The following is a 57,671-nucleotide window of genomic DNA, read 5'->3' on the forward strand; positions in this document are numbered from 1 at the left end:
TATAACAAGCGGAGTCGGTGTAAGAGAAGGGGTTTATCTAAGTGATTTACTAAGAAGTTCAAATCTTAGATTTCCACAAAATTTCAATCCGAGCTTTAGAAGTCTTAGTGATAGGTTTTTGATAAATGAAGAGCATGCGAACAGACTTAAGATAGATGCTTTAAAACTTTTTGATATTTTAAAAGTCAAGCACCAAATAGATGATAAATACAAAGAAGAGTTGAAAGTTGCCGCCAAACTCTCATCTATAGGCTCAAGCATAAATTATTACAGAAACAATGAACACTCATTTTACCTTATACTAAATGGGTTAAATTATGCTTATACTCACTCACAAAAACTTCTTATAGCTTTTATAACTTTATATCAAAACAAGAAACTGCCCAAAGAAGAGCAGTTAAAAGAGTATCTTGAGTTATTACCGCAAATGAGTACGGTACAATGGCTTAGTTTTATTTTGGCATTGTCAAAATGCATTCATAAAAATCTATCGAAAGTGGATTATGAATTTTCTTTTAAAGAAGATACACTCACCATAAAAGCAAAAGATAAAAAGTGCTATTTGAGCAGTGAGTGCATAAAAGAGTTGTATAAACCTTTTCCTATCGTCATCATAACCGAATGATGAGATCAAACCCGGGATGTACTAAAACCTTCTTCCCATTGAAAATTCAAATTTTGATGTCCTGTCACCCTGTTTATCATTGATGGGCTTGGCAAATATCAGCTGTATCGCACCAAGTGGTGATGCCCACTCTATACCTACACCGGTTCCGCCTCTGTTTATATCAAAACCGTTTTCACCGATAAAACCGTAATCAATAAAGAAAACAGCTCTCATTCTCATAGCTTTTACCAAAGGCAGGCTGGCTTCAATGGAATTTGCGAACATCATCTTGCCGCCTATCAGAGACCCTGCACTATTTTTTGGTGCTATTGAGCTTGATTGGTATCCTCTTACGCTGGATAATCCGCCCATATATATCTTTTCATTCAAAGGAAGATTGCCATTGTCAAAAGCAATTCTAAATTGTGCTTTGTATCTTAGTATCATATCATAGTCTATCAAATCTTCCAGTCCGTAGAAGTATGAAAATTTGTCTATATTTTTTATATACTTTTCATCACCACCTACACCGGCAAACTCTACCATTCCGGTAAGTTCCATGCCGTGTCTTGGAAGATAATAATCATCCGTTGTATCATACTTGGCTGAGACGGAAACGGCACTTTTGAGGGTATCTCCTACTTGATAGAGGGTAGGATCCAAAGAGCTGTCTAAATTGCTTAGTTTTGATTTTTCTATATTGTATCCGACACTACCGCTAACGGTTCTTGTAAATCTTCTTCCTACGCTTAGGCTGGCACCTACTTTGTCTTCATTGTATGAGTAATAGTCATTGCTTGTATCATATAGTGATCCGCTAAGGCTATATTTGGAGTCAAAAACTCTAGGATTGTAAAAAGAGATACTGCCTTTAAGACTTTTTGATGAATAATCAACATTAACAGAGGTATCTATACCGCTACCAAAAACATTTTTATCTGCCACACTGGCACTTATCAAAAATCCGTCATAGCTTCCATATCCTATACCACCTGTTATGCTTCCTGTTTGTGCCTCTTTTACTTTGACCAAAAGATTGATTTTATTGTCTGAAATTTTTTTTCTTTCTATCTTTACATCATCAAAATATCCTGTTTTTTTGAGCTCCGTTATAGAGTCTTGAAAGTCAGTGTAAGAGTATTTGTCGCCTGGAGCCAAATAAACACTTCGTCTTACAACCCTGTCTATGGTCCTTGTATTTCCTGAAATCTCAACATCGTTTATATATACTATTTGACCCGGATTTATCATATAGTTGATGGAAGCGGTATGCTTCTTTTTATCCTGTTTTATATCAGGATAAACCTTTACATACGCATAGCCGAGATCCTGGATCTTGTGTTCTATGTTCTTTATATCTTTTCTTAGTTTATCAACATTAAATGTTTTACCTTTATGAAGTTTTAAATCTTCTTTTAGCTTACTTATCTTTATAACCGGCTTGGTAAGAGTGAATTTTACGGATTTTATCGTATATATTTGCCCTTCATTTATAAGGTATGACAAATCTGCAGTATAGTCTTCAAAATAAGTTCTTAAAAAAGGAGTACTTACTCTGGCATCAAGATAACCTTTCCTCATATAATAGTCTTTTATCCTTGCACTGTCATATTTTAACTGATCTATCTTGAGGGTACCGTCATCCCTTCCCCACAGCCACCCTAAAAACTGCTTTTGTCTGTTTACGATGTTTGACTTGACATCACTGTAGTCTATATCTTTACTGCCGTACATATGGACTTTTTTTATGATGATTTCCTCACCTTTACTGATGATAAAATCCAATTTCAAGCTGTTTTTGTTCAACTTTGTCGTTTTGGTTTCAACTATACTGTCATAATATCCTTTTTGTTCTAAATAATTCAGTATCTGATTTTTGGCACTGTTTATGCTGTCTTCATCATAAATATCACCTTTTTTAACTTCGAGCATGGTTTTTATATCATCTTTTTTATCATCATATCCGATTATATCTACCTGGGCAATTACCGGTTTTTCCACAAAGTGGTAAGTTAGTACTCCGTTGTCTTCACTGACCCATATATCTTTAAAATAGTTTTGTTCGTAAAATCTTGAAATTGATTTATCTATTTTATCTATATCTGCATTATCTCCCACACCAAATCCAAGCATCTCTTTGGCGATTTGGTTTGATATATGTATAAGACCGTCAAACTTTATATCTTTTATGGTCATGGCGCTTAAAGTGATAGTAAAAAAAGTGAATAGAGTAAAGAAAGTTTTGAAGAATTTCATATATTGCCTTGTTTAGTTGTATAACTTTAGTTATTAACTGATGTTACGCACCATATATAATTTTAGACAAGACAAGAAGGCGTTATATGCAAGGCAGATTTTCGAAAGCCTAACCGTAGTTAAGGTGAGAAAATCTAACACAGCAGATAATGCCTTATTGTCTTGCCCTTTGGGTGCTTTTTGTAACACTCCCTTACGGCGTTAGAAAGTTTCAAGTTACAGGAAGTGGCTCTTCAACTTTCTGCCTCGTAATGAAATGTTGCAAAAAACATCTAAAACTATATATGGTGCGTAACATCAGTTATAAAAATGATATAATACCAAAAATATTTTAAAACGATTATAAAAGGGATATTTATGACAGTAGGTATAGTAGGCCTTGGTCTTATGGGAGGCTCTTTGGGACTTGATCTTCAAGATAGGAAAATTGCCAAAAAAGTTTTGGGAGTGGATCACAATATAGCCCACTGCGAAGACGCACTTGAACTTGGTTTGATAAATGAGATAAGTAGACTAGAAGATATAAAAAAATGTGATATGATATTTTTGTGTATACCGGTAAATGCCATAGTGAAAATATTGCCAAAATTAAAAGATGTGGATACAAAGACCACCATAGTAGACATGGGAAGTACGAAACAAAAAATCGTCGAAGCTACACCGAAAGAGATAGTGAAAAACTTTGTAGCATCCCATCCTATGTGCGGAACTGAAAAGTATGGACCGACAGCTGCTTTTAAAGGCTTGTATGAGGGGAATACGGTAGTTTTATGTGATACTGAAAGAAATGACAAACTTCACAAAAACAGAGCAGAAGAGTTGTATAAAAAACTTGGTATGAATATATTTTACATGGGATCAAAAGAGCATGACAGACATGCCGCTTTCATATCCCACCTACCTCATGCTATCAGCTACTCTTTGGCAAACACAGTTATGTCTCAAGAAGACCCCATAAGTATCCTGGCACTTGCAGGAGGTGGTTTTAGAGATATGAGCAGAATCGCAAAAAGTTCTCCTGTTATGTGGAGTGATGTATTTAAGCAAAATCGAGCTAACCTTTTAAATTCTATTGATCTTTTTGAAAAAGAGATGAAAAAGATAAGAGAGTTGATCGAACATGAAAACTGGGAAGCCATAGAGATATGGATGCAAAAAGCGACAACTTTGCATAAAATCATATAAAATTGTATTATTTGCTCTGTCTGTTCGCCTCTTCAAGTTTGTCTGAAATTTGTTTTAAAAGAGGCGGATAGTCAAATTTGTCAAAAAAGAGTTCTACCATTTTATATCCGTCTTTTGTTACATCCTCAAGATTATCCATAAATTCGCTAAAACTTTTTATGGCAAATGTTTTGTCGATTCCAAGAGATTTGGCAAATGCCGGATAATTCCATGAGGGTATGTCGTTGTATGGTTGTTTTGGACCGTGTATAGCTCTTTCGATAGTGTATCCGTTATTGTTTATAAGAAAGATGGTGATATTTAAATCATACTTTGATATCAAACTTATCTCCTGTGCTGTCAGTTGAAAAGAACCGTCACCTATAAAAAGAAGAACTCTTCTGTGAGGTGAGGCTATGGCTGAACCTATGGCTGAAGGAAGAGTATATCCTATGGATGCCCATAGGATTTGTGAAACAAAGTCAATACCGGCAGGAAGGTTTTGATGCACAAGTCCAAACAAAGATGAACCTGCCTCAGCCAGGACTATGTCCCCCTCTTTTACGATCGTTTTGGCTACCAATGGCCAAAATTCCCTATGGTTTAATTTATCCTGTTTTGCTTTGAAATACCCCATATCGATGTCAATATCTTTTACAAGAGTATTTTTAAGCCATGGGTTTGCTTTTGGTCTTATATGTTCTTCAAGATATTTTAATAGCAGATCCATACTGACACCGTTATAAACTTTTTTACCTATTTTTATACATTCAGCCCTTATGGTGATGATGTTTGCAGGATCAATGGCATCGTCACTGAAACCTCCCGAATTCAAGTCAGTTTCTACCGTTCCTATGGATATGATGCAGTCGGATTCTTGCATTATCTCAACCATACCTTCAGTGCTGTAATCACCTGCATAAATACCAAGATAGTTCGGTTCGGCCACATTTGTTTCATTTATTATGGATTTGCCCATGAGAGTGGTGACGAATTTTGATTGAGAATTTTTCAAAACATTCGTTACTGTTTGTCTGCAACCAAATCTTGCTATATTGACCCCTAGTAAAAATATGGGTTTTTTTGCCTCATTATATCTTTTTATGATCTGCTGCCCCAGATTTTCTATGTTGTGAGTATCCCCGTTTTGTGTATAAAAAGATATGTCTTCAACAACTTCACTTACGTCAAGATCTACCAAATCAGCCGGTATCCCGACATAGCAAGGTTTTTTTGTTATAAGCATATTTGAGATCACTCTTTGAAGTTCGGCAAGATAGTTGTATTTTGTCAATATCGTAGATGCTCCGGTTATAGGTGAAAAAGAGTCTAAAAAACTGTTTTTTTGATAATTTGCAAGTGTGTGATGAACGGGTATGTCATGTTCTAAAACTATACTGTTTGGATATCCTACTATATGTAGTATGGGGATATTGTGCGCGTAGCTTCCGGCTATCCCGTTTGCGGCGCTTAGTTCCCCGACACCAAGAGTTGTCACGAGTACCCCTACACCTTTTTCCCTGGCATATCCGTCAGCGGCATAAGAAGCATTGAGCTCATTGCAGTTTCCAACCCAATTCAAATCTTTATCTTCTATGATAAAATCCAAAAATCTTAGGTTGTAATCACCAGGAACCCCAAATATATCATAAGCATTTAATTTTTTCATTATCTCGATCATTAAATTTCCAAGTTTCATTTTAAACCCCTTTTTAGATTCCTTTTAATTTGTTGTAAAAATCCTTTGTCAAATGTAAAGCTTTTTTCAGGGATACTTCTTTAAAAGTTATCCTTGTATTGGCTCCGCATTGAGATAGTTTGAAGCAGTCCATAGGTAAAACTGAGCCGATTTTTGGGTATCCTCCTATGGTTTGTCTATCTTTTAAAAGTATGATAGGCGCTCCTGCGGATGTTATCTGAATGGCGCCAAAGGCAATGGCTTCGGATATAAGTGTATCATGTTTTGGTATGATTTTATCTCCTGTCAATTGGTATCCCATTTTATTGTATCTGTTTGATACTTTAAACTTGAAAGAGATGAATTTGTCTATATCGAACCATTTATGCTGATAACCTTTGACAAATCTAAGCTCCAATTTTTTATATCCTAATGCAGGAGCCGTTGCAGGTGAAAAAAATGATTTTTGCCTGTTTTGACTAACACTTGCATTTAAAATATCACCTTTTTTTATGGGAGAGCCTATGTATCTGCTAACTGAAGCAGAACCCAGTATCTTTTTAGATTCAAAACCACCCTCTACCGCTATGTAAGTCAATTGCCCATCTATTGCGTATCCAAATTCGAGTATATCACCTTTTTTTACGGGGAAGCAGCTCCAGTTTTTTAAGATTTGTCCGTTTAGTTTCGCTCTTGTATCGGCTCCGGCAATGCTGACTCTTGTACCTTGTAAAGCTTTTAACTTAAGCTTTCCTATGGTCAACTCTATGGTGATGCTGTTTGGCGGATTGTTTAAAAGTCTGTTTGCAAGATGATATGACAATTCATCACTGGCACCGCTGTTGGATACTCCTATATCATCATATCCAAACCTTCCCATATCTTGAAAAGTAGCCATTATGCCTTCGTTTAAAACTTCAAACATTTTCATAGCTTGCCGCCAAGTTTGAGATACTCTTTTTTAGTGATCGGTTTGAATTTTACTTTAAAACCTATCTTAAATGGTGATAACTCTTTGGAATTTGGATCAAAAAGTTTTTTTGGAGTCCTCGCTATGATATTCCAGCCTCCAGGACTTGACATGGGATAAACCGCCGCTTGGTGATCCGCTATACCGACACTTCCTTTTGGTATCATATCTCTTGGATGTTTTAGTCTAGGAGTTGCAAGTTTATCATCAACTTTTGCAAGATAAGCAAATCCCGGCATAAAGCCAACTGCGTATACAAGATATGTTTTAGATGAATGAAGATGTATGATCTCATCTATGCTGATTTGTTTCTCCTTTGAGAGCCTTAAAAGATCAAGCCCGCTCTCTTTGGAGTAGTATGCGGGAATCGTAACTGTTTTTTGATGTAAATTTATATTTTTATTATATTTGACGGTTGAAAATTTATCCTTGATGTACGAAACGATACTTTGATGATCAAATTTAAATATATCATACCTTATATATATACTCGTATATGACGGGATGATGGATACCAAAGATTCATCGTTCAATGATTTTAAAAATTTATAATAAAATGAGACTTTGTTTAAAACCTCTTCAGTTATGTTATCGGCAAAGTAGATAACTATACTATCAACAGAAGAGACTTCAAACTTCATTTCAAGCTATCCAGATAAGCTCTTATGGATCTAGTTATATCCAAAGCTTCTTTATTGTCACCATGCACGCAAAGTGAATCAACTTTTAAAAATAGTTTTTTGCCGGAGACAGACTTGATGTATCCTGATTCATTTAACTCTTTGACTCTTTGAAGTATGATATTTGTATCATGAAAAACAGAATTTTTCTCCTTTCTTGATACCAAAAATCCATCATCATCGTATGCTCTGTCGGCAAACGCTTCATATATGAGTTTTATGCCATAATTTTGTGCGATTTTTGCATATCTGTCATTTTTTTTAGATGAGAGTATCATAAGCTCCAAACTTTTATCATAACTGCTTAAAGATTTGACAATAACCGTGAAGATATCCTCTTTTTTCATCATATCGTTATATAAAGCACCATGAGGCTTGACATACTTTATGTCATAATCCAAAGATTGTGCCAAAGCTCTTAATGCGCCTATTTGATATATGAGCATAGCTTTTAACTCATCCTGGCTGTGCTCTATACTTCTTCTTCCAAAACCGACAAGGTCTTGATATCCAGGATGTGCTCCGATAGTAATACCGTTTTTTTTAGCCTCTTTGATAGCTTTTGTCATGATAAGAGGATCTCCGGCATGAAAACCGCATGCCAGGTTTGCCATGTCTATATATTTCATGATTTCACTATCGTTCCCTGTCTTGTAGTTTCCAAAACCTTCGCCAAGATCGCTATTGAGTTTTAACATATCATTTTCCTATCATATGAGCCGGCAGGTAATATGCAATCTCAGGAAATGCAGTAACTATCACAACCGCAAGCAGCATAATGATAAAAAAGGGCATAGTTGCTTTTACTATGTACTCTATCTTTTCTCCTGAAATCGACTGTATGACAAAAAGTGAAAAACCAACCGGTGGTGTAACTTGAGATAACTCAACCATAAAAACCAAAAATATACCAAACCACAAAGGACTAAAGCCGGCAGCCGTGACTATAGGCAAAACTATGGGCAGAGTCATAACCACTATGGATATACCATCAAGTATCATACCTAAAAATATATACATTATGCCGACAACGAGTATAAGATGATAAGGTGAGAGATGAAGTGAGGCTATATACTCGCTTATTGCTCTAGCGATTCCTAAAAATCCTACAACTTGAGAGAGAAAGCCGGCACCTGCAATGATGAAACTAATCATGACGGTTGTTTTAACCGAATTGAATAAAGACTCTTTGAAAAGTTTCATGGAAAATGTCTTAAAGTAAAATGCAAGTATAATCGCACCCAAAACTCCTAGAGCCGCAGCTTCGGTCGGAGTGGCAAAGCCACCGTAAATGCTTCCAAGAACCAAAGCGATAAGTAAAAATGTAGGTATCAGATCCCTCAAGGACTTGGCTCTGTCACTCCATGTAAAACTTTCATCCGTTTTTGGTACCGCATTTTTATCCAAAGTCGAGATAATCATTATATAGCCTGAGTATAATGAAGCTAGTAAAAGACCGGGTAAAATCCCTGCTATAAAAAGCTTTCCTATGGAAACATCAGCCAAAACTCCATAAATGATCATGATCAAACTCGGGGGTATCAAAAATCCAAGAGTTCCGCTACCTGCTAGCGAACCGATAGCAAGAGACTTTTTGTATCCTCTTTTTTTAAGTTCAGCCAGTGTTATCTTGCCAACAGTTGCCGTAGTGGCTGCAGATGAGCCTGAAACTGCCGCAAAAAGTGAACAAGCAGCCACATTGATATGCAAAAGTTTTCCGGGAACCTTTCCAAGCCATGGCATAAGTCCGGTTAAGAGCTTGTCTGAAATGGAACTTCTATAAAGTATCTCTCCCATGAGTATAAAAAGAGGAAGGGCTGCTAGCGACCAAGAGTTTAGCGAGTCATAAAGGCTTGAACTTAAAAGGTTGCCGATTTTATCGAAAATACTCATGTTAGGGGGAAGGTTTACTTTGTATATGAGCATCCCGGCAAATCCGGTCAGCATCAGTGATACCGCGATCCATATGGAAGAGAGTAAAAAAGTAAACATTATAACCATCAAAACGATAGTAAGTACCAAAGGATCACTTATCATAAATCACCCTTTTATTTTTTTGATTATGAAAGCCAAAACAGCCAAAGAGAACATAAAAAGTCCTATTGGAAGAGCTAGTTGAGTAAGATATATAGGCGTTTCACTTACGGTTTCACTTACCATGTCATATTTGTAGCTTTCTATCACCATTTTAACAGAAAAGTAAAGTATGAAAAGAATCAAAGCCAAAGTGATAGTTCCGGCAAATATATCTATATATCTGCCTATTTTTTTTGGTAATCTGACAGTTAGTATATTGATCCTTATGTGCCCGTCTTCTTTAAATGTATATCCAAGACCCAAAAATATGGAAGCTAGATAAAAATATCCGCTGTATTCATCTGCTATCATGGTAGATACATTGAAAAAAGACCTTGCTATAATCTCTGTAACGATAAGAACGGTAAGTGCTATAAACAAAAACGAAGAGAGATAAGCTCCAAAATTTTGGAGCTTATCGTTAAACTTAAAGAAATTCATCTATTTTCTGTATTCTTTAAAGATTTTTTTAATTGCAGGTGAAGCATCCTCTAAGAATTGGTTTAGTAGTTTATCTGCAATTTTACTAAGACCTTTTTTAAGCTCAGGTGTAGCTTCTTCAATTTTCATGCCATGATCAGCTAAAGTTTTAAGTGCTATGGCATCCTCTTTTTTTGAAGCATCCCACTGATACTTTTCCATCTCTTTGGCTGCTTTTAGTATGGCTTGTTGTTGAGCTTTGCTTAGACTATTCCAGTAGTCAAGATTTATGGTGACTGCCTGCAATGGATAAGCATAGTTTATCTTTGTGAAGTAGTTTAAAACTTCCCAAAATTTTCCGTCTTTTCCAGAAGCTGAAGATGTAACGACTGAGTTTACAAGACCTGTTCTAAGGGCTGAGTAAACTTCCCCCCAGGCCAAAGCGACGGCATTTCCGCCTGCCATATTGATAAAGTTTGCTGAGTTTTTATCATAAGTTCTTGTTTTTAAACCTTTAAAATCAGCCATACTTTTTATAGGTTTCTTTGTATAAAGTCCACTTGGAGGCCAAGTTACAGCGTAAAGCAGCTTTTGATTCCATTTTCTGAAAGTCTTATTGTAAGCCGGTTTTGATATCTGATACAGCCTGTAAGCATCACTGTAAGAGTTGGCGATAAAAGGAAGTGCAGATATACCAAATACTTTTCCACCACCGGAAGTAAACGGTATGAACATATCAGTAAGCGCAACAGTACCGTCTTTAACCGCCTTTAATGGGTTTCCTTTTACAAGAGAACTTCCTGCATGAACTGTTATCTTGACAGTCCCGCCTGTGTATTTGTCAACTAGTTTAGCGAATTTTACCGCACCTTTTGTATGAAAGTTTGTAGCAGGATATTTGGCATTGAGATCCATTTTAACCACACTTGCCATCAAACCTGCCGATAGGGCAGCTACAAGCAACGTTTTCTTAAGCATTTTGTACTCCTTTAGAATTTTTTAATCGATAAAGTATATCATAAAAATTCTAAAATTGTTTTAAAATTTATGTTTAAATTTTTCTATTTGCCGATCTTGTATGTTTTATTATGTATCGGTAAAGATAGTATATCTGACATCCAAGACAGTAGTTGAAAAAGAGTTCCAAAGAGCTGCAAAATAGTAATATATAAGCTATGCCGTATGAAATATCATGATAACCAAGCAGTGAACTTAACGATATAAAGACGGTAAAGAAAAGTCCAAAAAATGCAGCAAGCCTTTTTGGAGCCTGATCGGTCATTTTGGTCTTTATGTGAAATACTTTTTTTATGATTTTAGATAGAAAGATGATATAGCTGTATTTTGGTTTTAAAAAAAGTCTTATGAAAAAATCAACAGCCAAAAAAATAGGGATGATTGTCCAGCCAAAATATAAAAAAATGATAACCCCCGAAGTTATAAAAAAAGAGTTGATTCTAGCTATATTCGCATCTATCTGTCTAAGTGAAACAGGGCAAGCTCTTGCCATAAATTTTCCTTATGTATAAAGTTAGGAGTATTATAATATTTTATTATTTAAAGATTGTTTATATATCAAATAAATATATAATTAATGAATTTTTTGATAAAATCATTGCTTAAATATTTTATCAGGATAATTAAAATGGATATCAGAAAAGAGTTTTTAGAGTTTTTCAAAAGCAAAGGTCATAAAATCTACCCTAGTGCGCCGTTGGTGCCGGATGATCCTACACTTCTTTTTGTCAATGCGGGAATGGTACAGTTTAAGAGTATATTTACCGGTGAAGTTCCTACTCCAAACCCTCCAAGGGCTACAAGCAGTCAAACTTGTATAAGAGCAGGAGGTAAGCATAATGACTTGGAAAATGTAGGTTATACCAACAGACACCATACTTTTTTTGAAATGCTTGGTAACTTCTCTTTCGGGGATTACTTTAAAGATAAAGCCATAGAGTACGCTTGGGAATTTGTAACTGAAGTTTTGAAACTGCCAAAAGAGAAACTTTGGGTAACTGTTCATGACAGTGATGATGAAGCTGAAGGGTTATGGCAAAGATTTGTCGATAAAGATAGGATCTTAAGATTTGGCGATAAAGATAACTTTTGGCAAATGGGAGATACCGGACCTTGCGGACCATGCAGCGAGATATTTTACGATCAAGGAAGTGAGCATTTTAACTCCGAAGAGGACTACATGGGAGGCGAGGGAGATAGATTTTTGGAGATTTGGAATCTTGTATTTATGCAGTATGAAAGAAGCAAAGACGGTACCCTGACTCCTCTTCCAAAACCATCCATCGATACAGGCATGGGGCTTGAGAGGGTAACTGCTGTTATGGAGGGAGTTCCAAGCAACTATGATACAGAGCTTTTTATGCCGCTTATCAATCAAGTAAGCACCATTTGTAACAAGCCTTATGTCTATGACGAGGGGGCAAGTTTCAGGGTAATTGCTGATCACATAAGAAGCGTTACGTTTTTGTTAGCTCAAGGAGTGACTTTTGATAAAGAGGGCAGGGGTTATGTCTTAAGAAGGATTTTAAGAAGAGCGGTAAGACACGGGTATCTTTTGGGTATAAAAGAGCCTTTTATGTATAAGCTTGTCGATACTCTTGGTGATATAATGGGTAAAGCTTATCCATATATCGTTGAGAAAAAAGATAGCATAAAAGAGATGATAAAAAATGAGGAAAACAACTTCCTTTCTACTATAAGCAGCGGACTTGAACTTTTTGAGAAAGAGCTTGAAAATACAAAAGAAGTTTTTAGCGGAGAAGTTGCTTTCAAACTTTATGATACTTACGGATTTCCTCTTGATTTGACTGCCGATATGTTAAGAGAAATTGGAAAGAGCGTAGATATAGAAAAGTTTGAAGAATTGATGGGTGAGCAAAAAAGAAGATCTCAAGCCTCTTGGAAAGGAAGCGGGGACAAAGCAAAAGAGGGTGAATTTAAAGTTTTGCTTGAAAAATTCGGTGAAAACGAGTTTGTCGGATATGAGAGTTTGGAAAGTAAAGCTAAGATAGTAACTTTGATGGATGAAGACTTTAAGATAGTTGATACTCTGCAAAAAGATGAGTTAGGATGGATATTTTTAGATAAGACTCCATTTTATGCCGAAAGCGGCGGTCAATGTGGAGATAACGGAGAGTTAAAAAAGGATGATAAGAGTATAGCTGAAGTTTTGGATACACAAAAGTTTTTCGGACTAAACCTGTCGAACATAAAAGCAAAAGATGAACTAAAAACAGGTGAAGTTATAATCGCAAAAGTTGATGATAGCAGACATGAAATCAAAAAACATCACTCAGCTACCCACCTTTTACATTCGGCTTTGAAAGCAGTGCTTGGAGAGCATGTTAATCAAGCAGGAAGTTTGGTGCTTAGAGATAAGTTAAGGTTCGATTTTTCTCATCCAAAGGCAATGACATCTGATGAGATAGAAAAAGTGCAGGATTTTGTAAACACTATAGTACAAAAGGCACTACCTTCCCAGACTAAAATCATGGATATAGAAGAGGCTAAAAAAAGCGGTGCTATGGCTTTATTTGGTGAAAAGTATGGTGATGAGGTTAGAGTAGTAGCTTTTGGGGATGTCAGCAAAGAGCTTTGCGGTGGAACACATGTGCAAAATTCCTCTGAAATCGGCTCATTTTTTATAACTAAAGAGAGTGGTGTAAGTGCTGGAGTTAGAAGGATTGAAGCGGTATGCGGGAAAGCTGCATATGAGTATAGTAAATCTTATATAAAAGATTATGCCAAAATTTGTGAAGAAGTTAAAAACAAAGATCCATTTATGGGTATAAAAAGACTCAAAGATAAGATAACTGAGCAAAAAAATGAGATGGAAAAACTTCTAAGCTCATCTAAAAAAGATACAAATATAGAAAAAATCGGTGAAGCAAATATTATAATAGAAGAGGTTGAAGCAGGTGATATCAAAAATTTGATAGATGATTTTAAAAACAGATTTGACAAAGTTGCCGTGATGCTTTTTCAAAAAAAAGGTGATAAGGTTCTAATCGCAAGCGGTGTTAAAAATCTGCCTCTAAAAGCAGGAGCATGGGTCAAAGAGATTGCACCTATGCTTGGTGGGAACGGCGGAGGAAGAGATGACTTTGCAAGAGCCGGAGGTAAAGATGCTTCAAAACTAGGTGATGCGATTATGAAAGCAAAAGAGTATGTAAAAAACAACTTGGAGAGTTAAATGGGAAATTTTTTTATAGATTTTTTTACCGACTATGGTAGGTTTATAGTATTTTTGCATGTAATTTCAGCTGTTATTTGGATAGGTGGTATGATAGTTGTAAAATTTGTCGTAGCACCAAGTATGGCAAAGATAACCGATGTGAAGATACGACTCTCAAGAACTCTTGAAGTTATGCAGAGACTTTTGAATTTTGCTATGATATTTATGATACTTTTAGCCGTTACGGGTACCTTTATGAGTCTCGGACTTGATTTTAAGCACTCTTCGCCTTCGCTTTATATCCTTATACATATAAAAGAGGCAGTTTGGACATTGATGGCATTGAATTTCATATATATCTACAGAAAAAGAAATTCGGCAGGGAGACAGTTCTTAAAGGGAGATTTGGAAAGTTGTGCGGAGAGTATATTTACTATAAGTAATTATCTTTTGCCGCTTAATATCTTTCTTGGTTTTGTGGCTATATACTTCGGTGTTATTTTGAGGGGATTTTAAATGTTGATTTTAGCATCATCCTCACTCACAAGAGCAAAGATTTTAAAAGAGTTCGGTGTAGCGTTTGAGCAAAAGAGTTGTGATTTTGATGAAGAAGGTATAAAAGCTATTTCAGCTAAAAGTTTTGTATACCTTGCCTGTAAAGGAAAGATGGAAGTTTGTGAACAAAAGTATGGGCTAGACAAACCTCTACTTTGTGCCGATACGGTTGTAGCAGTAGATGACAGGATTTTAAGAAAAGCAAAAGATGAAAATGATGCCAAAGATATACTGCTTTCGCAAAGTGGAGCCGAAGTATCGATACTGACATGTTTGATGTATAAAAGTAGTGAACTTAGTTTTGTTGATTTATCGGCTACTGACTATCTTTTTGATAAATTTGATGAAAACGATATGGATAGGTACATAAAAAGTGGTGAGTGGAAAGGAAAGGCGGGCGCGTGCATGGTAGAGGGATTTTGTAAAAAATATATAAAAAAAGTCACAGGACTTGAGAGTTGCGCCAAAGGACTTCAGATAGAAAAATTGCTTCCGTTTTTACCTGAAGAGCTATGAAATTTTACGAAAAAGAGTTAAAGGCTATAAAAAGAGCAAATAGATATAGAAAACGAGAGATATATCCTGAATATTTAAAAGATTTTGCTTCAAATGATTATCTTGGGCTTGCACAAAACAAAAAAATCTTTAAAAAAGCTTGTAAAAGAGTAAAAAATTATAAATTCCACTCGCCAAAAGCATCCACACTTGTAAATGGCTATCACCCTATACATAAAGAATTTGAAGAGTATATAGCCAAATTAAACGGCTTTGAGAAAGCTATGTGTGTCGGCAGCGGCTTTTTGGCAAATCTCTCTTTGTTTGAAGCATTACCAAGACGAGGAGATCTGCTTTTGCTTGATGAGGAGTTTCATGCGAGTGGTATGGTAGCAAAAGAGTTGAATGTTGCAAGAAAGATTGTATTTAAACATAATGATGCAAAAGATTTAAAAGAACATATAAAAAAATATAAGGAAAACTCTAACGGCAGGGTTATCATAGGGGTTGAGGGTATATACTCTATGGGTGGCGATATGCTAAATCGTGAGATCTTTGATGTTGCTGATAATTTTGGTGCATTGTTGGTAGTTGATGAAGCACACAGTGTTGGGGTATTGGGTAAAAATTTGCTTGGAATTTTTGAATACTATGATATAAAACCAAAGCCTAATCATATCAAGATGGGAACACTTGGAAAGGCTGTGGGAAGTTACGGGGCTTATATCCTAAGTTCATATGAGATATATGAGTTTTTATCAAATCGAGCCAAAGCTATCATCTATGCTACCGCACCCTCTGTTTTTGATATAGCTTTAGCACATGAGAGCTTTTTGTATGTGCAAAAGCATAAAAAAGTTCTTATAAAAAAGATAGAAGAGAGAAAAAAGATAATTTGGGAGAAATTAGGTATTAAGATAGATAGTCTTATTTTGCAAATCCCTGTAAAAAGTTCTAAAGAAACCATGAAATTAAAAGAAATTTTTTTACAAAAGGGATATATCGTAGGAGCCATCAGGCCACCTACAGTGAAAAAGCCCATTCTTAGGGTTATCCCTAGAATCGGAGAAAAAGGCTTTAAAAAACTAATTGAAACGATAAGAGATGAGTTAAGATGAGCTTTATCTGCAATAATTTAAAGATATTTGACAGCCAAAGAACGATAGTTGATATAAGTTTTACTTTTAAAGACTCTTTTGCTTTGGTCGGGCAAAGCGGAAGCGGAAAGAGTTTGACACTAAAAGCACTTCTTGGAATGTTACCTTCAAATTTGAAGTGCGAGTTGGATTACGAGTGGAAATATAAACTCAAAAGAGGCAAAAGTGTGGTTTTAGTACCCCAAAATCCCTTTACATCACTTTCTCCTCTTACAAAGATCAAAGATAATTTTTTTGTTGGTGAAGATGAAATAGTACGGCTTTTAAAAATGGTTGATTTAGAGAGTAGTATCAAAGATAGATTTCCAAGTGAACTTAGCGGCGGTCAACTTCAAAGAGTCATACTCTCTATCGCACTCTCCCATAGTCCTAAACTTCTTTTGCTTGATGAGCCTACTACGGCGCTTGATAGTGACTTAAAAGAGCAGATGCTTTTACTTATAAAGTCTTTACAAAAAGTAGCGGGCTTCAAGATATTTTTTGTTACTCACGATATAGGTTCAACTACTTTACTTTGTGAAGAGATAGCGGTTATAAAAGAGGGTAGCATTGTAGAATCCGGTGAAATTGACGATATACTTTCAAATCCGAAAAATGAGTATACCAAAAAATTAATCGAATCAAATTTTAAAAACAGGAAGTTTAGATGTTGAAATATATGATTTCCTTCTTTCTTATAAGCATAGTGGCAGTAGGTATCTTTCTTATAAAAATTTATTCTGATATTAGATTTGAAGCATACAAGATCATCAATTACACCCCCGATTTAACAACACAGATATTTGATAGAAATCATAAACTTGTAGCAAATATCTTTAAAAAACAAAACAGAATATATGTCAAATACAAAGATATCCCTCCGCGAGTCGTTGAGTCTCTTGTAGCCATAGAGGACACACTCTTTTTTGAACATAGCGGTATAAACTTGGAAGCGATCTTTAGAGCTGCCATAAAGGATATAAAAGCGATGAAGTTTGTAGAGGGCGCAAGCACTCTTACTCAACAGCTTGTTAAAGATACTTTGCTAACAAGAAACAAAACCATTATGAGAAAATTAAAAGAAGCTATGCTTGCCATCAGGGTAGATGCCGCTTTGTCAAAAGAGCAGATCATAGAGAGGTATCTAAACCAGGTTTATTTCGGTCACGGATACTATGGTATCAAAACAGCTTCATTTGGCTACTTTCATAAAGATTTAAATGAGCTAAATTTAAAAGAGATAGCGATGCTTGTCGGTCTTCCAAAAGCCCCAAGCGCCTACAATCCTGCAAAGCATTATGATCTTTCGACCGCTAGAGCGAATATGGTGCTAAACAGACTTTATCAACTTGGTTGGATAGATAAGAAAGAGTACGAAAAAGCACTGAATGAAAGACCTATAGTATATGATGATACTCTGACACAAAACAGAGCTCCCTATGTGGTCGATGAAGTGATAAAAAGAGTGGGGAAAAGATATAAGGATTTAAAAACAGGCGGATACAAGATATTTCTAAGTATAGACTTGACACTTCAAAGGTTGGCAAAAAATGCTTTAAGATACGGATACAACGGTATTTTAAAAAGAGACGGAAATGAAAGTAACTCTACACTAAACGGTGCCATGGTCGCTATGGATAACCATACCGGAGAAGTATACGCTCTTGTCGGGGGAGTTGATTATAAAAAAAGTAAATACAACAGAGCGATACAGAGCAAAAGACAGCCAGGCTCCAGTATAAAGCCGTTCATATATCAACTTGCGCTAAATCTCGGGTACAATGAAGCTACAATGATACCCGATATATCCAGGGTTTATAAAGATGAAGTAAAAGACAAGGATTGGACGCCAAGAAATTATGAAAATAACTTTGAAGGGTTGATTACGCTTGAAGATGCGCTCGTACATTCAAGAAACCTTGCAACCATCAACCTGGTAAACGCCTTGGGTTTGGAAAATGTTTACAAAAGTTTAAAATCACTAGGCTTCAAAGGCGTACCGTATGACTTGTCTATAGCACTTGGAAGCTTTGGAATATCCCCGTATGAATTTGCCGGAAAATATACTCTTTTTTCAAATTACGGCAAAATGATGAAACCGCTTTTGATAAAAAGGATAGTCAATCGTTTTGGCGATGAAGAGATTTTTAAGCCGTTGGGTGAAGTCGTAAATGATCCGAAACAAGCATTTTTAATGGTAGATATACTAAGAAATGTTGTCTTGAGAGGAACAGGTAGAAACGCTCGCATAAAAGGAGTTGAAACAGCCGGAAAAACAGGAACCACCAATAACTACATAGATGCATGGTTCTGCGGGTTTTCACCTGACTTGGAAGTTATAACATGGTACGGTAACGACGACAATACCCCGATGAAGAAAAGAGAGACCGGCGGAAGGGCTGCAGCTCCGGCATTTAAATACTTTATGCAAAGATATCTCCAACTTCACCCAGAAACCAAAAGAAAGTTCAAAATCCCAAAAGGAGTTGGCAAGTTTGTAAAAGGAAACAGAACGTACTATTACACGGATATATCAAAGCCGCCTAAACAGAGTAACACTATAGAACAAACGGATAAATTGATTTTTTAAAGTGAGCGTAAAAAATAGGGTAGAAAATTCTACCCTATCGTGGTTAGCAAGAGTATGTGGTTTTGAACTCAAATGCTGTTGGTCTAGCCTCATCAGGCCAAACTTGTGTTTCAAACTTGTAGTGCTGATAAGTATCTATAAAAAGATCGCTCATAACAGGTTTTAAGAAGTCATTGTCTTTTATAAGACCTTCAAGTGCTTCTCTTAGAGTGTGAGGCATTTGAGGTATACCTTTTTCTCTGATTTCAGCAAGACTTAGCTCAAAAAGATCTTCATCCATAGGACCTACCGGTTCATACTTGTTTTTGATACCGTCAAGCCCTGCAAGAAGCATAGCTGAAAATGCAAGATATGGACAAGCTGTGCTATCAGGGAATCTCATCTCGATTCTAGTGGAGCCCTCACCTGAACCGTAAGGTATCCTGCAGCTAGCGGATCTGTTTTGGCTTGAGTAAGTTAGTATGCTTGGTGCTTCAAATCCTGGGATCAATCTCTTGTAAGAGTTGGTTGATGCGTTTGTGAAAGCCGCAACTGCATGAGCATGTTTAAATATACCGCCTATATAGTGTCTTGCGGTTTCACTTATATTGGCATATTCACCTTTACTGTAGAAAAGGTTTTTACCGTCTTTCCAGATAGATTGGTGTGTATGCATGCCGTTTCCGTTGTCACCGAAGAGTGGTTTTGGCATAAATGTCGCAGTCTTTCCGTTTAAGTGAGCTACCATCTTAACAACATACTTATACTTTTGAACATTGTCTGCCGCTTCTATGATATCACCAAATTTTACACCCATTTCTGCTTGAGCCTGAGCGACTTCGTGGTGACCTAGAGTTACTTCAAGACCTACTTCTTCAAGAACTTGCATCATTTCGGCTCTAAGATCCACCATAGAGTCAGTAGGAGCTACAGGGAAGTAACCGCCTTTTGTTCTTGGTCTGTGACCTGTGTTAAGATCATCAACAAATTCGGTACTGTCACTCCATTCACCCTCGCTTGATTCCACTTCATAAAATGCAGTATTTATCTCATCTTTTATCTTTACATTGTCAAAGATAAAAAATTCATTTTCAGGTCCAAAGTATGCTTCATCTCCCAGACCTGACTCTCTTAAGTACTTAAGAGTTTTTTTGGCTATACTTCTTGGACATTTTTCATATAACTCACCTTTGTATATATCAAACACATCACAGAAAACTATGATGGTAGGATCGGCTGTAAAAGGATCTAAAAACGCTGTAGGAACATCAGGTTTTAGTATCATATCTGACTGATTGATAGGTTGCCAAGCTTCGATACTACTACCGTCAAAAGGGATACCCGCAGCCAACATCTCTTCGCTGACCGCACTTAGGTTGTAAGTGATATGATGCCAAGCTCCTTTGATGTCGGTAAATCTAAAATCAACGAATTTTACTTCATTCTCTTCACAGAACTCATAGAATTCTACTATGCTGTTTACAAATTTTCCCATATATTCTCCTTAAAATTTTTGATATTATAACACACTTGATATACAATATCGTTTAATATGCTGATTAAAAATTAATCATTTTTCTATCTCTTTGTAAAAAATATGCGCATTTTTTATACCCGAAGCTTTTTGCATATTCTGTCATTTCATTAGAAGCGTATCCAACATCTTCAGGTTTGTGTGCATCCGAAGAAAAAGTTATAGGGATATCATATTCGCTTATAAGTTCCATGATGGTAGATGACGGATATATCTCATGACACGGCTTTCTAAGTCCGGCACTGTTAAGCTCTATAACCATATCAGCTTTTTTTATCTCCTTGATAGTTTTTTCGACTATGGTTTTTATCTCTTTTTTCGGAAGAAAGTTAAAAACTTTTATAAGATCTATATGCCCTATTATATCAAACTTTCCTCTTTTTGCCATTTGAGATACGGCTTCAAAGTAATCTTCCCATATCTTGTCTATATCTTTTGATTTGTAATGACCTATGAATTCGGGGTTGTCAAAACCCCATCCTTTTAAAAAATGAACCGAACCTATAAGATAATCAACTTTTGAGTCAAGTACTCTTTTGTCAACGAACCCTTCTAAAAAATCAACCTCATATCCCAGCAAAATGGTAATTTTATTTTTATAAATTTCTCTTAAATTGTTTATATCTTTTTCATATGATTTCATCTGATCAAAACTCATACGGTATTTTTTATCATAATCCATAGGCGCATGATCACTAAAGCCAAAAAATTTTGTACCGACTTCAATGGCTTTTTTGACATAATCCTCATTGTCACCTTCTGCATGATTGCAAAGTATTGTGTGATTGTGGATATCAACTATCATTGACAAACCTTTTCAATTTTAATTTAATCAAAATTATAATATAATATAACGAATATTTCTATTAAGGCGATTTTAGTGCCGACCTAGGAGACTATGATGACTCAAGAAGAATTGGACGCATTGATGGCGGAAGGGTTCGATGACGACCTGGAAGAAGATACACTTGAAGATACTTTGGAAGAAGAATCCAAGGAAAAAAGTGAAGATGAAAAAAAAGATGAAGAAGATGATATATCTATAGATGCACAGGATTATAAACTCGAAGGCAGCAAGGCATGGCCTCCTCCGCCTCCGACAGAAGATCATAAAGTTGTAGAACAGCTTGATGATGTTACAAGAGACTCCGAAGTTAAGGCAACAGAGATATTTGATAAACTTGAAGCCATAAGTGACTTTATCATGCAGGTCGAAAACAATGCAAATGAGGTTTTGGAAGTTGCCAAGAAAGATGTCGAAGTCTTTGAAAAACTGACAGATAAATTTCCTCATATAAATGTTTTTAAAGAGAGACTGCAATCAAACCAAGAAGCCATAGAAAAGATAAACGATCTTATCTCCAATGCACAAATGTCAAGTGATGAGATCATGATGATCATGGATATCATGCAGTATCAAGATATCCACAGACAGAAGATTGAAAGAGTCATAAATGTCATAAGAACATTAGCAGGTTATATGAATTCACTATTTTCGGCTGAAAAAGATGATGCCAAAAGAGTAGGTTCGGCAGTACACATCGAAGGTGACAAAGCGACCGAAGATGTCGTGAGTAACGATGATATAGAAGCGCTTATAGAATCTTTAGGAAAAAAATAAGTTTTTTATGGAAAATTTTGTAAGCAAAAAAGCGGAGCTTCTCTCGCCGGCAGGTAATTTTGAAAAACTAAAAATTGCACTTGCATATGGAGCAGATGCCGTATATGGTGGAGTCAGTCACTTTTCTTTACGAACAAGAAGTTCAAAAGAGTTTAGCTATGAGAGCTTTAAAGAAGCAGTTGATTATACTCACAAACTTGGAAAAAAGATATATGTTACCATAAACGGTTTTCCTTTTAATTCACAAATCAATCTTTTAAAAAAACATATGCAAAAAATGGCTGAAATGAAGCCGGATGCCTTTATAGTATCGACTCCGGGTGTTGTAAGGCTTGCCAAAGAAGTAGCTCCCGATATCGCCTTGCACCTTTCAACCCAGGCAAATGTCATGAATTATCTCGACGCTCTGTTTTATGAAGAGGCAGGAGTTAAAAGGATCATAGTTGCAAGAGAAGTTAGCCTAAAAGATTTAAAAGAGATAAAAAAATATGTTCCCGATATAGAGTTTGAGATATTTGTGCATGGTTCGATGTGTTTTGCATATAGCGGCAGATGCCTTATAAGCTCACTTCAAAGCGGTAGAGTTCCAAACAGAGGAAGTTGTGCGAATGATTGTAGATTTCCTTATACTTTGTATGCCCAAAACCAAGAAAACGGGACACTTTTGAAACTTGAGGAGGATGAGAACGGTACTCATATCATGAATGCAAAAGATTTGAATCTTTCACATTATGTCGATGAGATACTAAAAAGCGGGGTTGTGGACTCGCTGAAGATAGAAGGAAGGACAAAAAGTCCTTACTATGTCGCTATCGCAACGAAAGCTTACAGAATGGCGATAGATGACTTTTATGCGGGTAAGTTTGATGCCAAAAAGTATGAAAAAGAACTTGAGAGTACAAAACACAGAGGTTTCAATGACGGTTATCTTGTAAAAAGACCATATCAAAAAGAAGGCACTCAAAATTTAGAAGAGTCCATAAGTGAAGGAACCCATCAAGTTTATGCTTTGGTTGATGAAACCGGTGAAACTTGTTTGGCAAAAGATAAAGTTGAACCAAATGTGACTTATGAGTTGGTTTTTCCCGTAAATTACGATATAAAACCTTGTGAAAATGAGATAGGGAATGTTTTTAAAAAAGATAACAGTTGGTATATAAAATTCAACAAGATTCAAACATTAAACGGAAAGATATATGAAGCAATCCACAGTGGCAATACAAACCCTGTCAAACTTCCATGCAATTTGCCCGGATACAGTTTTTTGAGAAAGGAAATCAAATGAAATTTATCTCCATTATAATGGGAAGTAAAAGTGATTATGATGTGATGAAAGAGTGCGTTAATATACTTGAAAAGTTTTATGTTCCATATGAGATCATCATATCATCTGCCCACAGAAGCCCTAAAAGAACCCATGACTATGTAAAAGATGCCGAACTTAGAGGGGCTAGAGTATTTGTTGCCGGTGCCGGCATGGCTGCACATTTGGCCGGTGCGATATCGGCAAATACCACAAAACCTGTTATCGGTGTTCCTTTAAGAGGAGGAGCGTTGGATGGTCTTGATGCACTTTTAAGTACGGTTCAAATGCCGGCCGGCATGCCGGTAGCAACTTTGGCTATGGGCAAAGCAGGGGCTATAAATGCCGCATATCTTGCTATGCAGATTTTAGCACTTGAAGATGAGGATCTAAGAGCGAAACTTCAAGAAGACAGAGTCTTAAAAGCCAAAAAAGTTGAAATCGATTCTAAAGAGATTGAAAAGTTTTTATAGATATTATAGGAGAAGTCCGTTATGCACAACTGGTTGGAATTTGATGAATTTTGCAAGCTTGTGGATCTTGATAAAGATGTAGTTGAAGATATGATAAAAAGAGAAGTTCTAACCACCAAAAAAGAAGATGGAAAACTCTATATAGAAGCCACCAAAGGTGCGGTTGCGGCTATGCCAAGAAACAATGAGATCATTTCCGAGAGTACGAATGTAGCGCTTGGAAGTGAATTTATAGAAAAGACCATAGGTACCATCTTGGATCTTCACAAAGAAGTGCTAGAAAGCAAAGATGAAACTTTGGAAGCTTTAAAAGAGGAAAACAGTTTTTTAAAAGAAGCACTTTTATCTTTGCAAACTCTTTATGATGAGGATAGAAGAACGGTTGAAGGTTTGCAATCTCAACTCAAAGATACGCAAAAAGAACTCGAGTTTTGCAGAAGAAAATATAAAATGATGTGGAATAAAGTAGTTGAAAATTATAAAAAATAAAGAGGGAGGTAAAATATGAGCGAAAAGAAAGCAACACAAAAAAGAGTCGTACTTTTTACAGCCCCGGGTTGTCACTGGTGTACGACTGCAAAGAACTATTTTAAAAAACAAAATGTAAGGTTTAGAACTATAGATATAAGTAAAGACAAGGCTGCCGCCAAAGACTGCGAAAGACACGGATGTAGAGGTGTACCCGTAGTCATGATAGGAAGCCGCTGGATATGCGGATTTGATAAAAACAAGATAGATAAAGAATTAGGTATAAAGGGGTAAGAGTTAGTGTTAAATTTTAGTCAAATGTTATTGAAACTTCAAGAGTATTGGGCGGATAAAGGGTGCAATATAGTTCAACCTTATGATATACCTGCGGGTGCGGGGACTTTTCATAATGCAACTTTTTTAAGAAGTTTAGGGAAAAAACCTTGGAGTGCCGCTTATGTGGCGCCATCAAGAAGACCGACTGACGGAAGATATGGAGAAAATCCAAATAGACTCGGAAGTTACTATCAGTTTCAAGTGATTATCAAACCAAGCCCCGATGACATGCAGGAGCTTTATCTAAAGAGTTTGGAATTTTTAGGACTTGATTTGAAAAATCATGATGTAAGGTTTGTTGAAGACAATTGGGAGAGCCCGACTTTGGGAGCATGGGGGCTTGGTTGGGAAGTATGGATAGACGGTATGGAAGTAACTCAGTTTACCTACTTTCAGCAAGTTGGAGGCATAGCATGTCATCCGGTCTCAGTTGAGATAACTTACGGTGTAGAAAGACTTGCGATGTACCTGCAGGAAAAAGAGAGTGTTTTTGATATCGTTTGGAATGAAAATGAAAACGGTGTTACCACTTATGGTGACGTGCACAAAGAGAGTGAGTATGAATTTAGTAAGTATAATTTTGAAGTTGCCGATGTAGATATGCTTTTCAAACAGTTTGAAAGTGCTTCTAAAGAGTGCAAGAGATGCTTGGAAGTCGACTTGCCGCTTCCGGGGTATGATCAGTGCCTTGTTGCATCGCATACATTTAATGTCCTGGATGCCAGAAAAGCCATATCGGTAACAAGCAGACAAAGTTATATACTTAAGATAAGAGAGTTGGCCAAGGGGTGCGCCGAGAAATACCTTGAAGTAATTCAAAGTGAAAAGTGAAAAATTGTGAAGATATGCGATATTTATGAGATTCTTGATGAGATTGCTCCATTTGAATTTCAGGAGAGTTGGGATAATAGCGGGCTTATAGTAGGATCTTTTGATGATGAATTTTCTAAAGTTTATCTTAGTCTTGATATTGATAGCGAACTTGTGAAATTGATGGAAGATAACTCTTTGCTTATAACTCATCATCCTTTGATATTTAAAGGTTTAAAGCAGTTGAATTTTGATAAATATCCGTCAAATATCATAAAAGAGTTGATAAAAAAAGATATAAAACTTATCAGTATGCATACAAACTATGACAAAGCTCATCTGAACAGATATGTAGCAGAGGAGATTTTGGGTTTTGAAGTTATAGAGTGTGAAGAGTTTGTCTGTTATTTTGAAGTTAACGATATATTTACAAATTTTGCGAAACTTATCAAAGAGAGACTGAAACTGCCTGTGCTAAAAACCGTAAAAGGCAAAGACTTTATCAAAAAAGCCGCTTTAACCACAGGAAGTGGAGCGGAATTAATCGGTAGCATAAAAGCCGATTGTTTTTTGACCGGTGATATAAAATATCATCAAGCTTATGAAGCTATGGAGAATGGTTTGTCTATGATAGAGATAAACCATTTTGAAAGTGAGATATATTTTGCCGACAGTTTGAGTAAAAATTTGAAAAATTTTGATATTCAAGCTATAATTGCAAATTCAAAAAACCCATTTACATATAACTGATGTTATGCAAAATTTGTTCACGGTGCTAATTTCCCCTTTGGGACACTCCAAATTAGCTAAAAACTGCAAACGACAAGCGCCCTTCGGGTTAAGTGCAGTTTTTTAAACGCTAATTTTCCGTTTAAATTAGCAATGCTCACAAATTTTACATAACATCAGTTAATAAAAACATAAGGATAAGAAAAGATGAACAAATATTTAGAACAGTTGATTGAACTTTCTCAGATAGACAAAGAGATAGACTCTTTTGGACCAAAGATCGAAGCTATAAATAAAGAGTTAAAAAGTGTTGTAAAAAAACAAGATGACTTGGAAGCTAAAAAAGATGAACTTTTGGAAGAGAAAAAGGATAATGAGCTTAAGATAAGACAACATGAGCTACATATAGCCGAACTAAGCGACAAGCTAAAAGAGATAAATAAAAAAAGTGCAGCGGTTAAGACCGACAAAGAAGCCAAAGCACTTCAGCTTGAAGAAGATATCACAAAAGAGCAGTTGGATTTTGCAAATGAGGAGATAGAGAGACTTCAAAAAGCAAATGAAACCAAAGAGGGTTTGATACTTGAGATAGATGAGAAGCTTGAAGAGGTTTCAAAGGTTGTAAATGAGACAAAAAAAGAGATAGAAGCCAAGCTTGCCGAAATCGAAAAAGAGAGAAAAGAAGTATATGACAAAAGAGAAAAACTTCTTGGCAAAATTAACCAAAAAATACTTGAATTTTATCATAAAGTCAGAAAATGGGCGGGAAATACAACAGTGGTTCCTGTAAAAAAACAGGCATGTTACGGATGTTTCATGAGGATAAATGATAAAACATACGCTTCGGTTATAAAAAGTGAAGATATAGTTACATGTCCGCACTGCGGAAGAATTTTGTATATAGAAGAAACTACAGAGGAAGAGTAAAGATTATTTGATAAAAAGTTTAAAAAACAGTCTATTTGTCATCATTTACTACATATTGGCAGTGTTTGTGTATGTGCTTGCACTGCCTTATCTTATATATCTCGGTTTCAAAAAAAAATACAAAGATTCCATACCCGCTAGATTTTTTTTATATAAAAATGGATTTTTTAAGTCAAATGAGATTTGGTTTCATGCGTGTTCTCTCGGTGAAGTAAAATCCATAAAACCCATCATAAAAAAACTTGAAAACGATGTAAATATCAGTGTGATAACCAATACGGGTTTTGCTGAAGCAAAAAAGATAACCGATAATGTAAGATTTTTACCTTTTGAAATCTTTCAACCGTTCTGGCAAGAAAAGCAAAAAGTACTTGTCGTGATGGAGGCAGAGCTTTGGTATATGCTTTTTTTGGTTGCAAAAAGAAAGGGAGATAAAACCATTCTTTTAAATGCAAGGATAAGTGACAATTCATATAAAAGTTATAAAAGATTCGCTTTTTTTTATAAAAGGATTTTTGAAAATATCGACGAAGTTTTCGCTCAAAGTAAAAAAGATGAGACAAGATTGAAAGAGCTTGGCGCTAAAAATGTAACGGTTACGGGCAATATAAAAAACTCCACCTCTTTCAAACCTACTAAAATATACCAAAAACCAAAAGATAAAAGAGTGATTGTCTTGGCGAGCACCCATGAAAAAGAAGAAGAGTCAATACTTGAAAATTTAAATCTAAAAAACAGTGATATACTGATAGTGGTTCCAAGGCATCCTGAAAGATTTGAAAAAGTTGATAGAATTCTTCAAAATTACAGTGAAAAATCCGAAAAAAGTTATGCAAGACTTTCTTTGGACGAGAAGATAGAAAAGGATATAATATTTTGTGATAAAATGGGTGAATTGGTAAACTTTTATGCTATAACTGACATTACTATCCTTGGTGGTTCTTTTATAGATGGTATAGGAGGGCACAATCCTTTGGAGCCGGCTTATTTTGAAAATATCGTTATAAGCGGAGAGTATGTGTTCAATCAGCAAGTACTGTTTGACGATGTTGAAAATATTTATATAAGTAAAGTAAAAAACTTGCAAACGCTGTTGGAAAAGGATTTGAAAAAATCTTTTATAAAAAACAGAGTGGATTTAAAGCCAATCATAGAGAGTATAAAAAGTGTGGTATGAGATAAAAGATGGCTTTGTTATCATAAGTGTAAAAGCTGTGCCAAATTCGAGTAAAAACGTCATAGCTGAAGTTTTGGAAGATCAGATAAAAGTAAAGATAAAAGCACCTGCCGTTGAAGGTGCGGCAAACAAAGAGCTTGTAAAATTTTTCTCCAAAGAGTTTAAAGTGTCAAAAAGTGATATAGAGTTCGTAGGCGGAATGACAAGTAAAAGAAAAAGGATAAAACTTCCTTTCAATGAAAAAGTTAAACAAATGATAGAGGACAAACAAGGTAATGGCTAAAAAAGAAAAAGCATATAAACTTCTTGCACTTCAAGAGGGGATTTCCAACAGGGCTGCAAAGGATCTGATAGATAGAGGTGTAGTCTTTGTCGGAAACAAAAGAGTACAAATCGCAAGAGGTGAACTCGATGTAAAGTCAAAGTTCAAGATACAAAAGATAGAAGAAATCAAAAAAATCTATGAAGATGAAAGCATTGTAGCGGTTGATAAACCGGCTTTTTTAAACAGTGAAGAAGTATCGAAAAAACTTGGATATCCACTTTTAAATAGACTCGATAAAGAAACAAGTGGGGTTTTGCTACTTGTAAAAAATGAAGAGTTCCAAAAAAAAGCGATAAAAGAGTACAAAGAGCAAAGAGTTTTAAAAGAGTATATCGCATGGGTTGAAGGCAAAGTAGCCGATGAGATAGAGATAGACAAACCGATACTGACTATCAAAAAAGGCAAGGCTTACAGTAAGATAAGTAAAGACGGCAAAGAAGCTCTCTCTTTGGTGGAGCCTTTGATGATAGAGGGAAACAGATCAAAAGTAAAAGTAACTATCAAAACAGGAAGAACTCACCAAGTAAGAGTACACTTAAAAAGCATAGCCCATCCTGTCATAGGTGATACACAGTATGGCGGTAAGCCTTATAGAAGGATCATGCTACACTCGTATAAAACCGAACTTTTAGGATACAGCTTTGTTTCACAAGAGCCAAAAGAGTTTGATTTATAATTTTTTAATGATATAAAATGTATAATTAAAATGTGTAAGAAAAATTTTATTTTCTTTTCCTGAAGGAGGGTGTGATGAGAAGAAACCGTATGGTTTTATCGATATGTATAGCTGTGCTTATACCGATAACTTCTCTTTTTGCATCTTCTTTACCTTTAAAACTAACTCCAAAAGAGCAACATTTTATCAAAGAGCATCAGTTAAAGTGCATTACGACCGGCAGTTGGGAACCGTTTAATGTGTTAGAAAACGGAAAACTCGTCGGTATCGGTATTGATTATTGGCAATATGTAAAAAATGAACTTGGGCTTAAAACTGAGTGCAAAATCGCTAAAACTTTTGATGAGGTTTTAAAATCCATAAAAGAAAAAAATGCCGATATCAATATAGCTACCGCTAAAACAAAAGATAGAGAAAAATATGCTCTTTTTTCAAAGTCTTATGCCTCATTTCCCATAGTAATAGCCACAAGAAACGATATAGGTTTCATCCCTGATATGGAGTTTTTAAAAGATAAAACCATAGCGGTCGGAAAAGATTACACAGCTTCCAAGCTTCTCAAAGAGCATTACCCTGACTTTAAGATAATTGAAACAAAAGATATCAATACCGCCTTGGAAATGGTATGCGACGGTAAAGCTTATGCAGCTATAGACATGCTGCCGGTAATTGCTTACAAGATAAATAAATACTCTTTTGCAAACTTGAAAATCTCCGGTAAAACCCCATGGAATTTTGATGTTCGTTTTATGGTCAGAAAAGATTTGAAGGATTTAATACCTTTGTTAAATAAGGCAATAGATCATATACCAAAAGATGAAAGAGACAATATATATAAAAAGTGGATATCTGTGCACTACCAGAAAGGAATCAGTAAAAAAACGGTTTTTATCTTGTTTGTTGCAACATTTGTAGTGCTGTTGCTTATAGCCGGATGGGTCATACACTTGAAAAAAGAGATCGCAAGAAGAGAGCTTTTGGAAGAAGAACTTGAAAAATTGGCAACCGTGGATAAGCTGACTTCCATATATAACAGATACAAGACTGATCTTTCTTTGGAAGAGCAGATAGAGATAGCAAAAAGGTATAAAAGACCTCTTAGTATCATATTTTTCGATATCGACCATTTTAAAAATATCAATGATATGTATGGCCACAGGCAAGGAGATGAGGTTTTAAAAGAGTTGAGCAGATTTATATCAAATCATCTTAGAAAAAGCGATATATTTGGCAGATGGGGTGGAGAAGAGTTTTTGATAATACTTCCTGAAACTCCTAAAAATGAAGCTATAAAGCTCGCAGAAAAATTAAGAGAACATATACAAAAGCATGATTTTGGCAAGATAGGTCAATTGACCTGTAGTTTTGGGGTTACAACTCTAAAAGAGGGTGACAACTCAGAAACTGTTATATTAAGAGTGGATAAAAAACTATATAAAGCCAAACAAAACGGAAGAAATAGAGTAGAAGTTGAATAAAATGGCTCCGGATGCTGGATTCGAACCAGCGACCAAGTGATTAACAGTCACCTACTCTACCGCTGAGCTAATCCGGAACACTTAAAAATAGGGTAGAATTATATTCTATTTTTCCTTGTATGTCAAGTAAAAATTATACATTTTTTCAAAAAAATATTTCAAAAAAACACAAAATCTTAAAAAACATAAAACTTATAAAAAAATATCGAAAAATTTAAGTTTTATCAAATAATTTTATTGTATAGTTTTATTACAAAATTATTTCAAAGGAGTTTCAATGAAGTCAAAATTAGTTGGTTTGGCATTGGCTGGAAGTTTAGCGATTCCGGCATTTAGTGCTCAGTTTATCACAATAGGTACAGGTGGTGTTACAGGAGTTTATTATCCGACAGGTGGCGCGATCTGTAGAATGGTCAACAAATTAAGAAAAACTGCACATATAAGATGTTCAGTTGAATCAACAGGTGGTTCAGTTTACAATGTAAACACTATAAAAGCCGGTGAGCTTGACTTTGGTATCAGCCAAAGTGATACAGCTTATCAAGCATATCACGGTATAGGCAAATTTAAAGGAAAGCCTATAAAAGAACTTAGAAGTGTTATGGCTATTTATCCTGAACTTTTAACTTTGGTTGTTAGAAAAGATTCAGGTATAAAAAAACTTACTGATATAAAAGGTAAAAGAATCAATATAGACACCCCGGGCTCAGGTACAAGAATGACAACTGAGATAGTTATGCATGCGGTAGGTCTAAAAGATAGTGATTTGGCTTTGGCTGATGAGATGAAATCAAGCGAAGCCCCAACTCTACTTAAAGATAACAAGATCGACGGTTACTTTGCCGTATTTGGTCACCCTACAGCAAATATCAAAGATGCTGCTAACTCAGTTGATATAGACCTTATACCTATAAAAGGTCCTGCAATTGATAAGTTGTTTAAAAAGTATCCTTACTATGCGCCTGGTGTAATCTCAGGAGCATTCTACAAAGGTGTAAATCATGATACTCCAAGTATCGGTGTTAAAGCGGTTCTTGTTACAAGCACAAGAATTCCTGAAAAAGTTGTATATACCGTTACAAAAGCGATACTTGATAACTTTGCGGCATTTAAAAAATTACACCCTGCTTACAAAACTATTACTAAAAAAAGTTTGTTAGACGGTTTATCTATTCCTCAACATCCAGGAGCAGTTAAAGCGTTCAAAGAAGCAGGTTTACTATAACCTACACACATACAGGCATGAACTCTCATGCCTGTACCATCTACAAAATAAGGATGTAAAATATGGCAGATAAAAACAGTGAAGAAGAGATCAAAGATGAATATTTAAAGGATATCATCAAAGATAGCAAAGAAGAGATGGAGTATATGGCAGGAGAGATTGACGATGTCATAGTAACTCCTAAAACGGCGGATTATGAAGAAAAACTTCTAAGTGAACTTGAAGGTCAAAGAGATTTTGATAAAAACACTTGGATGTACTGGCTTATTGCTGTTGTAGCATTTTCTTGGTCGGTATTTCAATTGGCTGTAGTTGTACACCCGATAAATGGAGTTTATGTTAGAGCAGCCCACTTGGCATTCGGTGTTTTTCTTGCTTTTACAATGTATCCCATCTTAAAAAAGGCACATTTAAGAAAAGTTATCACTTGGTATGATATGGCTTTCGCTCTTGTAGGGGTTGTTGTGTCTTTATATCAGTGGTATGCCTACAATGATCTGGCTATGAGATCAGGTGATTGGACACAAACAGATATAGTTGTAGCCATTGCAGTACTTTTTGTGGTTTTGGAAGGCTCAAGAAGAGTTCTGGGTATTCCGTTACCGGCGATTGCAACCTTGTTCTTGCTATATGATTATTTTGGTCCGTATATGCCTGATATCATTGCGCATAAAGGTGCAAGCATTAGTAAGATAATGGGTCAGATGGTACTTACGACAGAGGGAATTTACGGAGTCCCGCTGGGGGTTAGTGCCGGGTTTGTGTTCTTGTTTGTCTTGTTTGGTGCGTTACTTGACAGGGCTGGTGCAGGTGAGTACTTTATAAGTATGGCATATAACCTTTTGGGAAGATTTGACGGAGGTCCGGCTAAAGCTTCCGTTGCAGCTTCGGGTCTTATGGGTATCATATCCGGTTCATCCATAGCCAATACCGTTACAACAGGTACATTTACTATACCTCTCATGAAGAGACTTGGTTTCCCGCCTCACAAAGCAGGTGCGGTTGAAGTCGCCTCTTCGGTAAACGGTCAGCTTATGCCTCCTATCATGGGAGCTGCGGCATTTATCATCGCCGAATTTTTAGGTATAAACTATACAGATGTCGTTAGAGCCGCATTTATCCCTGCGTTTACAAGTTATTTCGCTCTTTTTTACATAGTGCACTTGGAGGCTAAAAAGCTTGGTATAAAAGGTGAAAGCAAAGATAAATTAAAAAGAGTTTTTCCTATATTCATAAGAGGTATTCACTATATCATCCCGATATACTTTTTGATACATACTCTTATCATACTAAGGATGTCGGCTCAAGCCGCAGCTTTCAGTGCGATAGAGTTTATGATGGCTATCATGATAGTTCAAAGGCCGTTTGCTGCCATAGTGCAGAAAAAGCCTCTTACAAAAGATGTATGGCTTGGAGGATTTACAGATATTGCACACGGTATGGTTAACGGTGCAAAAAACATGGTGCCTATCGCCATAGCTACAGCGGTTGCAGGTATAGTCGTAGGCTCTGTAACGCTTACAGGTATCGGATTGATACTTGCTGATGTTATAGACCAGCTCTCAGGCGGTTATATACTTGCGGTATTGTTTTTCACGGCTGTTACTTCACTTATACTTGGTATGGGACTTCCTACAACTGCAAACTATATCGTTATGGCAGCTCTTACAGCTCCGGTTATCATGCAGCTTGCGGCTCAAAACGGATACATCATCCCGGCGATTGCCGCTCATATGTTCGTATTTTACTTTGGTATCTTAGCAGATGATACGCCTCCGGTAGGTATGGCGGCTTATGCGGCTGCGGGATTGGCAAAAAGTGATCCGATAAAAACCGGACTTCAGGGATTTATGTATGATATAAGAACAGCGATACTTCCGTTTATGTTCTTTTTCAATAATAAACTACTTTTAATAGAAAGTGTAAATCCGGAAGATCCCAATGATGTTGCCGGTTGGGTCTGGGTAACTAACCCTGTGGAAATCGTAAGTATATTTTTCTTTGCGGTTCTTGGTATGTTTGCCTTTACTTCGGCAATTCAAGGATTTTTCGTAACCAAAGTAAATCCTTTGGAGAGATTGCTATTTTTAACTATAGTGCCATTTGCATTTTTGCCTGATTTGTTGGCGAAGCATCTTGACCTTGGGTCACATTATGTTTCATGGGCCATTGCGGCAGGTATATATGTACTCATATATGTAATGCAAAAAGCAAGAGTTAAAAAATATGGTGATTATGTTCCTAAAAAAGTAGGATTTCATTAAAAGATAAGATCAAGGAGAGATTTCATCTCTCCTTGATAGTATAAAACTTCACTCCTGTGATATCTCTTTTTTCTATGGTTTTATTTTTCAATAAATCTTTCATGATCTTTTTTGAATTGTCACTAAAGAAATTATCTACGTCAAATTCACTTTGTGGTCTATGAGAAAGAAGTGATAGTATCTCTTCTTGGTTGAAGTCTTCTTTTTTCTTGGGTATATTTTTATATATCAAAGAAACCGGAATATTTGTTATCATCTTTGACAGTTTTGATATACATTCCTCATCAACAGGTTTTACCTTATAAGCCGGCGGTCTGTCTATAGTGCCTATATCGACTCTTTTGGGCAAGATCTTGTTTAACGCTTTATCTAATTTACTAAACTCATCTTCGCTGTCGTTGATACCTTTTACAACCAATACCTCGATGATCAAATCTTTATCGAATTCCCTTGAAAAACTTTCCATACATTCTATCAAGTCACTGACTTCTATACCTTTTAGCGGTCTATCTATCTTTTTAAAGCACCTTTGAGTAACACAATCAAGTGAGAGTTTTACGATATCTATCTTCTTGAGAGTTTCTCTTGTCGTATCATCACAAATCGTCGAACCGTTTGAGAGTATCAAAATCTTTTTATCCTGCTTTATCCTGCTTAGTTCGTTTACCAGAAGATGAAGATCATCATAAAGAGTGGGCTCTCCGTTTGAAGTGATGGTGATGACATCGATATTAGTATGAATTTTAAGGGATTGTTCTACTTCTTCGATGATATCTGAGACTTTTGGAGGGTTTGGTATGCTTGAAACCGGTTTGGCTCCTTTTAACTCACAGTAAACACAGTCAAAATTGCATGATTTGTTATCAGGGCTTAAGTCAATCCCTAAAGAGATACCAAATCTTCTTGAATTGACCGGGCCGAAAACATATCTCATCTCTTTGTTAATTCTTTACAAAGTGATACGAAGTATCTGGCATTTTCTACAGGTACATCCGGTAGTATACCGTGTCCTAGGTTGAAGATATGTCTTCCTTCTTTCATGGTATTTGCTATGGAAGTTACACACTCTTTGGTTGCCTCTTTCGAGTAAAGTCTGCATGGCTCCATATTGCCTTGAAGTACATATCTACTTCCAAGTTTCTCTTTTGCCAAAGCCATAGGGGTTGACCAATCCACACCAAACACATCAAAATCACCGTCTATATCATCAAGGTAAGTTCCTATCCCTTTTGGAAAAACTATGATAGGGATATCAGGATATTTTGATTTGATGTAAGAGCATATATCTTTGATATAACGCCAGCTAAATTCCATATAAGCACTCTTTTCAAGAGCGGCAGCCCAACTGTCAAATATTTGCACAACATTGACACCGGATTTTATCTGGTTTTCAAGATAGTATTTGACGACATCGGATACTTTTTGAAGCAAATGATGCATAAGTTCGGGATCAGTGTAGATAAGTTTTTTTACGATATTGTATGTCTTGGTCCCTTTGCCCTCCACCATGTAAGTGGCCAATGTCCAAGGAGCACCGGTAAAGCCGATAAGAGCTTTATCAATGTCGAGTTTTTCTCTGACTATTTTTATGGTTTCATATACATAGGTAAGCTTGTCGGCAGCTTCTTTTCCACCTGCTAATTTATCTATATCATCTTTGGATTTTATAGGTTTTTCAAAAACAGGACCTTCTCCTTTTATAAAGTCAAGATTCATTCCCATTTCGTTTGGAACAACCAAAATATCACTAAAAAGTATGGCGGCATCAACTCCGACTATATCAACCGGTTGAAGTGTAACTTCGGCGGCAAGTTCGGGAGTGTGACAGAGATTTAGAAAGTTGCCTGCCTTTTCTCTTACGTTCATGTATTCAGGCAAGTATCTTCCTGCCTGTCTCATCATCCAAACAGGAGTATAGGGTGTCTTTTTTCCTTTGCAGGCATCAGTAAATATCATGTTTTTCCTTTGTTAGTGTGTATTTTTGTGTAGAAAGTATAGCCCCAATGCCAGAGCCAAAATGGAAAGTGCAAAATATAGCATCTCTTTTGCGCCGTTATAGTCAGTATGCAAAACTCTTTGAAAAAAACTTACAACCAAAACCATGACTATGACTTTGGCTATCTTGTCTTTTAATTGGTCCAGGCTTTTTATCTCAAGAATTCTGCTTGTTTTTGTATCATTGCTCGCTTCATCTATCTCACTTATGAAAAGTTCATAAAGACCGAAAGAAAATATAAACAAAACAACAGCTATAAGATAAAGATCGACTGCACCGATAATGGTTGAAACAAGGTTTTCATGAAGCTTTTCAGGATGAGCATGAGAGATGAGTGCTTTTATGGTAAAAACTGATATACTGTATATATCCAAACTTGCTATGATAAACAGTACTATAGCTCCTAAAAGTCCAAAGATCACAGAAAGCAAGATAACATATCTGCTTCTCCATATAGCACCCTCAAAAATCTTCTCTATCATGCTACTCACTTTCCAATTCTATCCACTTGAGTGCTATTCTTACCGCATTAGTAGCAGCTCCAACCCTTAGTTGATCTGCAACATTAAAAAAATGCAAGATATTGCTCTCATACAAATCTTTTCTCAACCTTCCTACAAATGTAGTATCCGTATCGGTTGCGATGATAGGCATAGGGTAAATCCCCTCTTCAAGGTTATCCATAACTTCCACATCTTCAAAGTTGTTTAGTGCACCTTTTACTCTGTCAAGGTCAATATCGACATTATCTTCAAAAGTTACGGTTATAGACTCACTATGACTTCTAAGAACGGGAACTCGTACGCAAGTTGCGGCAAGCTCGAAGTTTTTATGAAGTATCTTTTGAGACTCGTTTACCATCTTCATCTCTTCTCTTGTAAAGCCGTTTGGCTGAGGGGTGTCGATATGCGGTATGACATTTAGTGCGATTTGATGCATAAATGCCTCTTTTTGACTCTCGTCAAGCTTGAAAGCGAAAAAGTCCTGCATTTGTCTTACCAACTCTTCCATGCCTTTTTTGCCGGCCCCGCTAGTTGCTTGGTAAGTACTGACATCCACTCTTTTTATGCCATATAGATCATCGAGTGGTTTAAGAGCAAGCACCATTTGTATAGTAGAACAGTTTGGATTGGCAATGATACCTTTTACTTTCCATGCGCTTATATCTTCGGGATTTACTTCAGGCACCACCAAAGGAACTTCAGGATCCATTCTGAAGTGGCTAGAATTGTCTATGACAACTGCTCCACTCTCAGCCGCTATCGGACAAAATTTAGCTGAAATGCTACCACCGGCACTAAAAAATGCTATATCAACTTCCTCTTTATCAAATATATCTTCAGATAATTCTTTAACTTTATAAGTTTTACCAAGAAGTTTAACCTCTTTTCCGACACTATTTTTACTTGCTAAGGGTACAAGGTTTGCAACCGGAAATTTTCTTTCTTCGAGTATTCTAAATATCTCTTCACCTACAGCACCTGTTGCACCGACAACAGCTACATTGAACTTTCTCATTTTTTCTCCTAAATTTTTAACTTTATTTTCGACTCTCTAAAAAGAGGTCTTCTTTTGTTATAGTATCACTTTCACTTAAGATAGCAGCCCGTTCAATTACGGATACAAGTTCTCTGATATTTCCCGGCCAATTGTATCTTAAGAGCTCATCCATAGCCTCATCACTTATAATTTTATCATTAAATCCATATTTTTGGCAAATATTTTTCAAAGTTTCATTTGCTATTTGAGGTATTTCATCTTTTCTCTCTCTTAGTGGAGGGATTTGTATGGGTATGGTATTTAACCTGTAGTACAAATCTTCTCTGAAACTTTTTTCTTTTATCTTCTCTTTTATATCGGCATTTGTAGCCGAGATCACTCTTATATCGATTTTTACAGGTTTTGATCCGCCGACTCGTGTCAACTCTCTTTCTTGTAAAACCCTTAGGATTTTAGGCTGCAAAGATATGGGCATTTCGGCTAATTCGTCCAAAAATATAGTACCTTTGTCAGCGAGTTCAAAAAATCCCTTTTTTAAAGTAAGGGCATCGGTAAATGCTCCTTTCTCATGCCCAAAAAGTTCACTCTCCAAAAGATTCTCCGGAATTGCCGCCATATTTATGGCTATAAATGGCATTTTGGCTCTTTTTGAGTTTTGATGAATGTATTTGGCAAATAGCTCTTTACCCGCACCACTCTCTCCAAGCAGGAGGATGCTTGCATCACTAAGAGCCGCTTTTTTAGCGATTTTAAGTGCACTTTCAAGTTCTTTTGAATTTCCAAGAAACATACTGTTTTTATCTTCTTCAAAAAGAGTTTTTTGTATCTTTTTTTTCTGTTTTCTTGCTTTTGCTCCTCTTTTTATAGCCTTTATGAGGGTATCTATCTCAAACGGCTTTGTCAAAAAGTCCTTAACCCCCAGCCTTATGGCTTCTATAGCCCGATTGAGCGTGGCATTTCCGGTAATTACTATAACTTCATAGTCGTGTTCTAGTTTTTTTATAAATTCTATACCGTCGATTCCGGGCATATTGATATCTGTTATGATAAGCTCAAAGCTGTCGTCAAGTTTTTTGAGAGCCTCTTTTGCATTTTTAAAAGATACAATTTCAAATTCACTATACTCTTCGAGTGAAAGTTCGAGTGATTTTCTCATATTGATATCATCTTCGACGATAGCTATCTTCACTATTTACCTCTGTTATTATCAGTTATTTAAAGGAGCTTATGATACCAAAACCATTATTAAATTTCACTGTAAATCTTACAGGCAAGGTTTTGATGGTTATTTGTGAGTATGAGCGATCTATGTTGTTTGTGGAATTTGAATTTACAAAAACTGTTTTTTGTTTGAAACATTCTAAAAGTTTGTATTTGTATTTTTGGAGGTAACTTAGAGTTGTTATGTTTTTGCCGGTTTTTTTAGGCAAAGTACATATCTTTTTGGCGGGTTTGTCTGATATAGTCATCGCTTTTGAGATAAAGACTTGTTCGTTTACTACATATGAGTTTTGTGTACGGAGTTTATATGATAGTATAAACTCCGTTTTAGCATTTACAAAAATTGTAAAAAATATTAGTAAGAGAAGATTCTTTTCCAAGTTTTACTATCTATTTTCAATTCCATTTTAACTCTGTAAAGACCGTCTTTGTAAGAGCTTTCCGTGATATAGGCATCTTTTATAAGGCCGTCGACTTGAGTTATGATTTTAGAATTTTTAAGTGCCGCATCTTTTACGGTTTCTTTTGCATTTACCTTGACCCCATAGAGCTTTTCTCCAAGTTGTCTGTAAGCATCCGCAACTGCCGCTCTTTTTGCCAAAGCCAAAGCTTGAGCAGGAGATATCGTATTTTGAGGAGCTATCCCTTCTCCAACCACCGCAAACTCTTTTATGGGGTTAGATCTTAAAAAAGACAACTCTTTTTTCTTTACCGCGATACTTCGATCAACAGGGTCGATCTGTTTTTTAGCCTGCATAACTTTTGGTTTTTTTGCAACAGACTGCTTTTTTGGAGCAGGGGAGTCGGTGGATATAGTACATCCCGCAAAAAATATACCAAGTAAAACCGTACTTACGATCAAAAGACTTTTAAATTTCATACTTTCACCTTTATGAATTGATTTTTTATCTACAAAGCAAATATTATTCCTCTTTTTTGTCTGCATCTTCCAAGATATTTGCCTCATTCTCTTCAGACATACCGTTTGATTCGGCTTCACTTTCTTCTTTTGGGCATCTTGCTATGCTTATAACACTGTCATCCCCTTCAACATTTACTATCTTTACGCCACTTGTATTTCTACCGGCTTTTCTGATGCTTTTCATATCTACACGTATCATTTTGCCTTTGGATGTAAGCACCATCAAATCTTTTGTTTCATCTACTATAACTATGCCTACCAAATCTTTGGTTTTAGGTGTGAGCTTCATGGCTATCACACCTTTTCCACCTCTTTTTTGAAGTCTGTATTCGCTTGCAGTAGTTCTTTTGCCTACGCCTTTTTGGCTGACACTTAGAAGCTCCTCTTCATCATCATATATGATGGTGGCACCTGTTACAAAATCACCCGCTTCTTTAAACCTTATGCCGGTAACTCCTTTGGCGCTTCTGCCCATTTCTCTTACATCATTTACATCAAATTTGATACACATTCCTTTTCTTGTTATGATAAAAAGGTATTTTGCATCAGGCATCACTATCTTGGCTGTAACTAAAGAGTCTTCTTCGTTTAGCGTGATAGCTCTTACCCCTACGCTTCTTATGTTGGAAAATTCACTTAAGTTGGTTTTTTTGACAAGCCCTTTTTTGGTAAAGAATGCCAAAGATTTGCTCTCATCAAAATCAGTCGTAGGAATGATCTCCATGATCTTTTCATCAGGCTGTAAGTTTAGAAGATTGACTACAGCTTTGCCTTTTGCGGTTCTGCTGCCCTCAGGAATCCTGTAAACTTTCAACCAGTAGAGTTGTCCTCTGTCAGTTATGAACATAAGGGTATCATGGGTATTTGATACGAAGAAACTCTCTATGAAGTCATCATCGTAAGTGGTCAAAGCGGTTTTTCCTTTTCCACCTCTTTTTTGTTTTTCATACTGTTTAAGAGCTACTCTTTTTATGTAGCCTCTGTGGGTGATGGTGACTACCATAGGTTCATTGGGTATCAAATCCTCTATATCGATTTCACCATAATCATCGACTACTTCAGTCAGTCTAGGAGAGCTGAACTTTTCTTTTACCTCTATAAGTTCATCTTTTATAAGTTTGTTTAAAAGCTCCTCACTTTTTAAAATAGCGCTAAGTCTTTTTATCTCTTTTAGCAACTCTTTTAACTCATTTTCTATCTTTTCTCTTTCAAGTCCGGTCAGTCTGTTTAACTTCATATCCAAAATAGCGCCGGCTTGGATCTCGCTTAGTGAGAAATTTTCCATCAATGCGGTTTTTGCGGTTTTTGTATCTTCACTTTTTTTGATAGTGGCGATGATCTCATCTATATTGTCAAGCGCTATCTTCAAACCTTCTAAGATATGGGCTCTGGCTTTCGCTTTTTCCAACTCATAAATGGTTCTTCTTATCAGTACGGTCTTTCTGTGTTTCAAAAAGAGTTCCAAAAGTTCCAAAAGATTGAATACTTTAGGTTCTTTGTTTTCAATGGCAAGAAGTATAACCCCGAAAGTCACTTCAAGATTCGATGATTTGTAAAGGTTGTTGAGTATGATTTCACTCATAGCATCTTTTTTAAGTTCTATTACTACTCTTATGCCTTCTCTGTCACTTTCATCTCTGATCTCGGAGATACCTTCTATCTGCTTATCTTTTACAAGTGCGGCAACTTGCTCTATAAATTTGGACTTGTTTACTTGATACGGGAATTCATCTATGACTATGACATCTTTGTGCCCTTTTTTTTCTATGTGGGTTTTTGCTCTTATCTTGATGCGGCCTCTTCCTGTGTTGTAGGCATCTATGATGCCTCTCTTGCCAAATATAACGCCGCCTGTAGGAAAATCGGGAGCTTTGATAAACTCAGTCAAGTCAGATATCTCACAATCCGGATTGTCTATCAAATGAAGTAAAGCATCTATGGTTTCGCCAAGATTGTGCGGAGGGATATTGGTAGCCATACCTACGGCGATACCGCTTGAGCCGTTTATCAAAAGGTTTGGGATCCTGCTTGGAAGTACATCAGGCTCACTCATACTGTCATCATAGTTTGGTATGAAATCAACCGTTTCTTTGTCTATATCTTTTAGTAATTCTTCACTTAGAGAGGTCATTCTGGCTTCGGTATATCTCATGGCTGCGGCATTGTCGCCGTCTATGGAGCCGAAGTTTCCCTGACCGTCTATCAAAGGAAGTCTCATCGAGAACGGCTGAGCCATCCTGACTAACGCATCATATACTGCATTGTCGCCGTGTGGATGATACTTACCTATGACATCACCGACAATCCTAGCTGATTTTTTATAGGCTGCCCTGGAGCTTAGGTTTAGCTCACTCATTGCATAGAGTATTCTTCTGTGTACCGGCTTGAGGCCATCTCTGGCATCAGGCAAAGCCCTTCCTATGATGACACTCATAGAGTAGTCTAAATAACTCGTTTTTATAGAGTCTTCAATGTTTATATCTTGAATATCTTGATTTTGTTCAAAAATATCGCTCATTTAGTTAACCTTTTGTAGCTTTAATAGTATTTTATAATATCTAAAAATTACATAATTTCCGCTTAATCCCTCGCATCTGCAAGGGTCAAAGCAAAAAGAACGTTTACTTTGTTCTTTTGTAAAGTTTCTTTTGCTTCGTTTAGTGTAGTGCCGGTTGTTACGATGTCATCTATAAGGATGGCATTTATATTTGATTTGAATGAATATATGAAATTTCTTGGGTTGTTTTGTCTAAACTGCAGGGATTTACCGGAGTATTTTACACTGTTTTTTGCTCTTAAAACTGAGTGAACGGGTGTTATACCGGATGATTTTAAATGTTTGTTTAAAATTGCATTGTGAGAGTATCCTGTTTTTATATCATCATCACATGAAAACGAGTATATTTTGTCAGCGGATTTAAACTCTCCGGCAAATTTTAAAAAACTCTCTTCTGCTAAAATATTATAGATAAAATATCCTATAAATTTATGTTTTGTATGGATAAGTTCTTTTATATCGTTATATTTGTAAAAACTAAAGACTTCAAAACCGTCTGAGAGTACTCTTTTTGTCACAGTAGGAGTCAAAAACTCACTTCTGCATCTTTTGCATATATGAGAAGCTGACAATTCACTACACAACAGGCAGTACATTACTCTTGTGTATGTTTTAAATTTTTTATTATAAGCTTTATGCTGTCATTCAAAAGTATTTGCACCTGCTCTTTAAATGTATCTTCGCTGACTGTCAAACCATTGTATTTACTGATGCTTTCAGATATGTTTTTCGTGATGGTTTCTTTTCCCTGATGCAGGATAAGTTTCAATGCTATATGTCCTGTCAAGTTCTCTTTTATGAGTTCGCTTTTATTGAAAGTGACAACAAGTTCATTTAGCGATAGATCGATACTCATATCGCTTTGTTTTTTATCTTTTGCGAGTGAAAAACCGTTTGCTTCAAGTGCTTTTTGTAGAGCATTTTTATACCATTTGGTAAAGTCTTGAGTGGTAGTAGTATATCCTAAATTGTCACCTTTGTCATTTGTTACCACGGCAACGATTTGTTTGTTTGTCCTGTTGTCTTTTACGGAATTTATATAAACCTTTCTATGTCTGTTTGCAAAACTTAAAAAGTTTACTTTATAGGGAGCTATGGTGATAGTACTATTTTTATAAGAGCATCCTCCAAAAAACAGTAATCCTATACTTATGAACAATATACTTAACTTTTTCATATTTGACTCCTTGTAACTCAGTCAATTTTTAAAACACTTAAAAATGCCTCCTGTGGAAGTTGAACTTTACCTATGGCTTTCATCCTTTTTTTACCTGCTTTTTGTTTTTCAAGTAGTTTTCTTTTTCTTGTTATATCACCGCCATAGCATTTTGCGGTTACGTTTTTGCCCATGGATTTTACCGTTTCTCTTGCTATGATCTTATTTCCGATACTTGCTTGTATGGCTACTTCAAAAAGTTGTCTTGGAACCAACTCTTTCATGGTTTTTACAAGTTCTCTTCCTTTTGTTACGGCTTTATCTTTTGGAACGATGATAGAAAGGGCATCCACTACTTCTCCTGCCACCCTGACATCGAGTTTTACCAAATCCCCCTCTTTGTAGCCAACAGGCTCATAATCAAAACTTGCATACCCTTTTGTGCTGGATTTGAGTTTATCATAAAAGTCCATGACTATCTCATTCATAGGCAAAAGATACTCAAGCAAAACCCTATCAGTCGTAATATAATCCATCTTTTGCTGTAACCCTCTTTTGTTGTTTAAAAGGGTTATGACATTGCCCAAAAATTCATTTGGCGTAACAACCGTAGCTTTTACATACGGTTCGTAAATTTTCTCTATCTCGTTTACAGGAGGGAGTTCACTTGGATTTTGTATCTCTATGGTCGTGCCGTCGGTTTTTTGAACTTTGTATATAACAGTCGGAGCGGTAGCTATTAAGTCTATGCCAAACTCTCTTTCAAGTCTCTCTTTGACAACTTCCATATGCAAAAGTCCCAAAAATCCGACCCTGAAACCAAATCCCAAAGCTGCGGAAGTTTCAGGCTCATAAGATATGCTCGCGTCATTTAACTGAAGTTTATCGAGAGCATCTCTCAAGTCTTCGAATTTATCCGTTTCTATGGGGTAAATACCTGCAAAAACAAAAGCTTTGGCTTCTTGAAAGCCCTGTATGGCTTCACTTGTAGGTTTTTTCGCATCTGTAATGGTATCACCGACTTTGACATCACCTACATTTTTAAGTCCAAGTATGACTATACCGATTTCACCGGTTTTTATGGATTTGGTATCAGTTTGTTTTATGGGGTGAGGATACTTGAGTCCCAAAACTTCATGTTTTTTTCCGGTACTCATCACAAGCACTTCTTCGCCTTTTTTTATTTCCCCGTCAAATACTCTCACAAGTGCCAAAGCACCAAGATAATTATCAAACCAACTATCATATATCAAAGCTTTCAAGGGTGCTTTTTCATCTCCTTTTGGAGGGGGGACTTTTTCTACTATGGTATGTAAAAGTTCTTTGATGCCTATGCCACTTTTTGCGCTTACTTCCAAAGCTTCTGAGCAGTCAAGTCCTATGGTGTGTTCTATCTCTTCTTTTACTCTATCTGGATCGGCTGCCGGGAGATCAATTTTGTTGATTACCGGTATGATTTCAAGGTCATGCTCAAGTGCTACATATACATTTGCTATAGTTTGAGCTTCTACACCCTGACTGGCATCGACTACAAGCAAAGCTCCTTCACATGAACCTAAAGATCGGCTGACCTCATAAGAAAAGTCAACATGCCCGGGAGTATCTATAAGATTTAATATATATTTTTGCCCGTTTTCTTCATAATTAAGCCTGACTGACTGGGCTTTGATGGTTATGCCTCTTTCCTTTTCTATATCCATGGTGTCCATCACCTGAGAGCTCATCTCTCTATCGCTTATAGCACCACATTCGCTTATAAGTCTATCGGCAAGCGTACTTTTGCCGTGATCTATATGGGCGATAATGGAAAAGTTTCGAATGTTTTCTTGCATCAAACAAACAACCCGTTTACACTTTCATTGTGATATACTCTTCTTATGACTTCCGCAAAGAGCGGTGCAACACTTAAAACGGTTATCTTGTCACTATTGGCACTTAGAGGAATGGTATCTGAAACTATAAGCTCATCCAAATCACTAAGATCAAGTCTTTCATAAGCAGGACCGCTTAAAACCGCATGTGTGCAGCATGCCATGACACTTGTGGCACCTTTTTCTTTTAAAACTGAAGCAGCTTTTGTTATAGTGCCGGCGGTATCTATCATATCATCTACCAAGATGACATCTTTACCCTCGACATCTCCTATGATGTTCATAACTTCACACTCATTTGCCTTTTCTCTTCTTTTGTCAACTATAACCATATCTACATCAAGTTTTTTGGCAAATGCTCTTGCTCTTGCTACTCCGCCTATATCAGGACTGGCGATGACCGGATTTTTCAGATTTTTTCTTTTTACATAGTCTAAAAATATGATATTTCCATACAGGTTGTCAACCGGGATATCAAAAAATCCCTGGATCTGCCCCGCATGCAAATCTATGGTAACCACTCTGTCGATTCCTGCAGTTTGTAAAAGATTGGCGACAAGTTTGGCTGTTATAGGTACCCTGGGAGCCGCTTTCCTGTCCTGTCTTGCATATCCAAAATATGGCATGATGGCAGTTATGGAGTTAGCTGAACTTCGCCTTAGTGCATCGGTCATGATGAGTATCTCCATAAGTGTATCATTTGCCGGCGCACAGGTAGGCTGTACTATAAAAACATCTTTTCCTCTTACACTCTCACTTATCTGTACACCTATTTCGCCATCACTGAACCTTCTGATGGTCGCATCGCTTAAAGGCAAGGTCAAATGCTTGGCAACTTTTTTTGCAAACTCTTCATTGGCAGTACCCGAAAAGACTTTGTATCCTCTCATTATCATATTCCTTGTAAATAAAATTGAGATATTATATTATATTAGTGCTTAGAATTGGATATATTCATATATGAATTTTATACACTCCAAAAATAATTTCACTACACTTTAGATACACTTTGCATAAACAAATATTACACGGCAAATCCCTATAATTTCAATATCAAAGCAAAGAAAGGAGCTAAGATGAGAACTTCAAACAAACTAAGGTTGGCAGCGATTCTGCTAGGAGCAATGTTTATCACGGCAACGACTGCGGTAGCTGATGATAATGATAATCTAAAAGAGATATCCACATATGAGATACCTGCTTTTCATGGTTGTCTGGTTGAAAGTGGAAACACTAATTCAAAATCAGACATGAAACAACTTGATTCTACATCAATAGATGCGTTTGCGGAAAGAAATTTTGACAAACCATAAATAGTGTGGGACAACTACATTTAATGACGGGTGAGATATACAGTTCACCCGTTATTTTCAGTCAATCTATAAACTCATATACTTCTTCAGGATTCAACCTTATCCTTTTTGGCTGAGGTTTGACTCTGTAACCAAAAGGCAATACAAGCGCTACTTGGAATTTTTTAGTATCAAGATTTAAAACTTTTTCAACATTTTCTTTCTCCATACCTTCGATAGGACATGAGTCTATACCTTTTACCGCAGCTGCGGTCATCATGTTTGCGGCAGCTATATAGCATTGTTTAGAGCTCCATGCGTATAGAGTTTTATCACTGTCTAGTATGCCGGTGGTCTTTAAATGATTTTCATAAACTTGTACATACATATCTATCTTTTCTTGAGGCATATCTCTTCTTTGAAATCTTTTTTGAGGGATCCCACTCTGAGGTTTCAGTGCTTCAATGGCAGCTAAAATAATAACAAGATGAGAACAGGTAGTGATCTGAGGTTGATTCCAGCAATAGGGTCTTATCCTAGACTTTAACTCTTCATTTGTTATGGTTAAAAACTTCCACCCCTCTTGACCGAAGGATGAAGGAGAATTTCTGCCCGCTTCAAGAATGAAAAGAATATCTTCCTCGCTTATTTTCCTCTTTTCGTCAAACAGCTTACACGCATGTCTAAAATCCATAGCTTCTTTAAAACTTTTATCCATTCTTTTCTCCTTTGAAAAATATTGCGAGCCAGATGGTGGGCTTATCTACAGAGGTAAATACAACCTTGTGTTTAACGTGACTTGGTATCAAAAGATAATCCCCACCTTTTAAAGAGTAAATTTTATCTTCAAACTCTATCTTTGCTTCTCCATCCAACAATAAAACAAACTCATTCTCCTCTTGATCATACCAAAAATCAAGAGGGGAGCTTTGCCCGTATGAAATAATTCTTTCTATTTTGATATTTCTATTTTGAAAAATTTTGCCAAATATCTCTTTTTTACTATTTAATTGAATGTCGTTGAAAATGTTAGATGATATCAAATATCAACTCCCTTTTTTTACCGATATCTTTTATCTCTTTGATTTTTAAATTTGGAAATTCAATATCCAGGAACTCTTTTTCATCTACAGGTTTTTTTATAGCTATCTCTCTTGCCATGATCCCCCTGTATGCTTTTGCCCAATGGCTTACCACTTTAGAGTTTTTTAAAAACTTAAAAACAAGATAGCGTGTTTTTGGTTTGTACATTTTATCATAAAAGCCGGCTCTTAGATCAACTATAAACCTCTCTTTTAAAAGTTTATCGAGTTTTATGGAAAAATTTTCCCTGTAATGTTTCTCAAATGAAAAATCATCTATCTTTTCTCCCTGTTTCAGTTTGTAGTAGGGTATATGATCATTTGCTAAAACCGGACCGAAAAGATTGGAAAATATTATCATATGATTTTCTATGAAATTTTGCGAATTTTTATCGAGTGAGTTATACCCTAGATATTCATACCCGACCCCACTGTATCTTTGTATCGCTTTTAAAGTACTGCCTTTAAATATATCTGTCTGTTTGATTTTTTCCAAAAGATTTTTTTGCTTGACACCGCTTAGTTTTGAGAGTTTATCTTCATCGGCTGTTTTTAAATAGTTTTGATATTTTTTCAGTGCGATATTTCTTTTATCAAAAAGCTCGGGAAACAAAAAAGAGTTTTCATTAAAAGGAGGATAAAGGCTACTTTCGTTTTTCGCTTCACTTGGGGAGAAAAGTATTATCATGTGATTCCTTATAGATAAAACGGTTATAAATTATACCATATAGACTTTTATCTGTAAATATCAGTTAGCATTTTAGCAAACAATTACTTTTTTTCTACATTTTTCCAAAAAATTTTCCAAAAACAGCAATATCTATTGACTTTTTATCAAATATGAAGTATAATTTCACCTCATTTTTAAGAGGCGCTGGCGTAGCTCAGTTGGTAGAGCACCTGATTTGTAATCAGGCGGTCGGGGGTTCAAGTCCCTTTGCCAGCTCCATTTTCTTAAAATTTGAGACAGTGTTTGACCAGATATAAATAGTAAAATGGCATTAGGGTGAGATACTCAAGCGGCCAACGAGGGCAGACTGTAAATCTGCTGGTTTTCACCTTCGGAGGTTCGAATCCTCCTCTCACCACCATTACTATTGACAAGCGGGAGTAGCTCAGTTGGCTAGAGCATCAGCCTTCCAAGCTGAGGGTCGCCGGTTCGAGCCCGGTTTCCCGCTCCATATCAAAAACTGGGAGCTGTTGCAAAGAAATACTGATAAAAAGGACTGTTTTTTCAGTCTTATTGGATACTCTGCAACTTTATACCAAGCCCTCATAAGTTTTTGATCTGTATTTTGTAGTTAGTTATATGAGAGTTTGCTCATATGGCTCAGAGGTAGAGCACTTCCTTGGTAAGGAAGAGGTCGAGGGTTCAAGTCCCTCTATGAGCTCCATTACACTTAGATACAAAAGTTTCGGCCGAAGCTTTTAACTTGCATACAATGCCAATGATGTAAGTAAAACAAAAATTACCCACGGAGGAAAAGATGGCAAAAGAGAAATACGAAAGAAGTAAACCACACGTAAATATAGGTACTATCGGTCACGTCGATCATGGTAAAACTACTTTGACTGCGGCTATATCAGCTGTTTTGGCTGAAAAAGGTCTTGCCGAGAAGAGAGATTTTGATCAGATAGATAATGCACCGGAAGAGAAAGAGAGAGGTATCACTATCGCTACATCTCACATAGAGTATGAAACAGACAATAGACACTATGCTCACGTTGACTGTCCCGGACACGCCGACTATGTTAAAAACATGATCACAGGTGCTGCTCAAATGGATGGTGCCATACTGGTTGTTAGTGCAGCTGATGGTCCTATGCCACAAACTAGAGAGCATATCTTGCTTTCAAGACAAGTTGGTGTACCTTATATAGTTGTCTTCATGAACAAAGCTGATATGGTTGATGACGAAGAGTTACTAGAGCTAGTTGAAATGGAGATAAGAGAACTACTTGATGAGTATCAATTCCCAGGAGATGATACACCAATCGTTGCAGGTTCAGCTCTTAAAGCTCTAGAAGAAGTAAAAGCAGGCAGTCTTGGTGACTGGAGTGAGAAAATTATCGAGTTAATGAATGAAGTTGACTCTTATATCCCAACTCCTGAAAGAGATACAGATAAAGATTTCTTGATGCCTGTTGAAGATGTTTTCTCAATCTCAGGAAGAGGTACAGTTGTAACAGGTAGAATCGAAAGAGGTGTTGTTAAAGTTGGTGATGAGATAGAAATCGTAGGTATAAAACCAACTCAAAAAACAGTTGTAACCGGTGTTGAAATGTTTAGAAAAGAGCTTGACCAAGGTGTTGCCGGCGATAACTGCGGTGTACTTCTTAGAGGAACTAAAAAAGAAGAGGTTGAAAGAGGTATGGTACTATGTAAACCAGGCTCAATCACTCCTCATACAAAATTTGAAGCTGAAGTTTATATCTTGACTAAAGAAGAGGGTGGAAGACACACTCCTTTCTTTAACAACTATAGACCACAGTTTTATGTAAGAACAACAGACGTTACAGGTTCTATAACACTACCAGAAGGTACTGAGATGGTTATGCCTGGAGATAATGTAAAGATTTCCGTTGAATTGATAGCTCCAATCGCAATGGAAGAAGGTACTAGATTTGCTATCAGAGAAGGTGGTAGAACTGTCGGTGCCGGTGTTGTTTCTAAAATAGTAGAGTAAACAAAGAGCAGTTAAAATCAAAACGGGATGTTTACTCATCCCGTTTCATTTTTTATAAGGATATCTGATGAGAGTAAAAATCGGTCTTAAATGTACAGAGAGTGGTGATATAAATTATACTACTACAAAAAACAGTAAAACTCATTCTGAAAAATTTGAAGTTAGAAAATATAGTCCAAGACTAAAAAAACATACACTTCATAAAGAAGTCAAGTTAAAATCGTAGTTTAGATTAGTCTAAAAATAGGGCAGTAGCTCCAATTGGTAGAGCGCCGGATTCCAAATCCGATGGCTGGGGGTTCGAGTCCCTCCTGCCCTGCCACCACAAGGATATATAAATGGATAAATTATTGAGTTATATAAAACATTCCAGAGCGGAATTAACAAAAGTTATATTCCCGACTAAAGAACAAGTAAGAAATGCTTTTGTCTCTGTTGTGGTAGTTGTAACGGTAGTAGCTATATTTTTAGCTCTTATCGATTTGATCATGTCTTTTACATTGTCGCACATTGCATAAGTTGAGGTAAGAATATGTCATTGAAATGGTATGCTATACAAACTTATGCGGGAAGTGAACAGAGCGTAAAAGAAGCTATAAAAAATCTTGCACATCAGTATGGGATCGAAGATAAACTAGGCGAAGTTATTGTTCCCACTGAAGATGTTATAGAGATAAAAAACGGAAAGAAAAAGATAAGTGAGAGAAGTTTATATTCAGGATATGTTTTTGCACAGATAGATCTTGATACAAACTTTTGGCAAAAGATACAATCACTTCCAAGAGTAAGTAGATTTATCGGAGAGTCCAAAAAACCTACACCTTTAAGTGATAAAGATATAGAACTCATACTAGAAAAAGCAAAGAAAAAAGGCGAGCCCAGACCGAAAGTATCTTTTGATGAAGGCGAAAACGTAAGAATCATTGAAGGACCTTTTGCAAACTTCATAGGTGTAGTTGAAGAGTATGATATGGAACATGGAAAACTGAAACTGAATGTTTCAATTTTTGGAAGAAGTACTCCGGTTGAGATACTCTATTCTCAAGTTGAAAAAATTGTTTAACAATAGATAAATTACTTTAAAAAAGGAAAGAAATGGCTAAAAAAGTAACTGGTGAAATAAAGCTTCAAATAGAAGCCGGAAAAGCAAATCCTTCACCTCCTGTTGGACCTGCACTTGGTCAGCAGGGTGTAAATATCATGGAGTTTTGTAAAGCTTTCAATGAAAAAACAAAAGATATGATGGGTTTTAAGATCCCTGTCGTTATCACTGTTTATGCTGATAGAAGTTTTACATTTGTAACCAAACAACCACCGGCATCTGATCTTATTAAAAAAGCTGCCAATATCAAAAAAGGAAGTGATAATCCTTTAAAAAATAAAGTTGGCAAATTGACTCGTGCCCAAGTGGAAGAGATCGTTGCTAAAAAGATAGCCGATCTTAATACTAAAGACGTAGCTGCTGCTTCTAAGATCATAGAAGGCAGCGCAAGAAGTATGGGCGTAGAAATAGTTGACTAATATCCCCAACCACTTGGGTTAATGTGGTAGCAAAAAAAATGCGGAGAATATGATGGCAAAAAAAATTTCAAAAAGATTTCAAGAATTAAATAAAAAATTTGACAAAGATTCTACCTATCAAAAAGATGAGGCTGTAGAAGTAGTTAAAAACCTAGCTTCAGCTAAATTTGATGAAACGGTAGAAATCGCTTTAAAACTTAATGTGGATCCAAGACATGCGGATCAAATGGTAAGAGGTTCAGTCGTACTTCCAGCCGGAACCGGTAAAAAAGTAAGAGTTGCGGTTGTTGCCAAAGATGCAAAAGCCGATGAAGCAAAAGAGGCAGGAGCTGATATAGTAGGTGCTGATGATTTGATAGCTGATATACAAGCCGGTAAGATAGATTTTGATGTTTTAATAGCAACTCCAAATATGATGGGCTTGGTTGGTAAAGTCGGTAGAACTTTGGGACCCAAAGGCCTTATGCCAAATCCAAAAACCGGAACAGTTACAATGGATGTTGCTCAGGCGGTAAAAAATGCCAAAGGCGGTCAAGTTAACTTTAGAGTAGACAAGCAGGGGAATATCCATGCAGGAATAGGAAAAGCAAGTTTTTCTAAAGAGCAGATTAATGAAAATTTAACAACTTTTGTACAGGCGATCAATAAGCATAAACCTGCCGCTTCAAAAGGAAGATATATAAAAAATGCCGCATTGTCACTTACAATGAGCCCTTCAGTGCACTTGGATGTGCTTGAACTAATGGATATAAAATAATTAATCTTAAAACTGAAGACAGCAGGTTGGGATACTCCTTATCCCTGTAAATCCCGCCGAAGTTCGAAGTTTTGAAAGGAGAATGAATGCTAACTAGAAGTCAAAAGGCTGAAAGAATCGATTATCTAGCCAATGAGTTCAAAGATTCCGGTGCAGTTGTTATCTGCGGATTTACCGGAATTACTCATAAGCAACTAGAAGCTTTAAGACAGTATGCCGATGCAAATGAAACAAAAGTTAGAGTTGTAAAAAACAGCTTTGTTACATTGGCTGCTGAAAAAGTCGGGTTTGACAAGCTTGAAATTGTTGACAACAACATAGCGATATGGTCAAAAGATCAGATTTCAGCATGTAAAGTCGCTGATAAATTCGCTAGTGACAACAAAGACAAATTTGTTATAAAAACCGGCTATATAGAAGGTAAAGTTGCTGATATTGCTACGATCAATGCAATGGCTAAGTTGCCTGGACGTGATGAGTTGCTTGGTATGTTGCTATCCGTTTGGACTGCACCTGCTAGAAACTTCGTTACAGGTCTTGATAATCTTAGAGCCAAGCTTGAAGAAGAAGCTGCATAAACAGTGTTAAAAATTAAGAAGAAAAAAATAAAAGGATAAAAAAATGGCAATAACTAAAGAAGATGTATTAGAGTATATCTCAAACCTTAGTGTATTAGAGCTTTCTGAGCTTGTTAAAGAGTTTGAAGAAAAATTTGGTGTTTCCGCTCAACCTACGGTTGTAGCCGGTGGTGCTGCCGGTGGTGAAGCTGCTGCAGCTGAAGAAAAAACAGAGTTTGACGTAGTGTTGACTGCTGCAGGAGATAAGAAGATCAATGCGATCAAAGCCGTTAGAGCTATCACAGGATTGGGTCTTAAAGAGGCAAAAGCCGCTGTTGAAGAGGTTCCGACTACTCTTAAAGAGGGAGTCTCAAAAGAAGAGGCAGAAGAGATCAAAAAACAACTTGAAGAAGCTGGCGCAACTGCTGAAATCAAGTAATCATATATTTGATACGGGAAAGTTTCCCGTATCAAATACCAGTATAAACCGTAATAATGGTGTTAAATGTTTTGATAAATCTTTCAAAACAACTTCTTCTATTTTATTGCTGCAGCAATAAAAAAATACTACTATGAGGTAGAATTCATGTCAAATAACATAAAATCAGGAAATCGACTTAGAGTTGATTTTTCAAAAGTAAAAAAAAGTATAGATGTCCCCAATCTTCTACAACTTCAACAAAAAAGTTTCGAATATTTTTTAAATGTGAATAGTGATGGTGAAAGTGGTATAGAGCACGTTTTCAAGTCCATTTTTCCTATCCATGATCAGCAAAACAGAATAACGTTGGAATATGTAAGTAGTGAGCTTGTCAAACCTAAATATTCAGTTAGAGAATGTATAGACAGAGGATTGACTTATGCGGCAAATCTAAAAATGAATATAAGATTGATACTTTGGGACAAAGATGAAAAAACCGGTGAAAAAAAAGGTATCAAAGATATAAAAGAACAAAGTATATACATTAGAGATATTCCTTTGATGATAGATAGAGTATCTTTTATCATCAATGGAGTCGAAAGAGTTGTTGTAAACCAACTTCACAGAAGCCCCGGTGTTATATTTAAAGAAGAAGAGAGCTCTGTTGCTTCAAACAAGCTTATATATACTTCTCAAATCATTCCCGATCGTGGCTCATGGCTCTACTTTGAGTATGATGCCAAAGATATCCTCTACGTTAGGATTAACAAAAGAAGAAAAGTTCCTATAACGATTCTTTTTAGAGCATTGGGATATAGTAAACAAGATATATTGAAACTATTTTATCCTATCCAAAAAATTATAATAAAAGACAATAAATTTTTGATAAAATTCAATCCTGAAGATTTTTTAGGAAGAGTAGAGTTTGACTTATATGACGATAAAGGAAACCTTCTTATCAAAGAGGGCAAAAGACTTACTAAGAAAAAAGCTGAAAAACTTCAGGCTGACGGAGTAGAGTGGATAGAGTATCCTACCGAAACTCTTATAAACAGATTTTTATCTTCTCCTATAATAGACAGTGAAAGTGGTGAAATACTTTATGATACATTAACTCAACTTGATGAAAACAAAATGCTTAAACTCATTGAGATGGGTTGTAGCGAAATCGAGATAGCAAACGATTTGGCTCCTGGAGTTGATGATGCTATTATAAACTCGTTTTTAGCTGATTTTGAAACACTCAAGCTTTTAAAACAGACTGAAGGCGTCGAAGATGAAAATGATCTTTCCTGCATAAGAATACATAAAGTAATGAGACCGGGCGAGCCTGTTACAAAAGAGGCTGCCAGAAAATTTGTCAATGATCTGTTTTTCAATATAGAAAGATATGATTTGACAAAAGTCGGTCGTATGAAAATGAACCATAAGCTTGGCCTTGATATACCTGATTATGTAACGGTTCTAACAAATGAAGATATCATAAAAACAGCCAAATACCTTATAAAAGTCAAAAACGGTCAAGGGCACATAGATGACAGAGATCACCTTGGAAACAGAAGGATAAGAGCTATAGGTGAACTTTTGGCAAATGAACTTCATACCGGGCTTATAAGAATGCAAAAAGCCATAAAAGACAAATTTACTACACTAAGCGGCAATATAGAAGATATTATGCCATACGATCTAGTAAATTCCAAAATGATAACCAATTCCATAATGGAATTTTTTACAACCGGACAACTTTCACAATTTATGGATCAAACAAATCCACTTAGTGAAATAACTCATAAAAGAAGGCTTTCAGCTCTTGGAGTAGGAGGTCTTGTAAAAGAGAGAGCAGGATTTGAAGTAAGAGACGTTCATCCTACTCACTACGGAAGGATTTGTCCTATCGAAACTCCTGAGGGTCAAAACATAGGTCTTATCAATACATTGGCAACTTATGCGAAAGTCAATGATCTTGGTTTTATCGAAGCTCCGTATAGAGTTGTAAAAGATGCGAAAGTTACAAGTGAAGTCAAGTATATAACAGCTACCCAAGAAGAGGGCTTGACCATAGCACCGGCTTCTACAAAGCTTGATAAAGACGGCAATATCGTTGAAGATTTGATAGAAGTTAGAAAAGACGGTGAAATCATACTTGCACCAAAAGAGAGTGTTGATCTTATCGACTTGGCTTCGGTAATGGTTACGGGTGTTGCAGCTAGTCTAATTCCTTTCTTGGAACATGATGATGCAAATAGAGCTTTGATGGGATCAAACATGCAACGTCAAGGTGTTCCGCTTTTAAAAAATGAAGCACCTATGGTAGGAACCGGAGTTGAAAAGATAGTTGCAAGAGACTCATGGGCAGCCATAAAAGCAAAAAGAGCCGGTGTTATAGAAAAAGTTGACAGTAAAAATATCTATATATTGGGTGAAGATGAAAAAGGCGCATATATAGATCACTATACCATGCAAAAAAATGTAAGAACAAACCAAAATACTTCATATACACAGTATCCGGTTGTTAAAAAAGGACAATTCGTAGAAGCCGGTCAAGTTATAGCTGACGGTCCAAATATGGATCTAGGAGAACTTGCGATCGGTAAAAATGTAATGGTTGCATTCTTGCCTTGGAATGGATATAACTATGAGGATGCTATCGTAATAAGTGAAAAACTTATACGAGAAGATACTTTTACAAGTGTTCATGTTTATGAGCATGAAGTTGAAGCAAGGGAATTAAAAGACGGAACCGAAGAGATAACAAAAGATATACCAAATGTCAAAGAAGAGGATTTGGCTCATCTTGATGAGAGCGGTATAGTAAAAATCGGAACTTATATAAAACCCGGTATGATACTTGTCGGAAAAGTAAGTCCAAAAGGTGAGATAAAACCAACTCCCGAAGAGAGACTTTTAAGAGCGATATTCGGTGAAAAAGCAGGTCATGTCGTAAACAAATCACTCTATGCAAAATCTTCAACAGAGGGTGTTGTCATAGATGTAAAAATATTTACAAAAAAAGGTTACGAAAAAGACCCAAGGGCTGTAAAAGCTTTCGAAGAAGAGAAAAAAAGACTAGATCGTGACCATCTTGATAGACTTTTGATGTTGGATCGTGAAGAGATACTTAAAATCAACTCTCTTTTATCCAAAAATCCACTCGAAAGCGATGCAAAAGTCGGCAATAAAGAGTATAAAGCAGGAGATTTGATAGATAAATCAGACTTGGAAAATGTCAATAGATTTGCTCTTAACTCTTTGGTTAAATCTTTTTCACAAGATGTACAAGATGAGTTCAATCATATCAAAGAGTACTTCCAAAATGCCAAAAAAGAGTTAAAAGAAGAGCATGATGCAAAACTTGATGTGATAAAAAAAGATGATATTCTTCCAAGCGGTGTCGTAAAACTTGTAAAAGTTTACATAGCTACCAAAAGAAAACTCAAAGTCGGTGATAAAATGGCAGGACGACATGGAAACAAAGGTATCGTTTCAAATATAGTTCCTGAAGTTGATATGCCTTATCTAAAAGACGGAAGAAGCGTAGAAGTATGTCTTAACCCTCTTGGTGTTCCTAGCAGGATGAATATAGGTCAAATCCTTGAAGTTCACCTCGGGCTTGCAGGAAAGAGACTAGGTGATCAGATAGAGCAAGTATTTAAAAAGAAACAAGGTGACTGGCTTAAAACTTTAAGAGAGAAGATGAAGGAGATAAGCAGAGTTGCCAAACTTACAACTCCTGAGTTTATAGACAGCCTAAGCGATGAAGAGCTTCTGAATTATGCAAGAGACTGGTCAAAAGGTGTCAAGTTCGCTACTCCGATATTTGAGGGGGTCAATGTCGAAGAGTTTAAAGAACTCTTTGAGTTGGCTAAAATTGATATGGATGGCAAGACTGAACTTTATGATGGTAAAACCGGTGAAAAGATGGAAGAGAGAGTAAATGTAGGCTATATGTATATGCTAAAACTCCATCACTTGGTTGACGAAAAAGTA

Annotated in this window: 58 protein-coding genes and 6 tRNA genes (2 of these 64 running past the window's edge); 37 read left to right on the forward strand and 27 right to left on the reverse strand. The window is 36.3% G+C overall.

Annotated elements, in window-relative coordinates:
• Window positions 1-625: the final stretch of a Ppx/GppA phosphatase family protein gene (locus tag ACZ47B_RS10750; RefSeq protein WP_464894529.1), read on the forward strand. Its footprint begins 842 nt before the window's first position; only the last 625 of its 1,467 coding nucleotides appear in the window; its start codon lies beyond the left edge, outside the window; its stop codon occupies window positions 623-625.
• A gap of 21 nt (window positions 626-646) precedes the next feature.
• Here ACZ47B_RS10750 and bamA read toward each other — a convergent pair whose 3' ends face one another.
• Window positions 647-2,863: an outer membrane protein assembly factor BamA gene (gene bamA, locus ACZ47B_RS10755; protein WP_464894530.1), complete on the reverse strand. Its 2,217-nt coding sequence runs from the start codon at window positions 2,861-2,863 to the stop codon at window positions 647-649.
• 357 nt (window positions 2,864-3,220) lie between these two features.
• Here bamA and ACZ47B_RS10760 point away from each other — a divergent pair, with 357 nt between their 5' ends.
• Entirely contained in the window at window positions 3,221-4,048 is an 828-nt protein-coding gene (locus ACZ47B_RS10760; protein WP_464894531.1) for a prephenate dehydrogenase, read from the forward strand.
• A 7-nt stretch (window positions 4,049-4,055) separates the two neighbouring features.
• Here the strand turns inward: ACZ47B_RS10760 and ACZ47B_RS10765 are convergent, their stop codons facing one another.
• The 8 genes from ACZ47B_RS10765 to ACZ47B_RS10800 form a co-directional block, all read right to left on the reverse strand.
• Window positions 4,056-5,726: an alpha-keto acid decarboxylase family protein gene (locus ACZ47B_RS10765; RefSeq protein ID WP_464894532.1), complete on the reverse strand. Its 1,671-nt coding sequence runs from the start codon at window positions 5,724-5,726 to the stop codon at window positions 4,056-4,058.
• A gap of 13 nt (window positions 5,727-5,739) precedes the next feature.
• A complete protein-coding gene (locus ACZ47B_RS10770) occupies window positions 5,740-6,636 on the reverse strand; it encodes a 5-oxoprolinase subunit C family protein (RefSeq protein ID WP_464894533.1) in 897 nt (298 codons plus the stop codon).
• A complete protein-coding gene (pxpB, locus tag ACZ47B_RS10775; RefSeq protein ID WP_464894534.1) occupies window positions 6,633-7,316 on the reverse strand; it encodes a 5-oxoprolinase subunit PxpB in 684 nt (227 codons plus the stop codon). The genes ACZ47B_RS10770 and pxpB overlap by 4 nt, the downstream gene beginning before the upstream one ends.
• Window positions 7,313-8,053 (reverse strand): 5-oxoprolinase subunit PxpA, encoded by a 741-nt coding sequence (locus ACZ47B_RS10780; protein ID WP_464894535.1) that lies wholly within the window; start codon window positions 8,051-8,053, stop codon window positions 7,313-7,315. Before ACZ47B_RS10780 ends, pxpB begins: the two co-directional genes overlap by 4 nt.
• A gap of 1 nt (window position 8,054) precedes the next feature.
• Window positions 8,055-9,392, reverse strand: a complete 1,338-nt coding sequence (locus ACZ47B_RS10785; RefSeq protein WP_464894536.1) for a TRAP transporter large permease — start codon at window positions 9,390-9,392, stop codon at window positions 8,055-8,057.
• A 3-nt stretch (window positions 9,393-9,395) separates the two neighbouring features.
• Window positions 9,396-9,872: a TRAP transporter small permease subunit gene (locus ACZ47B_RS10790; protein ID WP_464894537.1), complete on the reverse strand. Its 477-nt coding sequence runs from the start codon at window positions 9,870-9,872 to the stop codon at window positions 9,396-9,398.
• Window positions 9,873-10,829 (reverse strand): TRAP transporter substrate-binding protein, encoded by a 957-nt coding sequence (locus ACZ47B_RS10795; protein WP_464894538.1) that lies wholly within the window; start codon window positions 10,827-10,829, stop codon window positions 9,873-9,875.
• A gap of 73 nt (window positions 10,830-10,902) precedes the next feature.
• Window positions 10,903-11,361 (reverse strand): DUF4395 domain-containing protein, encoded by a 459-nt coding sequence (locus ACZ47B_RS10800; RefSeq protein ID WP_464894539.1) that lies wholly within the window; start codon window positions 11,359-11,361, stop codon window positions 10,903-10,905.
• A 135-nt stretch (window positions 11,362-11,496) separates the two neighbouring features.
• Here ACZ47B_RS10800 and alaS point away from each other — a divergent pair, with 135 nt between their 5' ends.
• Genes alaS through ACZ47B_RS10830 form a run of 6 tightly spaced genes read left to right on the forward strand, consistent with a single transcriptional unit; the run spans window position 11,497 to window position 18,819 of the window.
• Complete coding sequence (gene alaS / locus ACZ47B_RS10805; protein WP_464894540.1) at window positions 11,497-14,061, forward strand: alanine--tRNA ligase; 2,565 nt, start codon at window positions 11,497-11,499, stop codon at window positions 14,059-14,061.
• Window positions 14,062-14,559, forward strand: coding sequence for a hypothetical protein (locus tag ACZ47B_RS10810; protein WP_464894541.1), 498 nt, complete (start codon window positions 14,062-14,064; stop codon window positions 14,557-14,559).
• Entirely contained in the window at window positions 14,560-15,114 is a 555-nt protein-coding gene (gene maf, locus ACZ47B_RS10815; protein ID WP_464894542.1) for a septum formation inhibitor Maf, read from the forward strand.
• Window positions 15,111-16,211 (forward strand): aminotransferase class I/II-fold pyridoxal phosphate-dependent enzyme, encoded by a 1,101-nt coding sequence (locus tag ACZ47B_RS10820; protein WP_464894543.1) that lies wholly within the window; start codon window positions 15,111-15,113, stop codon window positions 16,209-16,211. The genes maf and ACZ47B_RS10820 overlap by 4 nt, the downstream gene beginning before the upstream one ends.
• Complete coding sequence (locus ACZ47B_RS10825) at window positions 16,208-16,903, forward strand: ABC transporter ATP-binding protein (RefSeq protein ID WP_464894544.1); 696 nt, start codon at window positions 16,208-16,210, stop codon at window positions 16,901-16,903. Before ACZ47B_RS10820 ends, ACZ47B_RS10825 begins: the two co-directional genes overlap by 4 nt.
• Complete coding sequence (locus tag ACZ47B_RS10830) at window positions 16,900-18,819, forward strand: penicillin-binding protein 1A (protein ID WP_464895732.1); 1,920 nt, start codon at window positions 16,900-16,902, stop codon at window positions 18,817-18,819. The genes ACZ47B_RS10825 and ACZ47B_RS10830 overlap by 4 nt, the downstream gene beginning before the upstream one ends.
• A 43-nt stretch (window positions 18,820-18,862) precedes the next feature.
• Here ACZ47B_RS10830 and glnA read toward each other — a convergent pair whose 3' ends face one another.
• Both glnA and hisJ read right to left on the reverse strand, forming a co-directional pair.
• Window positions 18,863-20,293, reverse strand: coding sequence for a type I glutamate--ammonia ligase (gene glnA, locus ACZ47B_RS10835; protein WP_464894545.1), 1,431 nt, complete (start codon window positions 20,291-20,293; stop codon window positions 18,863-18,865).
• 64 nt (window positions 20,294-20,357) lie between these two features.
• The gene (hisJ, locus tag ACZ47B_RS10840; protein WP_464894546.1) at window positions 20,358-21,137 is read right to left on the reverse strand and encodes a histidinol-phosphatase HisJ; all 780 of its coding nucleotides are present in this window, start codon (window positions 21,135-21,137) and stop codon (window positions 20,358-20,360) included.
• Window positions 21,138-21,233: 96 nt separating this feature from the next.
• Between hisJ and ACZ47B_RS10845 the strand changes: the two genes are divergently transcribed.
• From ACZ47B_RS10845 to ACZ47B_RS10900, 12 genes are all read left to right on the forward strand, one after another.
• On the forward strand, window positions 21,234-21,953 hold the full coding sequence (locus tag ACZ47B_RS10845; protein ID WP_464894547.1) for a chemotaxis protein: 720 nt from the start codon (window positions 21,234-21,236) through the stop codon (window positions 21,951-21,953).
• A gap of 7 nt (window positions 21,954-21,960) precedes the next feature.
• A complete protein-coding gene (locus tag ACZ47B_RS10850; protein WP_464894548.1) occupies window positions 21,961-23,238 on the forward strand; it encodes a peptidase U32 family protein in 1,278 nt (425 codons plus the stop codon).
• On the forward strand, window positions 23,235-23,729 hold the full coding sequence (purE, locus tag ACZ47B_RS10855; RefSeq protein ID WP_464894549.1) for a 5-(carboxyamino)imidazole ribonucleotide mutase: 495 nt from the start codon (window positions 23,235-23,237) through the stop codon (window positions 23,727-23,729). The genes ACZ47B_RS10850 and purE overlap by 4 nt, the downstream gene beginning before the upstream one ends.
• 21 nt (window positions 23,730-23,750) lie before the next feature.
• Complete coding sequence (locus ACZ47B_RS10860) at window positions 23,751-24,218, forward strand: DUF3972 domain-containing protein (protein ID WP_464894550.1); 468 nt, start codon at window positions 23,751-23,753, stop codon at window positions 24,216-24,218.
• 15 nt (window positions 24,219-24,233) lie between these two features.
• Window positions 24,234-24,491 (forward strand): glutaredoxin family protein, encoded by a 258-nt coding sequence (locus ACZ47B_RS10865; protein ID WP_464894551.1) that lies wholly within the window; start codon window positions 24,234-24,236, stop codon window positions 24,489-24,491.
• 6 nt (window positions 24,492-24,497) lie between these two features.
• A complete protein-coding gene (gene glyQ / locus ACZ47B_RS10870) occupies window positions 24,498-25,364 on the forward strand; it encodes a glycine--tRNA ligase subunit alpha (RefSeq protein ID WP_464894552.1) in 867 nt (288 codons plus the stop codon).
• A 6-nt stretch (window positions 25,365-25,370) separates the two neighbouring features.
• On the forward strand, window positions 25,371-26,093 hold the full coding sequence (locus ACZ47B_RS10875; protein ID WP_464894553.1) for a Nif3-like dinuclear metal center hexameric protein: 723 nt from the start codon (window positions 25,371-25,373) through the stop codon (window positions 26,091-26,093).
• Between the two features lie 186 nt (window positions 26,094-26,279).
• Window positions 26,280-26,999: a zinc ribbon domain-containing protein gene (locus ACZ47B_RS10880; RefSeq protein ID WP_464894554.1), complete on the forward strand. Its 720-nt coding sequence runs from the start codon at window positions 26,280-26,282 to the stop codon at window positions 26,997-26,999.
• A 7-nt stretch (window positions 27,000-27,006) separates the two neighbouring features.
• Window positions 27,007-28,176, forward strand: coding sequence for a lipid IV(A) 3-deoxy-D-manno-octulosonic acid transferase (waaA, locus tag ACZ47B_RS10885; protein ID WP_464894555.1), 1,170 nt, complete (start codon window positions 27,007-27,009; stop codon window positions 28,174-28,176).
• Complete coding sequence (locus ACZ47B_RS10890) at window positions 28,166-28,459, forward strand: DUF167 domain-containing protein (protein ID WP_464894556.1); 294 nt, start codon at window positions 28,166-28,168, stop codon at window positions 28,457-28,459. Before waaA ends, ACZ47B_RS10890 begins: the two co-directional genes overlap by 11 nt.
• Window positions 28,452-29,177, forward strand: a complete 726-nt coding sequence (locus tag ACZ47B_RS10895; protein ID WP_464894557.1) for a pseudouridine synthase family protein — start codon at window positions 28,452-28,454, stop codon at window positions 29,175-29,177. The genes ACZ47B_RS10890 and ACZ47B_RS10895 overlap by 8 nt, the downstream gene beginning before the upstream one ends.
• Before the next feature lie 74 nt (window positions 29,178-29,251).
• On the forward strand, window positions 29,252-30,655 hold the full coding sequence (locus tag ACZ47B_RS10900) for a transporter substrate-binding domain-containing diguanylate cyclase (RefSeq protein ID WP_464894558.1): 1,404 nt from the start codon (window positions 29,252-29,254) through the stop codon (window positions 30,653-30,655).
• A gap of 2 nt (window positions 30,656-30,657) precedes the next feature.
• Here the strand turns inward: ACZ47B_RS10900 and ACZ47B_RS10905 are convergent.
• Window positions 30,658-30,732 (reverse strand) — tRNA-Asn (locus tag ACZ47B_RS10905).
• A gap of 200 nt (window positions 30,733-30,932) precedes the next feature.
• Between ACZ47B_RS10905 and ACZ47B_RS10910 the strand changes: the two genes are divergently transcribed.
• A complete protein-coding gene (locus ACZ47B_RS10910; RefSeq protein ID WP_464894559.1) occupies window positions 30,933-31,880 on the forward strand; it encodes a TAXI family TRAP transporter solute-binding subunit in 948 nt (315 codons plus the stop codon).
• A 62-nt stretch (window positions 31,881-31,942) separates the two neighbouring features.
• The gene (locus ACZ47B_RS10915) at window positions 31,943-34,144 is read left to right on the forward strand and encodes a TRAP transporter permease (protein WP_464894560.1); all 2,202 of its coding nucleotides are present in this window, start codon (window positions 31,943-31,945) and stop codon (window positions 34,142-34,144) included.
• A 22-nt stretch (window positions 34,145-34,166) separates the two neighbouring features.
• On the opposite strand, the gene ACZ47B_RS10920 is transcribed toward ACZ47B_RS10915, so the two are convergent.
• The 12 genes from ACZ47B_RS10920 to ACZ47B_RS10975 form a co-directional block, all read right to left on the reverse strand.
• Window positions 34,167-35,078 carry a radical SAM protein gene (locus tag ACZ47B_RS10920; RefSeq protein ID WP_464894561.1) on the reverse strand — a complete coding sequence of 304 codons (912 nt, stop codon included), beginning with the start codon at window positions 35,076-35,078 and terminating at the stop codon, window positions 34,167-34,169.
• Window positions 35,075-36,100, reverse strand: coding sequence for a uroporphyrinogen decarboxylase (gene hemE, locus ACZ47B_RS10925; RefSeq protein ID WP_464894562.1), 1,026 nt, complete (start codon window positions 36,098-36,100; stop codon window positions 35,075-35,077). The genes ACZ47B_RS10920 and hemE overlap by 4 nt, the downstream gene beginning before the upstream one ends.
• Window positions 36,101-36,112: 12 nt before the next feature.
• Entirely contained in the window at window positions 36,113-36,622 is a 510-nt protein-coding gene (locus tag ACZ47B_RS10930; protein ID WP_464894563.1) for a YqhA family protein, read from the reverse strand.
• Window position 36,623: 1 nt separating this feature from the next.
• Window positions 36,624-37,658, reverse strand: coding sequence for an aspartate-semialdehyde dehydrogenase (locus tag ACZ47B_RS10935; protein WP_464894564.1), 1,035 nt, complete (start codon window positions 37,656-37,658; stop codon window positions 36,624-36,626).
• Between the two features lie 22 nt (window positions 37,659-37,680).
• Window positions 37,681-38,829, reverse strand: a complete 1,149-nt coding sequence (locus ACZ47B_RS10940) for a sigma-54-dependent transcriptional regulator (RefSeq protein ID WP_464894565.1) — start codon at window positions 38,827-38,829, stop codon at window positions 37,681-37,683.
• 22 nt (window positions 38,830-38,851) lie between these two features.
• On the reverse strand, window positions 38,852-39,241 hold the full coding sequence (locus tag ACZ47B_RS10945) for a hypothetical protein (RefSeq protein WP_464895746.1): 390 nt from the start codon (window positions 39,239-39,241) through the stop codon (window positions 38,852-38,854).
• Window positions 39,217-39,741: an LPP20 family lipoprotein gene (locus tag ACZ47B_RS10950; RefSeq protein ID WP_464894566.1), complete on the reverse strand. Its 525-nt coding sequence runs from the start codon at window positions 39,739-39,741 to the stop codon at window positions 39,217-39,219. Before ACZ47B_RS10950 ends, ACZ47B_RS10945 begins: the two co-directional genes overlap by 25 nt.
• A 43-nt stretch (window positions 39,742-39,784) precedes the next feature.
• Window positions 39,785-42,301 carry a DNA gyrase subunit A gene (gene gyrA, locus ACZ47B_RS10955; protein WP_464894567.1) on the reverse strand — a complete coding sequence of 839 codons (2,517 nt, stop codon included), beginning with the start codon at window positions 42,299-42,301 and terminating at the stop codon, window positions 39,785-39,787.
• Window positions 42,302-42,363: 62 nt separating this feature from the next.
• Window positions 42,364-42,924, reverse strand: a complete 561-nt coding sequence (locus tag ACZ47B_RS10960; RefSeq protein ID WP_464894568.1) for a ComF family protein — start codon at window positions 42,922-42,924, stop codon at window positions 42,364-42,366.
• Window positions 42,925-42,935: 11 nt separating this feature from the next.
• The gene (locus tag ACZ47B_RS10965) at window positions 42,936-43,517 is read right to left on the reverse strand and encodes a YajG family lipoprotein (protein WP_464894569.1); all 582 of its coding nucleotides are present in this window, start codon (window positions 43,515-43,517) and stop codon (window positions 42,936-42,938) included.
• A gap of 17 nt (window positions 43,518-43,534) precedes the next feature.
• Window positions 43,535-45,331 (reverse strand): translation elongation factor 4, encoded by a 1,797-nt coding sequence (lepA, locus tag ACZ47B_RS10970; protein ID WP_464894570.1) that lies wholly within the window; start codon window positions 45,329-45,331, stop codon window positions 43,535-43,537.
• Window positions 45,328-46,257: a ribose-phosphate pyrophosphokinase gene (locus tag ACZ47B_RS10975; protein WP_464894571.1), complete on the reverse strand. Its 930-nt coding sequence runs from the start codon at window positions 46,255-46,257 to the stop codon at window positions 45,328-45,330. Before ACZ47B_RS10975 ends, lepA begins: the two co-directional genes overlap by 4 nt.
• 186 nt (window positions 46,258-46,443) lie before the next feature.
• Between ACZ47B_RS10975 and ACZ47B_RS10980 the strand changes: the two genes are divergently transcribed.
• Complete coding sequence (locus ACZ47B_RS10980; protein WP_464894572.1) at window positions 46,444-46,680, forward strand: hypothetical protein; 237 nt, start codon at window positions 46,444-46,446, stop codon at window positions 46,678-46,680.
• Between the two features lie 61 nt (window positions 46,681-46,741).
• Here the strand turns inward: ACZ47B_RS10980 and ACZ47B_RS10985 are convergent, their stop codons facing one another.
• From ACZ47B_RS10985 to ACZ47B_RS10995, 3 genes are read right to left on the reverse strand one after another with little or no spacing between them, the layout of a single operon-like run.
• Window positions 46,742-47,377, reverse strand: a complete 636-nt coding sequence (locus tag ACZ47B_RS10985) for an NAD(P)H-dependent oxidoreductase (protein WP_464894573.1) — start codon at window positions 47,375-47,377, stop codon at window positions 46,742-46,744.
• Window positions 47,370-47,702, reverse strand: a complete 333-nt coding sequence (locus ACZ47B_RS10990; RefSeq protein WP_464894574.1) for a cupin domain-containing protein — start codon at window positions 47,700-47,702, stop codon at window positions 47,370-47,372. Before ACZ47B_RS10990 ends, ACZ47B_RS10985 begins: the two co-directional genes overlap by 8 nt.
• Window positions 47,689-48,429 (reverse strand): YaaA family protein, encoded by a 741-nt coding sequence (locus ACZ47B_RS10995; protein WP_464894575.1) that lies wholly within the window; start codon window positions 48,427-48,429, stop codon window positions 47,689-47,691. Before ACZ47B_RS10995 ends, ACZ47B_RS10990 begins: the two co-directional genes overlap by 14 nt.
• Before the next feature lie 185 nt (window positions 48,430-48,614).
• Here ACZ47B_RS10995 and ACZ47B_RS11000 point away from each other — a divergent pair.
• The 14 genes from ACZ47B_RS11000 to rpoB form a co-directional block, all read left to right on the forward strand.
• A tRNA-Thr gene (locus ACZ47B_RS11000) sits at window positions 48,615-48,690 on the forward strand.
• A 56-nt stretch (window positions 48,691-48,746) separates the two neighbouring features.
• Window positions 48,747-48,832: transfer RNA gene (locus ACZ47B_RS11005), tRNA-Tyr, on the forward strand.
• Between the two features lie 13 nt (window positions 48,833-48,845).
• Window positions 48,846-48,922: transfer RNA gene (locus ACZ47B_RS11010), tRNA-Gly, on the forward strand.
• A 138-nt stretch (window positions 48,923-49,060) separates the two neighbouring features.
• Window positions 49,061-49,135, forward strand: a tRNA-Thr gene (locus ACZ47B_RS11015).
• 93 nt (window positions 49,136-49,228) lie between these two features.
• Window positions 49,229-50,428: an elongation factor Tu gene (gene tuf / locus ACZ47B_RS11020; RefSeq protein ID WP_464894576.1), complete on the forward strand. Its 1,200-nt coding sequence runs from the start codon at window positions 49,229-49,231 to the stop codon at window positions 50,426-50,428.
• Between the two features lie 67 nt (window positions 50,429-50,495).
• Window positions 50,496-50,654, forward strand: coding sequence for a 50S ribosomal protein L33 (rpmG, locus tag ACZ47B_RS11025; RefSeq protein ID WP_464894577.1), 159 nt, complete (start codon window positions 50,496-50,498; stop codon window positions 50,652-50,654).
• Between the two features lie 19 nt (window positions 50,655-50,673).
• Window positions 50,674-50,750: transfer RNA gene (locus ACZ47B_RS11030), tRNA-Trp, on the forward strand.
• Between the two features lie 16 nt (window positions 50,751-50,766).
• On the forward strand, window positions 50,767-50,946 hold the full coding sequence (gene secE / locus ACZ47B_RS11035; RefSeq protein WP_464894578.1) for a preprotein translocase subunit SecE: 180 nt from the start codon (window positions 50,767-50,769) through the stop codon (window positions 50,944-50,946).
• Between the two features lie 14 nt (window positions 50,947-50,960).
• On the forward strand, window positions 50,961-51,491 hold the full coding sequence (gene nusG, locus ACZ47B_RS11040; protein WP_464894579.1) for a transcription termination/antitermination protein NusG: 531 nt from the start codon (window positions 50,961-50,963) through the stop codon (window positions 51,489-51,491).
• Between the two features lie 32 nt (window positions 51,492-51,523).
• A complete protein-coding gene (rplK, locus tag ACZ47B_RS11045; RefSeq protein ID WP_464894580.1) occupies window positions 51,524-51,949 on the forward strand; it encodes a 50S ribosomal protein L11 in 426 nt (141 codons plus the stop codon).
• A 52-nt stretch (window positions 51,950-52,001) separates the two neighbouring features.
• The gene (gene rplA / locus ACZ47B_RS11050; protein ID WP_464894581.1) at window positions 52,002-52,706 is read left to right on the forward strand and encodes a 50S ribosomal protein L1; all 705 of its coding nucleotides are present in this window, start codon (window positions 52,002-52,004) and stop codon (window positions 52,704-52,706) included.
• An 86-nt stretch (window positions 52,707-52,792) separates the two neighbouring features.
• Window positions 52,793-53,284, forward strand: coding sequence for a 50S ribosomal protein L10 (gene rplJ, locus ACZ47B_RS11055; RefSeq protein WP_464894582.1), 492 nt, complete (start codon window positions 52,793-52,795; stop codon window positions 53,282-53,284).
• Window positions 53,285-53,327: 43 nt separating this feature from the next.
• Window positions 53,328-53,702 carry a 50S ribosomal protein L7/L12 gene (gene rplL, locus ACZ47B_RS11060; protein WP_464894583.1) on the forward strand — a complete coding sequence of 125 codons (375 nt, stop codon included), beginning with the start codon at window positions 53,328-53,330 and terminating at the stop codon, window positions 53,700-53,702.
• A 147-nt stretch (window positions 53,703-53,849) separates the two neighbouring features.
• Window positions 53,850-57,671, forward strand: partial view of a DNA-directed RNA polymerase subunit beta gene (gene rpoB / locus ACZ47B_RS11065; RefSeq protein ID WP_464894584.1) — the 5' portion only. The gene runs 324 nt beyond the window's last position; 3,822 of the gene's 4,146 nt are visible here — the first part of the coding sequence; the start codon lies at window positions 53,850-53,852; the stop codon falls past the right edge of the window.

The sequence above is a fragment of the Thiofractor thiocamini genome, from assembly GCF_055384375.1.

Coding starts and splice junctions, on each gene's coding strand:
- ACZ47B_RS10845 (WP_464894547.1), top strand. CDS start 21,234: ATGACTCAAGAAGAATTGGACGCATTGATGGCGGAAGGGTTCGATGAC.
- ACZ47B_RS10795 (WP_464894538.1), bottom strand. CDS start 10,829: ATGCTTAAGAAAACGTTGCTTGTAGCTGCCCTATCGGCAGGTTTGATG.
- rplJ (WP_464894582.1), top strand. CDS start 52,793: ATGCTAACTAGAAGTCAAAAGGCTGAAAGAATCGATTATCTAGCCAAT.
- ACZ47B_RS10895 (WP_464894557.1), top strand. CDS start 28,452: ATGGCTAAAAAAGAAAAAGCATATAAACTTCTTGCACTTCAAGAGGGG.
- ACZ47B_RS10765 (WP_464894532.1), bottom strand. CDS start 5,726: ATGAAACTTGGAAATTTAATGATCGAGATAATGAAAAAATTAAATGCT.
- ACZ47B_RS10860 (WP_464894550.1), top strand. CDS start 23,751: ATGCACAACTGGTTGGAATTTGATGAATTTTGCAAGCTTGTGGATCTT.
- maf (WP_464894542.1), top strand. CDS start 14,560: ATGTTGATTTTAGCATCATCCTCACTCACAAGAGCAAAGATTTTAAAA.
- ACZ47B_RS10950 (WP_464894566.1), bottom strand. CDS start 39,741: ATGAAATTTAAAAGTCTTTTGATCGTAAGTACGGTTTTACTTGGTATA.
- secE (WP_464894578.1), top strand. CDS start 50,767: ATGGATAAATTATTGAGTTATATAAAACATTCCAGAGCGGAATTAACA.
- ACZ47B_RS10850 (WP_464894548.1), top strand. CDS start 21,961: ATGGAAAATTTTGTAAGCAAAAAAGCGGAGCTTCTCTCGCCGGCAGGT.
- ACZ47B_RS10985 (WP_464894573.1), bottom strand. CDS start 47,377: ATGGATAAAAGTTTTAAAGAAGCTATGGATTTTAGACATGCGTGTAAG.
- ACZ47B_RS10820 (WP_464894543.1), top strand. CDS start 15,111: ATGAAATTTTACGAAAAAGAGTTAAAGGCTATAAAAAGAGCAAATAGA.
- gyrA (WP_464894567.1), bottom strand. CDS start 42,301: ATGAGCGATATTTTTGAACAAAATCAAGATATTCAAGATATAAACATT.
- ACZ47B_RS10965 (WP_464894569.1), bottom strand. CDS start 43,517: ATGAAAAAGTTAAGTATATTGTTCATAAGTATAGGATTACTGTTTTTT.
- ACZ47B_RS10930 (WP_464894563.1), bottom strand. CDS start 36,622: ATGATAGAGAAGATTTTTGAGGGTGCTATATGGAGAAGCAGATATGTT.
- glnA (WP_464894545.1), bottom strand. CDS start 20,293: ATGGGAAAATTTGTAAACAGCATAGTAGAATTCTATGAGTTCTGTGAA.
- ACZ47B_RS10780 (WP_464894535.1), bottom strand. CDS start 8,053: ATGTTAAAACTCAATAGCGATCTTGGCGAAGGTTTTGGAAACTACAAG.
- rplK (WP_464894580.1), top strand. CDS start 51,524: ATGGCTAAAAAAGTAACTGGTGAAATAAAGCTTCAAATAGAAGCCGGA.
- ACZ47B_RS10760 (WP_464894531.1), top strand. CDS start 3,221: ATGACAGTAGGTATAGTAGGCCTTGGTCTTATGGGAGGCTCTTTGGGA.
- ACZ47B_RS10810 (WP_464894541.1), top strand. CDS start 14,062: ATGGGAAATTTTTTTATAGATTTTTTTACCGACTATGGTAGGTTTATA.
- alaS (WP_464894540.1), top strand. CDS start 11,497: ATGGATATCAGAAAAGAGTTTTTAGAGTTTTTCAAAAGCAAAGGTCAT.
- hisJ (WP_464894546.1), bottom strand. CDS start 21,137: ATGATAGTTGATATCCACAATCACACAATACTTTGCAATCATGCAGAA.
- purE (WP_464894549.1), top strand. CDS start 23,235: ATGAAATTTATCTCCATTATAATGGGAAGTAAAAGTGATTATGATGTG.
- ACZ47B_RS10825 (WP_464894544.1), top strand. CDS start 16,208: ATGAGCTTTATCTGCAATAATTTAAAGATATTTGACAGCCAAAGAACG.
- ACZ47B_RS10980 (WP_464894572.1), top strand. CDS start 46,444: ATGAGAACTTCAAACAAACTAAGGTTGGCAGCGATTCTGCTAGGAGCA.
- bamA (WP_464894530.1), bottom strand. CDS start 2,863: ATGAAATTCTTCAAAACTTTCTTTACTCTATTCACTTTTTTTACTATC.
- ACZ47B_RS10880 (WP_464894554.1), top strand. CDS start 26,280: ATGAACAAATATTTAGAACAGTTGATTGAACTTTCTCAGATAGACAAA.
- tuf (WP_464894576.1), top strand. CDS start 49,229: ATGGCAAAAGAGAAATACGAAAGAAGTAAACCACACGTAAATATAGGT.
- ACZ47B_RS10915 (WP_464894560.1), top strand. CDS start 31,943: ATGGCAGATAAAAACAGTGAAGAAGAGATCAAAGATGAATATTTAAAG.
- ACZ47B_RS10995 (WP_464894575.1), bottom strand. CDS start 48,429: ATGATAATACTTTTCTCCCCAAGTGAAGCGAAAAACGAAAGTAGCCTT.
- ACZ47B_RS10900 (WP_464894558.1), top strand. CDS start 29,252: ATGAGAAGAAACCGTATGGTTTTATCGATATGTATAGCTGTGCTTATA.
- ACZ47B_RS10975 (WP_464894571.1), bottom strand. CDS start 46,257: ATGAGAGGATACAAAGTCTTTTCGGGTACTGCCAATGAAGAGTTTGCA.
- rpmG (WP_464894577.1), top strand. CDS start 50,496: ATGAGAGTAAAAATCGGTCTTAAATGTACAGAGAGTGGTGATATAAAT.
- ACZ47B_RS10920 (WP_464894561.1), bottom strand. CDS start 35,078: ATGAGATATGTTTTCGGCCCGGTCAATTCAAGAAGATTTGGTATCTCT.
- ACZ47B_RS10935 (WP_464894564.1), bottom strand. CDS start 37,658: ATGAGAAAGTTCAATGTAGCTGTTGTCGGTGCAACAGGTGCTGTAGGT.
- ACZ47B_RS10800 (WP_464894539.1), bottom strand. CDS start 11,361: ATGGCAAGAGCTTGCCCTGTTTCACTTAGACAGATAGATGCGAATATA.
- ACZ47B_RS10785 (WP_464894536.1), bottom strand. CDS start 9,392: ATGATAAGTGATCCTTTGGTACTTACTATCGTTTTGATGGTTATAATG.
- rplA (WP_464894581.1), top strand. CDS start 52,002: ATGGCAAAAAAAATTTCAAAAAGATTTCAAGAATTAAATAAAAAATTT.
- hemE (WP_464894562.1), bottom strand. CDS start 36,100: ATGATATTTACTGATGCCTGCAAAGGAAAAAAGACACCCTATACTCCT.
- ACZ47B_RS10910 (WP_464894559.1), top strand. CDS start 30,933: ATGAAGTCAAAATTAGTTGGTTTGGCATTGGCTGGAAGTTTAGCGATT.
- ACZ47B_RS10770 (WP_464894533.1), bottom strand. CDS start 6,636: ATGAAAATGTTTGAAGTTTTAAACGAAGGCATAATGGCTACTTTTCAA.
- ACZ47B_RS10865 (WP_464894551.1), top strand. CDS start 24,234: ATGAGCGAAAAGAAAGCAACACAAAAAAGAGTCGTACTTTTTACAGCC.
- nusG (WP_464894579.1), top strand. CDS start 50,961: ATGTCATTGAAATGGTATGCTATACAAACTTATGCGGGAAGTGAACAG.
- rplL (WP_464894583.1), top strand. CDS start 53,328: ATGGCAATAACTAAAGAAGATGTATTAGAGTATATCTCAAACCTTAGT.
- pxpB (WP_464894534.1), bottom strand. CDS start 7,316: ATGAAGTTTGAAGTCTCTTCTGTTGATAGTATAGTTATCTACTTTGCC.
- ACZ47B_RS10790 (WP_464894537.1), bottom strand. CDS start 9,872: ATGAATTTCTTTAAGTTTAACGATAAGCTCCAAAATTTTGGAGCTTAT.